Below are 57,671 nucleotides of genomic sequence, written 5' to 3'. Positions count from 1 at the left end.
GCGCGGCGGACACGTGCGTGTCTTTGCGACCGAGCAGGACGGCCGCACGATCGAGCCGTTGCATACCGCTCCCTGGGTCGAGGACAAGGCGATCTACGAGGACGAGAGCCTCGACGCCAATCTCCGCTTCCTGTCCGGTGATTTCTTCTGCGCGCCGTTTTCCGCCAGCGACGTCGAACCCGCGCCGCCGCATGGCTGGCCCGGCAATTCGCGCTGGACGCTGCTCGGCGTCGAACCCCATGCCGAGGGCGGCCAGACCGCCCGCTACGAGCTCGACAAGCGGGTTCTCGGCGCCACCTTGATCAAGGAATTCACCGTCCGCGACGGCCATCCCTTCCTCTATCAGCGCCACATTTTCGTTGGCGGCGAGGGCGCGATCCCCGTTGCCAATCACGGCATGACCCGCTTCGATGCCGGCGGTCGGCTGTCCTTCTCGCCAAAGCTGTTTGCCACCACGCCGGCGACCGCAATCGAGCCCGACCCGGCCAAGGGCCGTTCGCTGCTGGCCTATCCCTCGCGCTTCACCGACTTGATCAAGGCGCCGCGCGCCGATGGCAGCACGGCGGACCTGACCAGCTATCCGTTCGGTTCGAGCCATGAGGATTTCCTGTCGCTGATCGAAGATCCGAAGAATTCGCTCGGTTGGGCCGCCGCCGTTCGTCCGGACAAGCGCGACATCTTCCTGACGCTGAAGAACCCGGCCGATTACCCGATCACCATGATGTGGTTCTCGAATGGCGGCCGTGATTACGCGCCGTGGAATGGCCGCCATGTCGGCGTGCTCGGTCTCGAGGAAGGTCGCACCTATGCAGGTCTTGGCCACAAGGCGTCGATCAACCCGAACCCGTGGACCGAAGAGGGTATCCCGACGGCGCTGACGCTCGATCCGGCCGGCGAAGTGGAAGTCCGCAACGTCATCGGCGGCGTCGCGCTGCCGGCAGGTTGGACCCGGGTCGCGTCGGTCGAGGCGGGGGCATCCGAACTAGCGCTTTCCGACGAGGCCGGCGGCAAGGCGACGGTGCCCTACGACGCCAACTTCCTGACGCGGGGCGCCTGATGTCGGGAGCCATCCATCACGCTTTTTCAACCGGCGGGACAACGGTCCTGCCGGCCGAACGCGCATCCGTCCTGTTCGACGGCAACTTTTCCGCCCCGCGCCTGCAGCACCCCGAGGGTGTCGCGGTTGGTCCGGACGGCTGGGTCTGGGCCGGCAGCGAAAACGGCCAGATCCTGCGGATTGCGCCGGACGGGTCCGAGATCGAGGAGGTCGCCTCGACGGGCGGCTTCCTGCTCGGCCTCGCCTTTGATGGCGACCGGGCCCTGTTCGTCTGCGATTCCAGGGCTAGCGCCGTATTCCGCCTCGACCTCGCGGACCGTTCGCTCAAACGCTTCACCGCGCCGGGCATCGAGGTGCCGAACTACGCGGTTGTCGACCGCGCTCGTGGCCGGCTCTATGTCTCCGACACGCGGGCGCCGAGCGATCCCGGCCCGTCGATCTGGCAGTATGACCTCGAAAGCGGCGCTGGAAAAATCTGGCATGGCGGGCCGTTCGATCATGCCAATGGCATGGCGCTCGCCCCCGAGGGCGATGCGCTGTTCCTTTGCGAGACGTTTGCCCGGCGCATCACCCGGATCGCGATCTCGGCGGACGGCTCGGCCGGCGAGGCGACCACCTGGTCGGACGATCTGCCGGGTCTACCGGATGGCCTCGCGTTTGATGATTCCGGCGCGCTGTTCGTCGGCTGCTACGAGCCGTCGCGCGTGCTGCGCATCCCGGCCGGCGGTGGTTCGTCCGAGATCTACATCGAGGATGCGACGGCGCATCTGCTGGCCCATCCGACCAATATCGCCTTCGATGGCGCGGCCCTTTTCACGGCCAATCTCGGCCGCTGGCACGTCACGAAGATCGACACGGACACGACGGGCACGCCGCTCTGGCGGCAGACCCAGACCACCCAGGACTAGACAACCAGGGCGGTCCGCCAGGCGGGCCGCTCGCCAAGATGAGTGTGAGGAACCGACCATGACCGCCGCCAAGGCTCTGAAGGACGTCACCGTCCTCGATCTGAGCCATCTCCTGCAGGGCCCTTTCGCCACCCAGTTGCTTGCCGACATGGGCGCGAATGTCATCAAGGTCGAGCGACCGGGGCAGGGCGACCTGTTCCGCACGCTGACCTTCAACAATCGCTGGGTCGGCGGCGCGGAGAGCCCGAACTTCCTCGCCTGGAACCGCAACAAGCGGTCTCTGGCGCTGGATCTGAAGGCGCCGGAAGCGAAGGAAATCCTCTACAAGATCGCCGAGACGGCCGATGTCGTGGTGCAGAATTTCCGCCCCGGCGTGCTGGAGCGGCTCGGCTTCGGCTATGCCGACTTCGCCAAGGTCAATCCGCGCATCATCTATTGCTCGGGCTCCGGCTATGGCGACAGCGGGCCGTATCTCGCGCGTCCCGGCCAGGACATGCTGATCCAAGGCCTGACCGGCATCGCGGCGGCGACCGGCCGCGGCGATGGCCCGCCGGTGCCGGTCGGCTCCGGCTTCTCCGACCAGGTCGGCGCCATGAACATGGTCTATGGCATCCTCTCGGCGCTCTACTGGCGCGAGCGCTCCGGCGAGGGGCAGGAGATCAAGGTCGACCTGCTCTCGGCCATGCTGGCGCATCAGGGCCAGGAAATGCTGATGGCGATGAACTTCCAGCAGGATTTCGTGCGGCCGAACTCCGGCATCGGCCATCCCGGCATGGATGCGCCCTTCGGCGTCTATCCGACCTCGGATGGCTGGGTGACGGTGGCGATGAGCCCGTTCAAGCGCTTCGTCGGCGTGCTCGGCGACGACAGCCTGCTCGTCTATGACAATCCGAAGGACCTGTTCGACAAGCGTGACGAGGTCTGGGAAAAGCTCGCGGCGCTGACCAAGGGCTGGACGACGGCCGACCTGATGAACGCGCTGCTGGCCGTCGACATCTGGTGCGGCGAGGTGAAGACGCATCTCCAAGCCGAACAGGATCCGCAGGTAAAGCATATCGGCGCGATCACCAGCTACGAGCACCCGACCGCCGGCACGGTCAAGGTGGTGGCGCCGGCGGTGAAGATGTCGAAAACGCCGTCCGAGATCGAGCGCCCGGCGCCGCGCATCGGCGAGCATTCGCGAGAGATCCTCGGCGAGTTCGGCTTTGACGCCGAAACGGTGGATGGCTGGGTCGCGAAGGGATCCGTGGCCGAGGTGAAGTAGGGGCGGCCTTCCTGGCTCATCCACCCGCTCCGCCATCATCCTGAGGTGCTTCGCGCAGCGAAGCCTCGAAGGAGGTTCCAGCGGAGCACCGCAACTTTCAGTCCGGTCCCGATCGAGCAAGCGCGTCTCCTGGACCCTCCTTCGAGGCCCGGCTTTGCCGGGCACCTCAGGATGATGGTCGGGGGGTACGCGGTGGGGCTGTGCCATGCAGAGCATACAAAAAAAGGCCCCGCCGAAGCGGGGCCTTTTGCTTTCAGCCGCCTACTTCAGTGCGCCGGCCGTCAAACCACTGACGATCTTGCGCTGCAGGAGCATGAAGACGAGCACGATCGGCGTCACATAGATCACGGCATAGGTCATGATACCGTTCCAGTCGGTCGTGTTCGGACCCATGAAGTTCATCAGGCCCACCGTCGCCGTCTGCAGATCTTCCTGCGAGATCAGCGTGCGCGAGTAGACGTACTCACCGAACGACTGCAGGAAGATCAGCACCGAGGTGACGAGGATGCCGTTGCGCGCCAGCGGCACGATGATGCGGAAGAAGGCGGTGATGCGCGAGGCGCCGTCGACGCGCGCGGCCTCCTCGAGCTCCTTCGGGATCTGCATGAACGAGGTCCGGCAGAGTACGATGTAGAGCGGCAGCACCTTGGCCGTCTGCGCCAGGATGACGGCGAAGCGCGGCGTTGCGATCAGGCCGATCTGGTTGAACAGCACGAAGATCGGTGTCGCCATGAGCGACGGCGGCAGCACCTGCATCATCAGGATCAGGAACAGAACGACATCCATCCAGACATTGCGGACGCGGGCCAGCGCATAGGCGCAACCCGTGCCGATCAGCGCGGCGATCACCGTGGTGCCGCAGGCCACCACCAGCGAGTTCCACAGATAGACGTCCATCTTCTTGTCGACGAACACCTGCAGGAAGTTGAACTGCGGATCGGCCGGCCAGAAGGTCGGCGGATAGGTGAAGGTCTCCGACGACGGCTTGAAGGCGGTCAGATACATCCAGTAGAGCGGGAACAGGTAGATCGCCAGGAAGCACAGCGCGACGACGAGCAGGACATAGCGTTTCATGTTGCGCTCCTCAGGCCTGGTATTCTTGGCGGGTCGAGCGGACGTAGAAGAACGCAACGACGATGACGAAGCCCAGCATCAGCACCGAGACGGCGCTGCCGGTGGCGATGTCGTAGTTCTGGAACGAAAGCTGCCAGGACCAGTATTGCGCCACGTTGGAGGAATTGGCCGGGCCGCCCTGCGTCAGCGAGGCGAACAGGTCGAACTGCTGCAGCGTGAATATGACGCCGAGACAGGTCACCGCGCCGATCGTCGAGCGCATCATCGGCAGAGTCATGTGCCAGAAGCGGCCCCAGGGTCCGGCGCCGTCGAGGGCGGCCGCCTCATACATGTCCTTCGGAATGCCGGCGAGGCCGACCGAGAGCAGGATCATGTTGAACGGGATGCCGAGCCAGATATTGGCGATGATGACGGAATAGAGCGAGATCGCCGGCGTCGACAGCCAGAAGATCTTTTCGTCGATGATGCCGGTCGACATCAGCATGTAGTTGAGCACGCCGAAATCGCCGGCGAAGATCCACTTCCAGATCGCGCCGGCGACCAGCGCCGGGATGATCCAGGCTGCCAGGAACAGGCCGCGCAGATAGCTGGCGCCAATGAAATCCTGCTGGAAGAACAGAGCCAGGCCGAAGCCGATGGCGAGCTGGAAGACGATGCAGAGAATGACGAAGATCGCCGTGTTGCTCATGATCGACCAGAATTCCGGCGTCGCGAACAGCGTCCGGTAATTGGCGAGGCCGACGAACGGCCGAACCAGGTCGCCGAGCGAGAACATGTCCACTTCCTGGAAGGACATGGCGATGTTGTAGATGAGCGGGAAGGCCGAGAAGACGAGCAGGTAGGCGAGCGCGAGAGCGGCCAGTGCCACGTCGAAACCGCGTCCATCGCGTAGGCTGCGCAGAAGCGCCGACATTGGCTATCTCCAGGATCTGGAACGGGCGAGGGGTGCGCGCGTTCGCATGCTGCCGATGAGGTGAGGATTGTCGCCATTGGCATGGCGGCGCAAGCGCGGCCTTGACCAATTGGAGAGGCCGGCACGCCGCCCCGAGGGAGGGGGAGGCAGCGTGCCGGCGGTGCGCTTGGGAGGGCGCTTACTTCTTGACGATGCCGTCGATCGTCGTCTGCGCGGTGGTCAGCGCGGTCTTGGCGTCAGCCTGGTGCGTCAGCGCCTGCTGGATGCCGGTCGAGATCGCCTTGGAGATCTTCGCCCAATCCGGCGACGGACCACGGACGCGGGCATACTTCATCGATTCCGCGAAGACCGCGTACTGATCGGCCCACTTCGGATCCTTGGCCTCGACCGGATAGGACGGCAGGAAGCCGAACTCGTTCCAGACGCGCGGCATCTGCGAGTACATGTACTCGAGATACAGGAAGGCTTCCTTTGGGTGCTTCGACTTGGCGAAGATCACGTTGTTGCCTTCGCCCAGCGCCGAGGCGCGGGTGTCGCCGGCCTTCTCGGTCGGCAGCAGCGCGACGCGGAAGTCGAACTTGGCGTCCTTCGACATGCGCGGCAATTCCCACGGGCCGGAAATGCCCATGGCGGCGTTCTGTGCGTTGAACGAAGCCATCGAATCGTACTGGCCGCGGATCAGCGTGTCGGGAGAAGCGAGCTTCTCGTCGATGATCTTCTGCCAGACTTCCAGCGCGCGGACGGCGCCGTCATCGGCGATGTGATCGAAATCGGCGCCGGTCGACTGGGCCCAGGGAAGGAACTGGAAGGTGCCTTCCTCGTTCGAATTGGCCGAGAAGGCGAGACCGTAGACGTTCTTCGCCGGGTCGGTCAGCTTCTTGGCCGTCTCGTAGAGTTCGGCCCAGGTCTGCGGCGGCTTCTCGGGATCGAGGCCGGCGGCCTTGAACATGTCGGCGTTGTAGTAGAGCGCGATGGTGTTGGAGCCGCGCGGCAGGCCGTAGATCTTGCCGTCCCAGGTGACGGAAGAGAGCGGGCCCGGGAAGATCTTCGAGGTGTCGACGATCTTCGATTCAGCCAGATACGGCGTCAGGTCGAGCAGCGCGCCCTTGGCCGACAGGAACGGCGTGTTGGGATTGTCGACATAGGCGACGTCGGGCGTCGTGCCCGTTGCAACCGCGCGCATGACATCATTCGCCCAATCGGCGAACTCGACGCGCTTGATGTTGATCTTGATTTCCGGATGGAGCTTCATGAACTCATCCGCCATCACGTAATTGTAGCCCGGGTCAGCCTGGCGATCGATCGTCCAGACGTTCAACTCGACGGGCTCCGCCGTAGCGGCGGCGGTCATGGCCAGTACGCCAGCGGCGCCCAGCAACAGGGTCTTGGTGAAATTCGCCATCGGTTTCCTCCTTGGTGGCGAGCAAATCAAACCCACGCTCCTCCGCGTGGCGTGGGGCAGGGCCCCGGCAGTCCCCGCCGGCAATCCGGCGGGGTATTCATGTCCGATCCGGGGGATACAGCCCCTTGGGATCAGGTCGGGTTCGCGATGAAGGACATGCCGCCACGGGCTTCCTTCAGATAGTTCAGCGACTTGACCTGGCCAGTGATCTCCAGCTCGTTGCGGTAGACCGGGTCATGCCAGCCTTCGATGTCGATGCAGCCCTTGTAGCCGGCGAGGCGCAGCTCGCTGATGACACGCGTCCAGTCGCTGTCGCCGAAGCCTGGCGAACGCATCTGCACGAAGGGATGCTTGCCGAACACGCCGCTTTCGCGGATGACGTCCCAGCGGATGGTCGCGTCCTTGCCGTGGACGTGGAAAATCTTCGGCGCCCATTTGCGGATCTGCGGGATCGGGTCGATCAGATAGACCATCTGATGGCACGGCTCCCACTCGAGGCCGATATTGTCGTCCGGCGTCTCGTTGAAGATCAGCTCCCAGGCGTCCGGGTTGTGGGCGATGTTCCAGTCGCCGGTCGCCCAGTTGCCGTCCATGGCGCAGTTTTCGAATGCGAGGCGGACGCCCTTGTCGGCGGCGCGCTTGGCCAGTTCGCTCCAGACCTCCTTGTAGCGCGGCAGGCTCTCTTCGATCGACTTGCCGCGGATACGGCCGGTGAAGCCGGCGATCGTCTTGGCGCCGAACAGATGCGCGTTGTCGATCAGCGTCTTCCAGCCTTCCAGCGTCTGCTGGTCGATGTCGGTGGTCTCGAGCGGGTTGCCGAACATGCCGAGTGTGTCGATCTTCACGTCGGCGTCGCCGATCGCTTCCTTGAGCTCGGCCGCGAGCTTCGGAATGTCCTTGCCGCCGATGGTCTGCCAGAAGAAGGGCTCGATCGACTCGAAGCCGAGCGGCAGGATCTGCTTAACGTAGGCGGCCGGATCGGGGATGTTCCCCTTGATCATCGTGCCGATGCGGATGTCGAGAAGCGGATTGGTCAAAACATCATTCCCTAGAACGTTTTCGGGCGAAGTGCGGTGCGGTTCGCGTCAACAAGACGCGACCCGGCAAAGGGTCAGATCGTGATTTCGACGCGACGTCCGGTCTCGGCGCTTTCGATCGCACCGAAGACCATGGCGAGGCTGTTGATGTTCTGGTGGCCGACCGTTTCCGGCTCCGGCCCGCCGCGCGTTGCGGCGATGAAATCCTGCATGACCCCGAGGTGGCCACCGGTCCGGTCGGACTCTGCGAGTGGAGGGATCTCGCTGGCAGCCACCTCAGAGAAGAGGCCGTCGATCGCCTTGCCGGCGATCTCGGCGCGAATGTCCTGGTGCCCGTCCCAGACGAGCGTTCCCTTGGTGCCGACGATGCGCCAGGCTGATTCCCAGCTCGTCATCAGCCCGTCGGCGCACCAGCTGCCGCGGTAGTTGAAGATCACGCCCTCGCCGAACTCGAAGATCGCCGCGGCCGAGGAGCCCTGCTTGTACCAGGAGTTCTTCGGGTTCCATTCGCGGCAATAGACGGCTTCCGGCACGTTGGCCGACATGAAGCGGGCGGCGTCGAAGGTGTGGATGGCCATGTCGAGCAGCAGCACATGGTCCATTTCCTCGCGAAATCCGCCGAAATGCGGCGCGAGGAAGAAGTCGCAATGGATCGAGGTGACGTCGCCGATGGCGCCCTGGTCGATGGCGTTGCGGATGCGGCGAACGCCTTCGAGATAGCGGCGGTTCTGCACGACGACATGCAGCTTGCCGGCTTCCTTGGCGCGGGCGATCAGGTCGCGCGCCTGGTCGAGGGTCTCGGCCATCGGCTTTTCGGAGAGGACATGGCAACCGGCGGCGAGCGCAGTCGAGACGATGTGATGGCGGGCGCCGGGGATGACGACGTCGAAGACGACATCCGGCTTGGCCTCGGCGATCAGGTCTTCGATGTTGGTGGCGATGACGATATCGCCAAGCTCGAACTCCGCCGCGCGGGCACGGGCCGCGTCGGGGTTGATGTCGGCGAGGCCGACGATCTGGAGATTGTCGATGGTCTTGGCGGCGGCGAGCCAGGCGCGGCTCATCGCTCCGCAACCGATCAATACGGCACGTTGCATTCCGATTTTCCTCCCACGGCCAATTCCTCAATCGTTGCACCGCAAACGTTTACGGTGCGGTGCAACAAGGCCGTAAACGTTTACGATGACACCAAATTGAGGTACGCTTGTCAAGTGTGGGGAACGAAGCAACCTGCGGTCGATGTGTGCTGGCTGGGTGCACGCCCCGCTGAAAATGATGTACGCAAGGCGTTCCGCTTCGGCAGGTCGGCCTGGCGATGGGAGGAGACGCTCCGTTGAGCATCAAGGAACTGGCGCAGCATCTGAACGTCTCGATCGGCACCGTGTCGCGGGCGCTGAACGGGCGTGCCGATGTCAATCCCGAGACCCGCAAGCGCGTTCTCGCCGCGGCGGAGGCCATGGGCTATGTTGCCAATCAGTCCGGCCGCAGCCTGCGCCAGGGAACAACCAACGTCATCGGTTTCACCATCGAGACCAATGTCGAGACCAAGTCGCAGGGCGACACGTTCTTCATGAGCGTGTTCGATGGCGTGCAGGCCGTCTTCGCCCGCCACAAGCTCGACCTGGTGGTGCTGCCCTGTTCGTCGGAAGACGATCCGTTCGACCATGTCCGCCGCGTCGTCTCGCGCCAGTTCGCCGATGGGCTGATCATTTCGGCGACCCAGCGCATCGACCCGCGGATCGATTTCCTGATCGAGCGCGGCATTCCGTTCGTCACTCTCGGACGCAGCCAGTCGGGCGGCGAACACTCCTGGATCGACATGGATTTCGATAGCGTCGCCACGGGGGCGGTGGCGCGGCTGGTGGCGCGCGGCCATCGCCGAATCGCACTCGCCAACACGGCGAGCGGCATCAATCTGAGCTACATTTTCGAGGATTCGTACCGCCGCGCCCTGGCCGAGCATGGCATTGCCTATGATCCGGACATCGTCATTCGCGGCGAGATTACCGAGCGCGGCGGCTACGCCATCTGCGACAAGCTGCTGGCCTTGCCGGACCGTCCGACGGCGGTCGTGCTCGTCAATGAGAGCCTCGCGATCGGGATTTATCGCCGCCTGCATGACGCCGGGCTGATGCCGGGCCGGGACATGGCGATCATCGGTCTCCGCCAGAGCCCGCAAGCCCGCTTCCTGTCGCCGACGCTAACCTGTCACCGGTTGTCGCTGCACGACGTCGGCGTGGAACTGGCGCAATCCCTGCTCGCCACCATGCCGGCCTACAAGGATCTTTATCCGCAGGGCGTGGTGCAGAAGATCTGGCCGATGGAACTGGTCCCCGGCGAAAGCGACCCGCCGCTGCAACCCTGAAACTCGCGCCCGGCTTGCCGCCGTTGCAACCGGCAGGCCCTTGTCGTCATCGCTTGATAGCCCTAGAACATATCGTGAACACTATGAGGGTGCGCGACGATGGATATGCTGGAAAAGCTTGGGATCCTGGCGGATGCCGCCAAGTATGATGCGTCCTGCGCCTCTAGCGGCACCGACAAGAAACATGCCGCCGCCGGCAAGGGCATCGGCTCGACCGAAGGCATGGGCATCTGCCATTCCTATGCGCCCGACGGCCGCTGCATCTCGCTGCTGAAAGTGCTGCTGACCAATGCCTGCAATTTCGATTGCCTCTATTGCGTCAACCGAGCCTCGTCCAACGTGCCGCGCGCCCGCTTCACGGTCGCCGAAATCGTCAAGCTGACGCTGGATTTCTACCGCCGCAATTATATCGAGGGGCTGTTCCTCTCGTCGGGCATCATCCGAAACCCCGACTACACGATGGAGCAGGTGGTGGCGGTGGCGAAATCGCTGCGGCTCGATCACGGCTTTCACGGCTACATCCACCTGAAGACGATCCCCGAGGCGAGCGAGGCGTTGATCACCGAAGCGGGGCTCTATGCCGATCGCCTGTCGATCAATGTCGAATTGCCGACCGAGGCGGCGTTGACGGCCCTTGCGCCGGAAAAGAGCATTCCCTCGATTCGCCGCACGATGGGCCGTTTACGTCTCAAGCTGGATGAGGCGAAGTCGGAAAAGCACCTGAAGCACGCCCGCCGCTTCGCGCCGGCCGGGCAGAGCACGCAGATGATCATCGGCGCCGACGCCTCGACCGATCGGTCGATCCTCGATCTCTCGGCCAATCTCTATGGCTCGTACCGGCTGAAGCGGGTCTATTATTCGGCCTTCAGCCCGATCCCGGATTCAAGCCTTAAATTGCCGCCCAAGGCGCCGCCGCTGATGCGGGAGCATCGGCTGTATCAGGCCGACTGGCTGCTGCGCTTCTACGGCTTCCAGGTCTCGGAAATCGGCGGTAAGGGCGGCATGCTCGATCTCGACATCGACCCGAAGCTCGCCTGGGCCCTGGCCAATCGCGACCGCTTTCCCGTCGATCTCAACCGCGCTCCCCGCGAAGAACTTTTGCGCGTGCCGGGGCTCGGGTCGAAGACGGTCGAGCGGCTGATTTCGGCGCGTCGCTACCGGACGATCCGCAGCGACGATCTGGTGCAACTGCGCCTGCCGCTCGCCAAGCTGATGCCCTTCGTCGTGCTCGGCGATCACAAGCCGTCCGGCCTGCTCGATTCCGAGCGCCTCTCCGCCTTGCTGCGGCCGAAGCCGACGCAGATGCAATTGCCGTTCTAGCGATGCACCGGATCGCGCTCACAGGGCCGACCAACATCCGGGGGTGGCGCGAGGCGGCCCGGCGGCTGGCGCGGCAAGATGTCGATCCCGCCGATATCGCCTGGGTGGTCGAGGGCGCGGCCGAGTCGGATCTTTTCGGCGGGTTGCCTGCCTCGCCGCAGGCGTCGTCCGCTCCGGAAGGCCCGGCCTTTTCCGTGCCGCGAGCCTTTCTGGGTCTCGCCGAAACGGTCATCCTGCACCGCGATCCCGAACGCTTCGCGCTGCTCTACCAGATGATTTGCCGGCTCAAGGATAATCATGACGCACTTGAGGATAGCGTGGATCCCTTGGTCGTCCGGCTAAATGGTCTTGCAAGGTCAGTCCGGCGCGACATTCACAAGATGCACGCCTTCGTGCGCTTTCGAACTGTGGAGACCGAGGCGGGCGAGTGCTTCGTCGCCTGGTTCGAGCCGGAACACCATATCGTCGAGGCGGCGGCGCCGTTCTTCGCGCGCCGGTTCGCGTCGATGCGCTGGTCGATCCTGACGCCGGAGCGCAGCGTCCACTGGGACGGCGAGATTCTCCGACTGTCGGAGGGCGTCGAGCGCAGCGAAGCGCCGACCGAGGACAAGCTGGAAGATCTCTGGCGGCGCTATTACGCGGCGATCTTCAATCCGGCCCGGCTCAAGGTGCAGGCGATGATGTCGGAGATGCCGAAAAAATACTGGCGCAATCTGCCGGAAGCCTCGCTCATCAAGCCGCTGATCGACCAGGCGGAGCGCCGAAGCGTCGATATGGTTGCTCTCGCGGCCACCGCGCCGAACCCCCGCCCGCAGCGGACGCGGGTCGAAATTCCCGTCGCATCGGTGGTGGAGCCTCTGGGCTCGATCCAGGCATTGCGCGAGGCCGCATCCGGATGCCGGCGCTGTCCGCTGGGGGTGCCGGCGACTCAAACCGTATTCGGCGAAGGGCCGGAGGACGCCGGGATCGTCTTTGTCGGCGAGCAGCCGGGCGATCAGGAAGATCTGGCCGGGCGGCCCTTCGTCGGCCCCGCCGGCAAGGTGTTTGACGCGGCGCTGGAAGAGGTCGGCATCGATCGCGGCCGCGTCTATGTCACCAATGCGGTGAAGCACTTCAAATTCGTGCCGCGCGGCAAAAGACGCCTGCACCAGAAGCCGAATGTCTCGGAAATCCAGGCCTGCCGCTGGTGGTTGAAACAGGAGCTGGACATTCTCCGGCCGCGTCTGGTGGTGGCGCTGGGCCTGACGGCGGTGCGAAGCCTGACGGGACAGCCAATGACGCTGGAAGTGGCGCGGCAGCGAAGGCTGGAAACGCTGGAGGGTGCGCCGCTGCTGGCGACGATTCATCCGTCCTACCTGCTGCGGCTGCCGGACGAGGCGATGAAAGCGCGCGAGCACGCGCGCTTTCTCGAGGATCTGCGGCGGGTGGCCGCGTTCGCCAACGCGGCCTGACTACCAGCAGGTATAGCCGCCATCGACGACGACGACCGATCCGGTCATCAGGCTGGCGGCGTCGCCGGCGAGGAACAGAACGACCGAGGCGATTTCCTCGACTTCTCCCATGCGCGCCATCGGCGTGCCGCCGATCCAGGCGTCATACATCTTCGCGTCGGTCTTCACGAAGGCGTTGAGCGGCGTGTTGATATAGGTCGGCGCGACGGCGTTGACGCGGACGCCACGTGCGCCCCATTCGGCCGCCAGAGACTTGGTCAGATGGTGCACGCCGGCCTTGGAGGCATTGTAGAAGGCCTGCTCCTGCGGCTTGTTGACGATGAAGCCGGACATCGAGCCGATGTTGACGATCGAGCCGCGGCCCGCCTTCAACATGTGGTTGCCGAAGGCGCGGCAGCACCAGAACGTGCCGTTCAGATTGACGTCGATGACGTTCAGCCAATGCTCGTCCGTGACGGTCTCGGCCGGGGTCATGCTGCGGGCGATGCCGGCATTGTTGACCAGGACATCGATATGGCCGTGCTTGGCGATGACTTCGTCGGCAACCTCGTTGACGCGCGCCGAATTGGTCACGTCCATGATCGCGATGTCGACGTCGTAGCCCTTGGCCTTCAGGCTGTCGCGGCCGGTCTCGGCGATGGCGCCGTCGCGATCGGCGATGATGACCTTCGCGCCCGCCTCGGCGAGGGCCTCGACGCTGGCAAGGCCGATGGCCTGGCCGCCACCCGTCACGAGAGCAACCTTGCCGTCCAGACGGAGCTTTTCGAGATACATGCCGTTCCTCCTGAGAACCTGCGCTTGCGGTGGCGGCAATCTAGCCAAGGATACCCTTGCCGTCACGAAGGATGCGCCGCTCAGGCGACGAATCCGGATGTTTTCACGCAGGTTCTCAAGGGGATGGACGCTCCGGGCTCGGGCTGATTTCAGCGAGCACGCGCGATACAGATGGCGACGGGCCGGAATCGGGGGAGAATTCGGGCCCGTCGCCTTCGGGCCGACGGGTCAGACTGCGCATCGGCCGAAACTGTGTCAGGCGTCAGTGATCAGCCATCCTGGCGCGGAACGCCGGGCGGCGTCTTGTCGGTCGGAGCCGGTGGCTTCGCCGGGTCGTGCGGCTCGGCCTGCTTGTCGGGCTTGTCGCCCTGGATGTCAGCGGGCCGGTTGGGATTGCCAAAGCTGCTGTTGCCGCCGGGCTTTTCCTTGTCATAAGGCGTCGACATGCTGCGTCTCCTCGAGTGTCTCATCGAGAAAACACGCCCGTGCGAGTTCGGTTCCAGCGGGATCGTGATTGTCTCAGCCGACGGCGATCAGGAAGGGAACGCGGTGCCGGCGCCCCTGCAGGTCAAGCTTCGTCAATCGTTCGAGGTTGGAGATGACCGAGCGCTTCAGGTGGCCGGCAAGCGCCTGCTGCGCCAGCGCCGGCCGCCCGGCCAGCAACTGTTCGAACACCTCCAGATGCTCGCCCAGCATGATCTCGATCTCGTCGGTGTCGCGGTGTCGTTGAAATGTCTCGTGCATGGCGATCAGGGGCAACTGGCTGCGACGGATCGCATCGCGAAGCTGGCTGTTGCTGCAACGGAGCACGGTTTCGACATGCAGGTCGTTTTCGAGTTGCTCCAGCCCGGCCGGCGTGCGCGTTCCCGCCTGCACGCGCCGGATCCGCTCGTGCCGGACGCGCAGGTCGGCCTGGTCGAGATGCGGCAGCGCCTGTTCCAGCGCGATCGGCTCAAGCAGCCAGCGCACTTCGAAATGTTCGCGCAGCAGTTCCGGCGTCAGGGGGCCGGCATACCAGCGCTGATTGACGTCCTGGGTGACAAGGCCGGCGCGGTCGAGGCGCGTGAGCACCTCATGCGCGACCGTGCGGCTGACGCCGTAATAGTCGGCCAGCAGGCTCTCGTTCAGCTGGAAGCGGCCATAGGGCAGGCAGCAGGCGACGATATGCTCGATCTCGGGATAGATCGCGGCGCGGCGGTTGCGGGTCTTCGGCTCCAGCATCCGCGTCCGTGGCAGCGTCAGCCCGGCGTCGATCAGGTCCAGGCGCAGCGGCGGCGCCGTGGCATCGCCGCCGATCATCAGCCCGCGTCCGCCGAAACGGGTGACGAGTCCTTCGTCCTCCAGCCGTTTTAGCGCGGCACCGGCCGGGATGCGGCTCGACTGGAAGGCGCGTGCTAGCGCTGTCTCGCCGACGACGAGCCCATCCGGCAAGACGCCGTCGACAATGTGCTGCCGCAACACGCGATAGATCACCTCATAGAGCGGCAGCCCGGCATCGCCGGTCTCGGAAACCGCGCTCATCGCGACGTGTTCTCCTCACGGCCAGCCGAACCGAAGCCGTCACCCGAAATGGCGGCGGCCCTGGTCGGCAGCGTCTCAGCCATGCGCCGTCTCGGCGGCCGGGGCAGCGTCGGCGCTGCCGGCATGGATCAGGCCCATGATCTCGCGGCTCATCGGCTCATAGCGGCGCGTATTTTCGATCGTGCCGGCGATGGCGAAGTCGCGCATCACCAGGATCCGGTCGGCGAGCGTGATCATCTCCGGCATGTCGCTGGAGATCAGCAGGACGGAAAGTCCCTCCCGCGTGATCTCGCCGATCAGCTCGTGGATCGCCGTCTTGGTCTTGATGTCGATGCCGACGGTCGGTTCGTCGATGATCAGGATCTCGACGCCCGCCGCCAGCCATTTGGCGATCGACACCTTTTGCTGGTTGCCGCCCGAAAGCTTGCCCACCGCCTGTTCGATCGACGGCGTCTTCACTTCGAGCTTTTCGACGAGCGGATGAGCGATGCGCCGCTCGTCGGCGCGGGTGATCAGGCCGAGCGCCGAGGCAATGCGCCGCCAGACCGAGATGGCAATGTTGGAGCGGATCGGATGGGTGAGGATCAGGCCCTCGGCCTTGCGATCCTCGGAGATGTAGCCAAGTCGGTGGCGGCGGATCGCCGTCGGCACGTCCGGGATCGTGACCGGATTGCCGTTCAGGCGCAGTTCGCCCGAGACGATCCTGGCGTCGCCGATCAGCGCGCGCGCCAGCTCCGTGCGGCCGGCGCCGACGAGGCCGTACAGGCCGAGAATCTCGCCCTTGTGCAGCTGGAAGCTTACATTCTTGTGGCCGAGCGAGGTGGCGACGTTGCGCGCCTCCATCACGGTCTTCGTGCGGTCGACGCTGCGCGTCCCCATCTCGGCGACGCGCTCTTCGCGGCCGATCATGGCGGTGACGATCTTGCCGCGATCCATCTGGGCGATCGGCTGGCCGGCGGCCGCGATGCGGCCGTCGCGCAGCACGGTGACGCGGTCCGAAATCGCCATCACTTCTTCGAGCTTGTGGGAGACGAAGACGATCGCCTTGCCCTCGTCGCGCAGGCGGCGGACGACGGCGAACAGCGCGTCGGCCTCATGGCCGGTGATCGAGGCGGTCGGCTCATCGAGCAGCAGCACGCGGGCTTCCAGCGACAGCGCCTTGGCGATCTCGACGATCTGCATCTGCGCCACCGACAGGTGCCGGACTTCCGTCCGGGTGTCGATCGTCGGATCGATCATGTCGAGGAATCGCCGCGCTTCGGAATGCACCTTGTCGAAGTCGATGACGCCGTTCCGCGTCGGCGGCCGCTCGATCATGATGTTCTCGCCGACCGTGAAGCGCGGTATCAGGTTGCGCTCCTGGTGCACGGCCGAGATGCCGGCGGCGATCGCGTCGCGCGGCGAGGTGAAGTCGACGGGCTTGCCGTCGACAAGCAGCCGGCCGCGATCCGGCCGATAGAGGCCGGTGATGATCTTGATCAGCGTCGACTTGCCGGCGCCGTTCTCGCCCATCAGGGCATGGGTTTCGCCGGGCAGGATCTCGAACGAGACGTCGTCAAGCGCCGTGACGCCGGGAAAATCCTTGCCGATGCCTTCAATGGTGAGCCGCATGATCAGGCGCCTCCCGCGCGGACGGCACGCAGCCGGTTCAAGCCGACGGCGGCGAGGATCAGTGCGCCGAGCAGGAACTGCACCCAGTAAGGGTCGACCTTGGCCAGCACCATGCCGTTCTGGATGATGACGATCAGCACGACGGCGAGCGCCGTGGCGGCGACCGAGATATGGCCGCCGGCGAGTGCCGCGCCCCCGATGATCGGGGCGGCGAACGACATCAGCAGCCAGTCGACGCCGATCGACGGCTGGGCCGAGCCGAGCTGGGCGACGGCGAGGATGGCGGCGGCGCCTGCGAGCAGGCCCGACAGCGTATGCGCCATGACGATCACGCCGTCGCGCGGGATGCCGGAAAGCTCGGCTGCCTGCGGATTGCCGCCGACGGCAAGCAATTGCCGTCCGGGCACGGTGCGAGCCAGGAAGAAGGCGAGCGCGATGGCGATCAGGACTGGCGGCAGCAGCAGATAGGGCAGGGCCGAAATGCGGCCGGTGCCGAAGGCAACGAAGCTTGCCGGCAGGTTGTAGAAGGGGATCGACTCGGTAATGCCGAGATTGATGCCGGTAAAGGCGGAGGCCGTCGCCAGCGTGATGATGAAGCCGTTAATGCCGGTGCGCACGGTCAGCAGGCCGTTGATCAACCCGCCGCCGGCGCCGATGGCGAGGCCGCAAAGGATCGCGACCGGGACCGGAAAGCCCCATTTTTCCATCATGCCGCCGACGGCGATGGCGACGAGGCCGCCGAGCGCGCCGACCGAAAGGTTCATCTGGCCGACGGCGAGCGTCAGCATCTGCGCGAAGGCGACGATTAGCACGACGCAGAACGAGCGCAGCATCACATAGAGATTGAACTCGGTCAGGAAGGCCGATGACAGCGTCGCCAGCGTGACAAGACCGATGACGATGGCGACGGCGAGCGCCGACCATTCATTGGCGAGAAAACGCTGGCCGAATGTCAGGTTGCGGTTCTGGCTCATGCGCGGCGTCCTGACTCTTTGCGACCAAGGTTCGTCTTGCGGCCCAGGCTGCGGCGCTCGGCGTAGACGCCGCGATAGCGATCGATCATGACGGCGGCGAGCAGGATCAGGCCGAGGAAAAGTTGCAGCCAGAAATTGCCGATCTGCATCACGAGCAGGCCCGAACGCAGCGTCGTCACGAGAAGCGCGCCCAAAATGGTGCCGACGACGGAGACGAAACCGCCCGCCAGCAGCGTGCCGCCGAGCACGGGGGCGAGGAAGGACGGCAGAAGCCAGTCCTGGCCGATCGACGGCATGGCGGCGCCGAGCCGGAACACCAGCATTAGCCCTGCGGAAGCCGCCAACGCGCCGGAAAGCGTATGGGCGATGATGATGGCGCGGCCGACCGGCACGCCGGAAAGCTCTGCGGCGCGCGGATTGGCGCCGGCGGCGAGGATCTCGCGGCCCAGCGCCGTGAAGCGGAACAGCACGACGAGCGCGGCGCCGATGGCAAGCGCCACCAGCAGGAGCGGCGACACGAAGCCTCCCCAGCGCATGCGTCCGAAGGCGGCGATCTCCGGCGGCAGCGCGTTGAACGTCTGCGCCTTGGAGAGGATGAGCATGCCGCCGAGGAACAGGCTGGCGCTGGCGAGTGTGATGATGAAGGAATTGACGCCGGAGCGGACGATGACGAAGCCGTTCAGCCAGCCCAGGAACGCGCCGAGCAACAATGCCAGCGCCATGGCGACGGGGATCGGCAGGCCGATGGTCTGCATCAGATAGCCCGACGCCATCACGGCGCAGACGCCGATCGAGCCGATGGCGAGGTTCATGCCGCCGGTCGCCAGCACGACCATGGTCGAGAAGCCGATCACGATGTCGACGGCGAGCGAGCGCGACAGGGCGAACAGGTTGAACGACGAGACGAAGCCGGGGGCGAGGCTGGTGAACAGGAACCAGAACAGGATGATGATGGCCGCGAGGCCGATCAAATTCGACTGTTCCGCCAGCCAGGAAGGCCGCGCACGGGAATCGGAGGATGGGGTCATGGTGAAGCCATGTGTGAGGATGGCGAGACGCGGCAGACGGCGCCTTGACCGGATTTTTACCGGCATCATCCTGAGGTGCTTCGCGTCAGCGAAGCCTCGAAGGGTGATCCAGAGGTTTCGGCAGGCGGAAGCCTCCTTCGAGGCCGCTGCGCGGCATTTCAGGATGATGGCGGCGTTTGATATCCGCCATCATCCCAAGAATGCAGATTAAGCGACTACCGCTTATTTGCAGTCGAGATACTTGTCCTTGAAGGACGTCTGGATCTCGGTCGTGATCTTCTTCAGATCGTCCTTGTAGGTCGCTGCGTTGGCATTGCTGATCAGGAGCGTGCCCGAATCGATGAAGCGCTCGGTCTGCGGCGTCTTCACGAAGGGAGCATCGGCCTTGACCGTGCAGGTGCCGCTGGCGAGCAGGTCGAGCGCGTAGGCGCCGACATAGCCCTGGCCGTAGGGGTTCTGCGCCATCGTGCCGGCTGCGAAGCCGTCCTTGATGGCGTCGAGAACGATCTGGTCGTCGTCGATGCCGACCAGCTTGATGCGCTTGTCGCCGAGATTGCGCAGCGACTTGGCCGCGACGACGGACGGGATGTAGGCGGTCGAGATCAGGCCGTCGATCTCGTCCTTCTGGGCGCCGAGCAGGGCGTTGATCTTCTGGTCGGCCGCTTCCTGCGCATCGGTATCGGTGATGTGCTGGACAACCGTCACCGCGCCGTTGGTCTCGGAGGCTGCCTTTTCGACGGCATCCATGCGCAGCTTGGTGTTCGGATCGACGAGCAGGCCGGCCAGATGGACGATCTTGCCCTTGCCGCCGAGCGCTTCGATCAGCGCCTTGGTGCCGAGATAAGCGGAATTATAGACGTCGGTGCCGAAGCAGAACGAGACCTTGGTCGGGTCCTGCGCGCAGCCGGCGAGCGCCAGCGACGGGATGTTGTTGGCCGTCAGTTCCTCGACGGTCGAATTGATGCCGACAGCATCGCCAGGGAAGATGCCGAAGGCGGTGTAGCCCTGGGTCACGAGGCTCTCGACGAGCTCGGTCTGCAGGTTGAGCTTCCATTCCGCCGGAACCTTGAAGTCGACGGCGGCGATACCGAAGTCCTTCGCCGCGTCCTTGCCGGCCTGTTCCCAGGGGGCGAAATACGGATGCGGGCCGCCCGGAATGAGCGCGATCTTGTTGTCGGATGCGTGCGCGGCGCCGGCCAGTCCGAACAAAGCGGCAGCAAGCAACGGCAGGGCGCGCAAGCGCGCGCCATGGTGGCGGTGATTCATGATGTCCTCCCTCAGCGACAACGCGGCCTGCTCCACCAGTCCGACGTTCGCGAAGGAGATGTAAGCACGAACGCATATCGCGTGCAATATACGTTGCGGGCGACTGGCTCACAGGCAACAAAAAAGGCCCCGCCCCTGGGGTTCAGGGCGGGGCCGTATTTGGGGGGTCAGAAGTCAGAACTTATTCAAGAACAAGTGAGGTCTGGTTGGTCAATGTGGGAGGAAGCCGAAGGTTCCCGTCCTTTGAACCGGGCGCCCTTTTTTTGAACGCTTCCGGTCGGGCGAGGATGCAACGGTTAGGGCAGATCAGTCGTCGGTGGGGTGGGGGTTGAAGGCAGCGATGCCTGTATTGCCCTGATGCGAGACGCCAACGACCTGGCCCGGAAGGACGCCGAGAAGCTGGTTGCCGTTCGCGAATTTGTAGGTATGGCCGTCCTGCAAGGTCAGCGTGCCCGTCGAGACATTGACGTTCGTCACGGTGCCTTCGGTCTCTTCGGCTGCGATCGCAGCGGCGCCCGAGGCGAGGAAGGCTACGGATGCGGCGGCAAGGATGAGGTTACGCATTTTACTGTCTCCCGGTCGATGGGTTCGACCCTGTGTTGAGAGGGGAGGCGAACCACAAGTGGTTCGCCTTGTTGCGCTACCGGTGAAGCGGAGGCTTCAGCGTCTACTCGGCCTGCGGGGCGTCACCGTCGTCCGGCGCTGCCGCGCCATCCTGCGGTCCGTTGTCCTGCTGGCCCTGTTCCTGCTGGCCACGCTCCGGGCCATGGCCGGGACCCCGGTCGCGACCGTGTCCGCGCGGACCCATCGGCGGACCGAAGCGCAGGTCGGCCTGGGCCAGCTTCTCGAGTTGCTCCGGCGTCAGCTTGGCCTTCAACGCGTCAATCGCCTTGGAAAGCTCGGCAGCCTTGGCGGCGCGCTCGGTGGCGCGCTGGACCAGTCGCTCTTCGCGGGCAAAGGCCTGCGGAGCGGGCTTGGCTTCCGGTGCAGCGCCGGCGGCCGGCGGCGCCGGGCGTGCCGGCGGCTGGAACATGGCGAGCAGGGCATTGGTGTAGTCGCGCCATGCATCGTGCTGGTCGGCGCGAATGCCGATCAGGGTCTCGGCGGCATTCAGGTTCTGGGCGAGCCACATCTGCATGCGTTCGCCGCGGGGGCCGTGCGGACCATGGCCGCGCATCTGGCCGCGGCCTTCATGCTTGCCGGCGTGCTTGCCGCCATGCGGGCCGCGTTTCATTTCGCCGCGGTCGCCGCTCTGGGTCGAGGCTTCGGCGCTGGCTTCGGACTTGGCAAACGCCGGAGCGACGGCGACGGCCGAGACGCTGGCGAGAGAGAGGATGGCGAGAGCTGCGAGAGTACGCTTCATCGAAAATCTCCAATGGCTACGCTGGACACAATCCGAAGCTAGGGAGCGGCTGTTTCCTCGGTAGGTCGGTTCGTTTCCCAGCGTGTCTGCGATCAACGATTTTGTTTCGAAATGTTTCCATCGGTCGTTTTGAGACGCTCGGTTACGAAAAAACCGCCCCGGCAGGAAGTTGAGCGGGTAGAGCTTTGACTACGATCTAGTGCGGTGGTCGGAGAATTTCCGCCGACCGCCTTCCAATAAGGTTCAAGAGGCCGAGTTACTGATGCCCAACGCGCCGCACATACTGGTTGTCGATGACGATCTGGAAATCCGCCGGCTGCTCGGCCGCTATCTCGATGGCCAGGGCCTGCGTGTCACGCTCGCCGCCGACAAGCGCGAGCTGGAGGAGAAGCTGGCGACCCAGCAGATCGACCTGATCGTGCTGGACGTCATGCTGCCGGACGGGTCGGGCCTCGACATCTGCCGCCAACTGCGCGATCGCCGTCCGCACATCCCGATCATCCTGCTGACCGCGCTGAAGGAGGATGTCGACCGTATCATCGGGCTGGAGATCGGCGCCGACGATTATCTCGGCAAGCCGTTCAACCCGCGCGAACTGGTCGCCCGCATCCGCGCCGTGCTGCGTCGCTCCGCCGATGTGGCCGAGGCGCCGCCCGCCACGACGAGTTATCGGTTTGCCGGCTTCGTCGCCGCGCCGGATACGCGTTCGCTGATCGATCCCGAAGGCGACGCGATCGTGCTGACCGGTGCCGAATTCGACCTGCTGATCGTTTTTCTCGACCGTCCCGGCCGCGTACTATCGCGCGAACAGTTGCTCGATTTGACCCAGGGCCGCGAGGCCGACCCGCTCGACCGCTCGATCGACGTGCTGATGAGCCGGTTGCGTCGCAAGCTCGGCGATGACGGCAAGTTCCAGATCTTCAAGACGGTGCGAAATGGCGGCTATCAGCTGGCCGTGAAGGTCGAGACGGAGGGGCAGGCGTGAACTCGCTCCGCCTCAAGATCGGCCTGCTGGTCATCAGCGCGATCGTCGCTGTGGTCGGGCTCGCTACCCTGGCTGCCGTCAGCATTATCGGCGAGCCTGGACCGCGCCGGCTGATCGGCCCCGCCGCCATCCAGATCGACCTGATCGCCCAGCTCGTCGAACGCCATCCCGAAGATTTTCGCGATGGCGAGGTGCTGCGCGGCTCGATGCGCGGCAAGGATCTCGGAATCCGCATCCGCGATAAGCCGGCGCGCGGTCCCGTGCATGAAGATCTGACCGAGGCGCTGCGCGAAGTGCTCGAGCATGTCGGCCGTCCGCGCGATGTCGTCGTCACCCAGCCGCGACCCCATGCTCCGCCCATCGTGTCGATCCCGATCAACAATCTCGGCTACATCGCCGTGCCGCTATCCAACACGACCCCGCCCCAGGCCGGCTGGGTCATCCTGATCGGCTGGATGCTGGCGATCATCCTGGGCGCGGCCGGCATCGCGCTGGTGATCGCCAACCGGCTGACCAAGCCGCTGCAGATGATCGAGGCGGCGATTGCCTCGGTCGGCGCCGATGGCGTGCTTCCGGCATTGCCGGAAACCGGATCGGCCGAGACACGCGCCACCGCAGGCGCGCTCAACCGCCTGTCGGCGCGTCTGAAAAGCGCGATGGAAAGCCGGATGCGCCTCGTCGCCGCCGCCGGCCACGACCTTCGCACGCCGATGACGCGGATGCGGCTTCGCGCCGAATTCCTCGATGAGGGCGAGCGGCAGAACTGGCTGAACGATCTCGACGAGCTCGACCGGATTGCAGACAGCGCCATCCGCCTCGTGCGCGAGGAAGTGGAGGCAGGCGAGCGCGAGCCGGTGCAGCTCGACGTGCTGGTCCGCCGCCTGACGACGGAGCTGGCGGCGCAGGGCCGCCAGATCGATGCGGGGGCGCTTGAACCCGTACACGTGTCCGCCGCGCCATTGGCGCTGAGCCGGGCGCTGCGTAATTTGATGATCAACGCCGCCACCCATGGCGGCGGCGGCACCGTCAGCCTTTCGCGCGAGGGCGACGTCGCCGTGATCCGCATCGTCGATCAGGGGCCGGGCATCCCCCAGGCCATGATCGAGCGCGCTTTCGAGCCGTTCTTCCGGGTCGATCCGGCGCGACGCCAGTCCGTGCCCGGCGCGGGTCTCGGCCTTGCCATTGCCAAGGAGATCGTCGAGCGTCTCGGCGGGCAGATCATCATGCGCAACGGCGCGGAAGGTGGCCTCGTTCAGGAAATCACCCTGCCGCTGGCAGCTACGCCGGTTGAACCGGTGGCCGATGAGCCCGACGCTTTCCGTGCCACGTGAAACCATCCGGCTGGAGACGTCCGACCGTTGCATCGCCGTCATGCTGTCGTGCTAGCGGCTTGCCGCGTCGCGTTTTTCTTCACGCGAACTGCTACCCACATCGCGCCAAAAACGCTCTAGTGTCGTGGCGCAACCCTGCCTGAATGGAAAACTCGTGACCCTTTCGATCGAAGACCGCACCGCCCGTTTCACCCTGGCCCAGGAGATCGCGCGCGAGGCGGGAGCGCTGGCGCTCGGTTATTTCGAGCGGCTTTCGACGCTCGCCGTTGAATTCAAGCATGGTGGCCAGGACGTCGTCAGCATCGCCGATCGGGAGGTCGAGGTTCTGATCCGCGCCCGCATCGCGGAAAAATTCCCGGAAGATGGCGTGCTTGGCGAAGAAGATGGCCTGGTCGAGGGCAAGTCCGGCGTGCTCTGGGTCGTCGATCCGATCGATGGCACCAGCCCGTTCCTGAACGGCCTGTCGCACTGGTGCGTGTCGATCGCCGTCGCGGTCGAAGGCGAGGCCGAGATCGGCGTCATCTTCGCCCCGGTCAGCGACGAGTTCTTCGCCGGCGCCAAGGGCCTCGGCGCCTTCCTGAACGGCGTGCCGATCACGGTTGCCCCGTCGCGCACCATCGAGGACGGCCTGCTCGGCTTCGGCAGCAACCACCGCATCCCGCCGGAAGATGTCGGCCGCTTCGTCACCGTGCTGTTGGAAGCCGGCGGCATGTTCTATCGCAACGGTTCCGGCGCGCTGATGCTCGCCTATGTCGCCTGCGGACGGCTCGTCGGCTATTACGAGCAGCACATCAATTCGTGGGATTGCCTGGCCGGCCTCTGCCTGATCAAGGAAGCCGGCGGCTGGCACAACGATTTCCTCGCCGGCGAAGGCATGCTGGAGGGCAACCGCATCGCCGGCGGCGCACCGCAGATGAAGGCAGGCCTGGTCGCGCTGCTGGAAAAGGCCGGCGCCTCGACCGAGACGATCGTCTGAGGCGGTCGAGCCTTCATGGTAGATCGAACCGCTCCACCATCATCCTGAGGTGCTTCGCGTGAGCGAAGCCTCGAAGGAGGATCCAGTGGGTGCTGTCGCGTACAGACGTACCTTCTGAACCCTCCTTCGAGGCCCGGCCTTGCCGGGCACCTCAGGATGATGATCGCGTTTCGAACATGCCTTCCCTTCAGCCTCTCCAAGGGATGCGAGAGGAGGGCTCGACCTCCCTAAACCCCCGGTCCAGACGCCTCGCGCAGATAGCGGACCGGGCGTTCCGGCGCCAACGCCAGCGCCGCGCGTACAATCGCCTGGGCGTCGATGCCGTGGTGGCGATAGAGATCGGCGATCGTGCCGGTCTGGCCGAAATGCTCAACGCCGAGCGAACGGGTGCGGTGGCCGCCGACCGAGCCAAGCCAGCCCAGCGTCGCCGGATGGCCGTCGAGCACGGTCACAAGGCTGCAATGATGCGGCAGGTCGGCGAACAGTCGTTCGACATGTGACTGCGCGTGCACGAGGCCGCGCTCGCGGGCCCGTCCCGCCGCGGTCCAGCCGGCATTTAGCCGGTCGGCCGAGGTGATGGCGAGCAGGCCGATATCGCGGCGGTCCTCGGCCAGCAGGCCGGTCGCCTCGATTGCCTCGGGCGCCACCGCGCCGGTATAGGCGATGACCACCTCGGCATTCGGGCCGGGCTTCCGCAGCCAGTAAGCCCCATCGACGATGGCGCGTGACAACTCGTCGTCGATGGTGCGGGCAGGCTGTTCGAGCGGCCGGGTCGAGAGGCGCAGATAGATCGAACCGCCGGTCTGGTCGCGCAGCCAGGTCCGTTCGTCCGGGTCGCCTTCGCCATTGCGCTGGATGTAGTCGAAGCCGAAGCGGAGGATGGTGGCGAGTTCGTCGACGAAGGCCGGCTCGAAGGCGGCGAGGCCGTCCTGCGCCATGCCGATCAGCGGCGTGCCGATCGACTGGTGCGCGCCGCCTTCCGGCGCCAGCGTGATGCCGGACGGGGTGGCGACGAGGATGAAGCGTGCATCCTGGTAGCAGGCATAGTTGAGGGCATCGGCACCGCGATAGATGAACGGGTCGTAGAGCGTGCCGATCGGCAGCAACCGTTCGCCATTGATGGAGTGACTAAGCCCCAGCGCCGAGAGCATGAGAAAGAGGTTCATCTCGGCGATGCCGAGTTCGAGATGCTGGCCCGAGGGCGAGAATTCCCAGTTGAAGGTCGAGGGAATGCGCTCCGACTTGAAGGTGTCGGCCATGCTTTCGAGCGCGAACAGGCCGCGCCGGTTGACCCAGGGGCCGAGATTGGTCGAGACGGTGACATCCGGCGAGGTGGTGACGATGCGGTTGGCAAAGTCGGAATCCTCGCGCGAGATCTCGTTCAGGATCTGGCCGAAGCCCGCCTGGGTCGAAAGCTCCTTGCCGGCGACGCCGGGTGTCGGCAGCACGGCGGGAACGTCGATATGCGGCGAGACCGCCGCCTTCTCGCGCTTGTTGAACGGCACGGCGTCGAGGAAGGCCTGAAGCCTGTCCGGCTTGGCCGAAAGACCTTCAAAATTTTCCCATTCATGGCCGGGACGGACGTTCATCGCGGTGCGGAAGGCGTCCATCTGGGTCGGGTTCATCAACCCGGCATGGTTATCCTTGTGGCCGGCGAGCGGCAGGCCAAAACCCTTGATCGTGTAGGCGATGAAGCAGGTCGGCCGGTCATGCTGGCCTGCCTTGGCGAAGGCGTCGAGCAGCGTCGGCAGGTCGTGGCCGGCAAGGTTGGTCATCAGCTTGGCCAGTTCCTCGTCCGAACGCGCCTCGACCAGCTTCGTCACCTCGCCCTGGTCGCCGATCTCGTCGAGAAGGCGCTTGCGCCAAGCCGCGCCGCCCTGGAAGCAAAGCGCCGAATAGAGCTGGTTCGGGCAATTGTCGATCCAGTCACGCAGGCGTTCGCCGCCCGGCTCCTGGAAGGCCGCTTCCAGCAGCACGCCGTATTTGAGGACGACGACGTCCCAGCCAAAGTTCTGGAAGATCGCTTCAAAGCGCTGCCAGAGCCCCTCGCGGACGACGGCATCGAGGCTCTGGCGGTTGTAGTCGACGATCCACCATGTGTTGCGCAGGCCGTGCTTCCAGCCTTCAAGCAGTGCCTCGAAGATGTTGCCCTCGTCCATCTCGGCGTCGCCGACGAGCGCGATCATCCTGCCTTCGGGATGCTCGCCGCTCCAGCCCTTGGCGCGGACATAGTCCTGCACAAGCGAGGAGAAGAGCGTCTGCGCCACGCCGAGGCCGACCGAGCCGGTCGAGAAGTCGACGCCGTCAATGTCCTTGGTGCGCGAGGGGTAGCTCTGCGCGCCCTTGTAACCGCGGAAGTTTTCGAGCTTTTCGCGGGTCTGGCGGCCAAGAAGGTACTGGATCGCGTGGAAGATCGGGCTCGCATGCGGCTTGACCGCGACGCGGTCCTGCGGGCGCAGCACGTCGAGATAGAGCGCCGTCATGATGGTGGCGAGCGAGGCGGACGAGGCCTGGTGGCCGCCGACCTTGATCCCTTCCGCATTGTCGCGGAGGTGGTTGGCGTTGTGGATGGTCCACGCCGCCAGCCAGAGGATCTTCTTTTCGAGCTCCGCCAGAAGGGCGAGGCGGTCGGAAGCCGGAGAGGTGGTGCTGGGCGAACTCACGGGACGATCCTCCATCGATCCATCAATCAAGAATGAACCGGGCGCGACGCCCGGTCCAGCATCGTGTCGCTAGCTGCAAACCGCACGAACATCATCCTGAGGCGCCCGGCGCAGCCGGGCCTCGAAGGAGGGGCCAGACGGCTCCTTGCGTCCGTCTGGACCGACGCTCGCGAGGAGCTTCGCTGGACCCTCCTTCGAGGCTTCGCTCACGCGAAGCACCTCAGGATGATGGGGAGCGGGGATGGCGGATCCATCCCTGCTGATCTTGCCTCAGCCGATGCGCGAGCCCGTCGCGGTATCGAACAGATGGATGCGCTCGACCGGGAACGACACGCTGACCGTATCGCCGCGCACGGCGACGCCGCGCTCCAGCGAGAACGCCTTGACGTCGGCTCCGAAGGCGCTGGCATGCAGGATGGTGCCGAAGCCGGTCGGCTCGACCAGGTCGATCAGCGCCTGGATGCCTTCCAGCCCGGTCTTGCCGACAAGGACATGCTCCGGGCGGATGCCGAGCGTGAGCTTGGTGCCGTCGGCGGTCGGGGCCGGGCCGGCGAGCGGCACGACGACGCCCTGCGCCAGTTCGACGGTGCCGCCATTGGCGGCGCGGTAGGTGCCCTCGAACATGTTCATGGCCGGCGAACCCATGAAGCCGGCGACGAACAGATTGGCCGGCCGGTCATAGAGATCGAGCGGGCTGCCGACCTGCTGCACGAGACCGGCATTCATCGCAACGATGCGGTCTGCCAGCGTCATCGCCTCGATCTGGTCGTGGGTGACGTAGATCGAGGTGGCGCCGAGGTCCTGGTGCAGCTTCTTGATCTCGCCGCGCATGTGCTCGCGCAGGCGGGCGTCCAGGTTGGAAAGCGGCTCGTCGAACAGGAACGCCTTGGGCGAACGCACGATGGCGCGGCCCATGGCGACGCGCTGGCGCTGGCCGCCGGAGAGCGCCTTGGGGCGCCGCTCCATCAGCGGCGTCAGGCTGAGCTTGGCGGCGGCACCCGAAATGGCGGAGGCGATCTTCTCCTTCGCCGTTTTCCGGAGGCGCAGGCTGTAGCTCATGTTGTCGGCGACCGTCATATGCGGATAGAGCGCATAGGACTGGAACACCATGGCGATGTCGCGGTCCTTCGGGTCGAGGTCGTTGACGATCCTGCCGCCGATGCGGATCTCGCCGGACGAGATGTCCTCCAGGCCGGCGATCATCCGCAGCAAAGTGGACTTGCCGCAGCCGGACGGGCCGACCAGCACGACGAATTCGCCGTCCTTGATGGTCAGGTCGACGCCATGCAGGATCTTGGTGCTGCCATAGGCCTTGCGGACGTCGGTGATATCGATGGATGCCATTGCGATGCTCCGTCAGCCCTTGACCGCGCCGGCCGTGAGGCCCTGCACGAGGTAGCGCTGGATGAGAAGGAAGAAGATACAGGCGGGGATCAGCGCGAGCACGCCGGCTGCCATCATCTGTCCGAAATCGACCGAGAACTTCGAGACGAAGCTCAGGAGGCCGACCGGGAAGGTGCTGGCGTCGACGCCGGAGATCAGCATCAGCGCGAACAAGAGCTCGCTCCACGCCGCCGTGAAGACGAAGCCGAGCGTCGCCGCCATGCCCGGCAGCGTCAGCGGCAGGATGATCTGCCGGAACGCCATGAAGCGGGTGGCACCGTCGATCATCGCGGCTTCTTCGAGATCCTTCGGGATGCCGTCGAAGAAGGACTGCATAAGGAAGGTCGCGAACGGCACGTTGAAGGCGACATAGACCAGGATCAGGCCCGAGAGGCTGTTGGTCAGGCCGAGCGGCGACAGCATCTTGAAGATCGGCGCGATCAGCATCACCAGCGGGAACATCTGCGTCAGCAGCATCAGCCCGACGATCCAGAACTTGCCCCGGAAGGTGAAGCGCGACAGCGCATAGCCGCCGATCGAGGACAGGATGGTGACGATGAACGCCGTCGAGACGGAAACGATCATCGAATTGCGGAAGAACAGCGGGAAGTCGCTGTGTTCCAGCACGAAGGCGAAGTGGTCGAGCGTGGCGCGCGACGGCCACATCTTGACGCCCTCGGAATAGAGGAGGTCGTTCGGCGTCACCGAGACCTTGACCAGCCAGTAGAGCGGGAACAGGGCGAAGGCGACGTAGACGAGGATGGCTGCCCGGTGGGCGATCGTCATGCCAAGGCGCTTGGGTCGGATCATGGTCTAGCGTTCCTTGAGCAGCGTCTGGCGCAGGAACACGATCAGCAGCGAGTAGACCATCAGCAGCAACAGAAGCACCATTGCGATTGCCGAGGCGTAGCCGAAATCGAGCCTGCGGAAGGCCTGGGTGAAGATGTAGCTGGCGACGATCTGCGTCTTGTCGGCAGGGCCGCCATTGGTCATCACGACGATCAGATCGGCGAAATTGGCGATCCAGATCGTGCGCAGCATGACGGTGATGGCGATCGTCGGCGCCAGGAAGGGCAGGGTGATCGAGCGGAAGCGCTGGAACGGCGTCGCACCGTCGATGGCGGCCGCCTCATAGAGGTCGCGCGGGATCGACTGCAGGGCCGCCAGCAGCGTGATGGCGAAGAACGGGATGCCCCACCAGACATTGGCGATGATCGGCCCCCACATGGCGAGATCCGGGTCGGACAGGATGTTGTCCGGCGCGCTCATCAGGCCGATGCCATACAGCCAATGCGGGATCGGGCCGACGACCGGGTTGAACATCCAGGCCCAGTTCAGGCCGGACAGGAAGCTCGGCACGGCCCAGGGCAGGAAGCAGAGCGCCTGGGCGAGGCCACGGCCGTAAAAGGGCTTGTCGAGCAGCAGCGCCAGGATCAGGCCGAAGGCGAACTGGAGCGCCACCGAATAGCCCGTCCAGTAGACGGTATTCTTCAGCGCCAGCCAGAAGGTCTTGTCCTTGGCGATGGCGCGGAAATGGTCGAGGCCGATGAACCCGCCGGAGAACGGATCGAGCAGCGTCATGTCGCGGAAGGCGTAGGAAATGCCGATCGCGAGCGGCACCAGCATCACCGTGACGATCAGGATCAGCGCCGGGGCGGAGTAAAGATAGGGCTCGCTCGCAATGGCGAGTCGCCGCAAGAACGGTCGTCGATCTCGCCCATATTGGGCGCTCACGGCCTCTGTCATCGGAAGTCGATCCCTTTGGTCTCTTCGCAGCTGTTAAAACCTCTCTTGGCGGAGGTCGCAGTCGCGGAACTTGGTTTCGGGAGGCGCTGTAGCCCCGTCGAGGGGCGTTCCCCTCCCGCAACCGTTTCTGCCGGGTCCCGGCCCCCCGCATGGGGAGGGCCGGTCCGACGGTGGCCCGGGCCGAAGCTCAGGCGCAGCTCGGTAACTCGCAGCCAGGGCTTACTTGGTGGCGAGGAACTTCTGCTGGCTCTTGGTCAGGTAGTCGGCCCACTCCTGGCCAAGCTCTTCCGGCGTGATCTCGCCGAGCAGCGCCTGCTGGCTCGACTTGATGACCAGCGAGTCCTTGAAGAAGGCGAACTCGGGCAGGTAGGTCGGCATCACGGTCGGGACGACGTCCTTGTCGGAGAGTTCGGCGAACCAGCCCTTGAACTGCTCGCTGGCGTAGAAGGGGTCCGTCTCGGCCGACTTGCGGGCCGGGAGCGCGCCCGTCTTCTTGTTCCAGGCGATGTTGCCTTCCTTGCCTTCGAGCGCCGCGAGCAGCTTCCAGGAGGCTTCCTTGTCCTGGCTCGTCGAGAACATCGACCAGCCAGCATAGCCGATGGTCGGGAAGGTCTTGCCGTTCTCACCCTTCGGCATGGTCATGATGCCGTAGTCTTCCGGCTTCATCCGCTCGGCGATGGCGATCAGAGCGTCCGGGTCCTGGTCGAGCATCGCGCAGGTGCCGGAATAGAAGCCGGCGACGATCTCGTTAAAGCCCCAGTTGACGCTGTCCTTCGGGGCATAGCCCTTCTTGTACATGTCGGTGACGAAGGTCAGACCCTTGACCCAGCCGGCATCGGCGAAGGTCGACGTGCCGTCTTCCTTGAAGAAGGTGTTGTCGCCATTGGCGATCGCGCCGAACATGACCCAGCCATTCAGGCCGCCGGGGCCGCCGCGCAGGCAGTAGCCGGCCTTGCCCGGCAGTGCCGAGACCTTCTTGGCGGCCTCTTCGAACTCAACCAGCGTCTTCGGAACTTCGGTGACGCCGGCTTCCGCGAACAGCTTCTTGTTGTAGAACATCGCGCGCAGATAGAAGCCGTAAGGCAGCATGTAGGCGGTGTCCTTGACCGAGCGGCCGAGCTCAAGCGCGCGGTCGTTCAGGTCGGAAGCCTCGTCCCACTTGGCGATGTAGGGCTCGAGGTTTTCGAGCATGCCGCGATTGGCATAGAGCGACAGCCAGGTGTCCGGCATCTCCATGACGTCGGGCGTCTCGCCGGCGGCGACCATGGTCGCGAACTTCTCGAAGGCCTGGCCCCAGGGCAGCGAGATGATCTCGACCGTCGTGCCGGGATTGGCGGCCTCGAAGGTCTTGACGATGCCCTTCAGCGTCTCGGTGCGCTCGGGGCTCGTGATGACCTCGACGAGCTTCAGCTTGGTGTCGGCGAGCGCCGAGCCTGCGAGCAGCGCCGTCATGACGGCGGCTGCGGCGATCTTCCTGAACATTGGTTGTCTCCCTCTTTTTGTTGACTGCAGTGCTATGCGCGCCGGGCCGTATCTATGGCCGCGGCGAGATCGTTCCAGAGCGCGTCGGCCCCCTCGAGGCCGACATGCAGGCGGACCATGTTGGCGCTGACGCCAAAGTCGATTGCCGAATTGGGGCCGGCTGCCTGGACGCGGACGACCTGCGCCGGCACCACCAGGCTCTCATGGCCGCCCCAGCTGACGCCGATCTTGAACAGGCCGAGCGCGTCGGTGAACTTGGCGATGTCGACGGCGCCTTCGCGGAAGGTGAACGAGAACAGCCCCGACGTGCCGGAAAGGCCGGCCGGCAGCGCGTTGCCGAGGCCGGGATGCTCGACCGAGGCGACGGTGTCGTGGTCGAGCAGGCGGCGCGCGACATGCAGGGCGGCGGCTTCATGCGCCTTCATGCGGATCGGCAGGGTGCGCAGGCCGCGGATCAGCAGCCAGGCGTCGAAGGGCGACAGCTTGCCGCCGAGATAGGGCAGCGTGCCGGAGCGGATCTTGCCGATCAGTTCCTTCGATCCGACGACGACGCCGGCGACGACGTCGCTGTGTCCACCCAGATACTTCGAGGCCGAGTGCAGCACCAGGTCGACGCCGAGCTTGATCGGCTGCTGGAACACCGGCGAGGCCCAGCTGTTGTCGATCGCGGTGATGACGCCGTGGCGCTTCGCCATCGCCGCCAGCGCCTGGACGTCATGCGTCTCCATCGTCCAGCTGGTCGGGCTTTCCATGTAGAAAAGCGTGGCGCCCGGCAGCGCTGCCTCGACCGCCGCCTCGTCGCGGCCGTCGACATAGGTGACGGCAACGCCGTAGCGCGACAGCAGCGTCTCGAACAGGCGGTAGGCGTCGGGATAGACGTGGCGCACGCAGACGACGCGGTCGCCCGGCTTGACGAAGGTGATCACGGTCGACGAGATCGCCGCCATGCCGCTGCCGAAGGCGAGGCCGTCCTCGGCGCCTTCCATCGCGGCGACCTTCTCCTCGAAGATGCGGACGGTGGGGTTCAGGCCGCGGCTGTAGACCGGGCGGACCTTGTTGCCCTTGTAGGTCTCTTCCATCTCGGCATAGGACGAGAAGGTGAAGAGCGAAGTCTGCACGATCGGCGGCACCACCGCGTCATAGGCGTTGACGTCGTCATGGGCGGCGATGAGGGAGGCGTGCTCGAAGGCCGCGGTGAAGTCGTTCATGTCTCTACCTTGTCGGAATGCCGGGCGGTGTCCTGCGACATCTCCCGAATGTCTTCCTCGACGATTTCGAGGATGGTCAGTGTTTCCCGGCGCGCACGCTCGGGATCCTGGGCCGCGATCGCTTCGAACAGCGTGCGGTGGAAGGGAAAGGAGCGACCGGCGAAATCCGGCCGGTCGAACGGCTTGGTCCAGAACCGCTCGAACGCCTCGCGCATCTGCTCCAGCAACTGCCCGAACATCGGGTTGTGCGAGGCGTCATAGACCGAGAGGTGGAAGGCGAGGTCGTACTTGCCCGAGGTGCCTTCGGCGAGATGGACCTTCTCCATCGCCTCGAGCTTCTCCTCGATGATGTCGAGATCTGCCTGGGTCCGCCGCAGCGCCGCCAGCGCGCCGGCTTCCGCTTCCAGCCCGCGCCGGATGTCGAGCGTCGCCAGCAGGCCCTCGCGCAGCGTGCCGGCATCAATCGAAAGCGGCATGTGGATGGTGTCGGAGGAGATGCCGCGCAGCAGATACGTGCCGCTGCCTTTTCGCGATTCGACGACGCCGAGCGCCTGGAACTGGCGGATGACCTCGCGCACCGTCGAACGGCCGACGGCTAGCGATTGCATCAGCTCGCGCTCGGTCGGCAGGCGCTCGCCCGGCCGCAGGTTGGACTGGGCGATGTAGTCGGCCAGCGCCTTCATGACGGTGCCGGCGCGATCGGAAGCGGGGAGCGGCGACAGGCCGGGAACGGAAAGCGTCACGCCCGCACCCCGCGGGATGCGTCGTTCGCAGCGTCAAGAAACCGGCTCGCCTGGATCACGCGATCGTCCCGTTGCATGCCCGAAGGCGCCTAGAATTGGTCTGACATCTGATCATTTCTACAAGTGCGACGTTTCGTCAAGAGCCGTAAATTCGGCAGATTGATGCCTGTTTGGGCACGGCGATGCGTTCCACAACCCTGCGGTGTCGGCATCGGCGAGCACAAAATTCCGGCTAAGCCGGCAAAACTGCGCGATTCTGCGGCTTCTTGCCGGGGCTATGACCTGCTAGCCTCACTGCGCGCATTTTGCGCCGGGCGGGGCGAGCATGAGCGACAAGCCGGACCTTTTGATCACGCCGACGCGGTTTGAGATGGAGGTCGACGGGCATGTCGCCTTCATCCTCTACCGGATGCAGGGCGACGTCATCGAACTCGTCCACACCGAAGTGCCGGCGGAACTCGCTGGCCGCGGTGTCGGAACCAAGCTGGTGCGCGCCGTGCTCGACAACATCCGCGGCCGGGGCGCCAAGCTGCATCCGCTCTGCCCCTTCGTGCACGCCTATATCGTCCGCCACCCCGAATATGCCGATCTCGTCACCGACTGAATCCAGCTGACCGGAGATACGCATGCCCTCTTTCGATGCCATCATCATCGGCACCGGCCAGGCCGGATCGCCGCTTGCCGGCCGGCTGACCGCCGCCGGCATGAAGGTCGCCATCATCGAGCGAAACCTCTTTGGCGGCACCTGCGTCAACACCGGCTGCACGCCGACGAAAACCCTCGTCGCCAGCGCCTATGCCGCCCATCTGGCCCGTCGCGCTGCCGATTACGGCGTCGTGCTGGATGGTCCCGTCAAGATCGACATGAAGAAGGTCAAGGCACGCGCCGACGCCGTCTCGGGCGCCTCCCGCGATGGAATAGGCAACTGGCTGGGCGGCATGGAGAACTGCACCGTCTTTCGCGGCCATGCGCGCTTTCTGGATGCGAAGCGCGTCCAGGTAGGCGATGAGGTTCTGACGGCGGGAAAAATCTTCATCAATGTCGGCGGCCGCGCGATCCTGCCGGAGATACCGGGCCTCGCGGACGTGCCGCATCTCACCAACAGCACGATCCTCGATCTCGATGCCGTGCCCGAACACCTGCTGATTCTCGGCGGCAGTTACATCGGGCTCGAATTCGCGCAGATCTATCGCCGGTTTGGCGCAAAGGTCACAGTCTTCGAACCCGGCCCGCACCTGATCCGTCGCGAGGATGAGGATATCTCGCAGGCGGTGTCGGACATCCTGACGGCGGAGGGCATCGATATCGTCGTCAGCGCGGTAAACCTCGCCGTGGCCAAGGCGGCGAATGGCGGCATCGCGGTCAGCCATGACGGTTCCAATGGCCTCAAGACCGTCACCGGCTCGCATCTCCTGGTCGCCACCGGCCGCCGGCCCAACACCGACGACCTCGACGCTGACAAGGCCGGTATCGCGCTCGATGCACATGGCACCATCATCGTCGACGACGCCCTGAAGACCAATGTCGACGGCATATGGGCGTTGGGCGACTGCAACGGCAAAGGCGCCTTCACCCACACCGCCTATAACGACTTCGAGATCGTCGCCGCCAACCTGCTCGACAACGATCCCCGGCGCGTCAGCGATCGTATTCCCGTCTATGCGCTCTATATCGATCCGCCGCTCGGAAGGGTCGGCCTGACCGAGACGGAAGCCAAGAAAACCGGCAAGAACATCCTCGTTTCGACCCGGCCGATGACGCGTGTCAGCCGGGCGATCGAGAAGGGCGAGACGCAGGGCTTCATGAAGGTTGTCGCCGACGCCGACAGCGGCGAAATCCTTGGCGCGGCTCTGCTGGGCACCGGTTGCGACGAGGCCGTCCACTCGCTGATCGACGTCATGTATGCCAAGCGGCCGTTCGAACAGGTGCGCCGTGGCGTTCATATCCACCCGACCGTTTCGGAGCTTCTGCCGACGCTGCTTGCCGAGTTCCGCCCCGCCTGACGTCGCCGCGGAGACGCTTTCCTCTCGTTACGCATGGTTGCAGAGAGAGGATTCTACGAACGGGCGGTGGTGGCGCCAGGCTCCTGTATGGTAAATGTTAAGGATAGTCTCATAGAGACAGGAGTGTAGTAGCCGAAGTAGCGTAGCCGGCGATGTGTATGGGTGTAGTGCCGTTGAAAGTCCCTCTCCTCCAGCCGCGCGAAGTTCGCTTGCGGCGCCGGTTGAAGCAGACCCTCGCTTCGGCGCTTGTCATGATCATGGTTGGCTCCACTGCGAGCTACGCGCAGGATGGCGGCTTTTTCGACGGCGTCCGGTCGTTTTTCGGCAAGACCAAGGAAGAGCCGGTCGCCGACGCGGTGCCCTACAAGACGACCATCAACGTAATCGACGCGCCGCGTGCGTTGCGTAAATCGATCACCGCTGCTTCCAATCTGCAATCGATGCGAAAGTCGCCGCCATCGGGTGCGGCCGGCCTGCTGCGCCGTGCGCGCTCCGACATCGACCAGATCACCGCCGCGCTTTACACCAACGGCTATTATGCCGGTACGATCCGCATCACCATCGCCGGCCGCGATCTCGATGCGCCCGACATTCTGCAGGTGATCGAGGCGGCGCGGCCCGCGGGCCCGGTTCCCATTCAGGTCGATGTCACCACCGGCCCGCTTTTCCATTTCGGCGAGATCACGCTGGTCGATGCCGAGCATCACCGGCCGTTGCCGCTGGCGCCGACGCTGAAGAGCCTGCGCATCCTGCCGGGCGACGAGGCGAAGTCGTCGACCATCCTCGACGCCGAGGGCCGGATCTCCGACTTCTACCGCAAGGAAGGCTATGCCTTCGCCAAGGTTGTCGACAAGGACGTGGTCGCCGATCACGCGGCCAACCTCGTCAACGTCACCTATGTCGTCAGTCCCGGTCCCGCCGTGGCCTTTGGCCAGGTGACCGTTTCCGGCACGGAAAAGGTCCGCCCGTCCTTCGTCGCGGAACGGGTCCGCATCATTCCGGGCGAGATGTTCTCGCCGCAGCGCCTCGCCGACACGCGCAAATCACTGCTGCGCTACGAGGCGTTTTCGGGCGTCCGCATCCGCGAAGGCGACAAGCTCGACGCCGATGGCCGCCTGCCGATCGATGTCGAGGTGACGGAGCGCAAGCCGCGCTATGTCGGCTTCGGCGCCAAGTATTCGTCGACCGACGGCTCGTCGATCAACGCCTTCTGGGGCCATCGCAATCTGTTCGGCGGCGCCGAGACGCTGCGCCTCGACGGACAGGTTTCGTGGTTCGGCGGCAAGTCCGAGGCGGTTCCCGACGCCAATCCGCTCGGCTATCGATTCGCTGCGACCTTCGGCAAGCCCGGCATTCTGACGCCGATCGACGATCTCGTCGCCCAGGCGGCGATCTTGCGTGAGGTTACCGACGCCTATGTCCGCGAGGCGGCCACCCTGACGGCCGGCATCCGGCGCAACTATTCCGACCAGTTTTCCGTGCAGGTCGGTCTCGATCTCGAGCAGTCGCATGTCCAGGACGCCAATGGTTCGCGCGACGACACCATCGTCGGCGTGCCGATCGACGTCGCCTATGACACCACCGACAATGCGCTGGATCCCTCGTCCGGCATACGCGCCAGCGGCACGTTCGAACCCTTCGCCTATCTCGGCCAGGCCAGCGCCGGCCCGATGATGTTCAAGGGTTCGCTGTCGAGCTACCGCGCCTTCGACGAGGACAAGCGCTACATTCTCGCCGGCAAGATCTCGGCCGGAACGATCTTTGGCGCCGACCTGCTCGACGTGCCGCCGCAGCGCCGCTTCTATGTCGGCGGTGGCGGCTCGCTGCGCGGCTACAACTACCAGTCGGCCAGCCCGCGCAATGCCGATGGCGATATCATCGGCGGCCTGAGTTTTGTCACCGCTTCGGTCGAGGCGCGTATCAAGGTGACCGATACGATCGGCGTCGTGCCCTTCTTCGATATCGGCTCCGCCTCGGAGGGTTCGGTTCCCGATCTGGGCGACCTGCGCTATGCCGCGGGTCTCGGTTTGCGCTACTATACCGCCATCGGCCCTGTCCGGCTCGATGTGGCGATCCCGCTCAACCCTGAGCCAGACGATGCCGGCTATGGCGTCTATATCAGCCTTGGACAGTCGTTCTGATGTCTCGCGCCCTTACCATTCTGCGCTGGTTCGGCGTCGGTTTCCTCGCCGTCCTGATCGCGCTCGTAGCCCTGTTCGGCTTCCTGCAGACGGGTCCCGGCCTGCGCACGCTCGCCAACCTCGGCAGCAAGCTCGCCAGCAGCGACGGCCTGACGGTCAAGATCGATGGCATCTCCGGCTTCGTGCCTTCGAACATGCGCATCGCGCGCATCGACGTCGCCGACACCACCGGTCCGTTTGCGCAGGTTGAAAACCTGCACCTCGCCTGGCATCCGCTGTCGCTGATTTCCGGCAAGGTCGCCATCACCGATCTCGCCGCCGACCGTGTCGCGGTTTCGCGCAAGCCTGTCTTGCCGCCTTCGCCGCCCAGCACGTCCAGCGGCGGCGGAATTCCGTTCATCCGCGTGGCGCTCGACCGGCTCGACATTGCCAAGATCGAGCTCGGCGAGCCGGTGCTCGGCATGGCAGCGACGCTCAATCTCCAGGCATCGGCCCGTCTCGTCGATCTGGCCGAGGGCCTGTCGCTCGATTTCGCGCTGGTGCGCGAGGATGCGCCCGGCGAGATCAAGGGCCGCGCCCGCTATGCGCCCGGCAACGGCACGGATTCGCTCTATCTCGACGTGACGGCCAGCGAGCCGGCCGGCGGCCTCGTCGCCCGGCTGGCGCAGATCGAGGGTCTGCCGGCGCTGTCGCTTTCCGTCAAGGGCAATGCCCCACTCGACAATTGGGACGGCCAGATCGCGCTCGACGCGGGCGCTGCCGGCCATCTGGGTGGCACCGCCGCCGTCAAGCAGGTCGAGGACGGCCGCCGCATCATGCTCGATCTCGCTGGCGAGATCGCCGGGCTGGTTCCGGCCACCGTGCGTCCGCTCTTTGCCGAGCAAACGACACTGATCGGCTCGGCCGTCGTCGGACAGCAAGGCCATATCGCCATCGAGGGGCTGAACGCTACCGCCTCCGGCTTCGGGCTGGCGCTGGTCGGCAAGCTCGACACGACGGCAAAGACCGCCGATCTGAAGCTCGACCTGGTCGGCGGCGATCCCTCCCATTTCGCCGCGCTCGCGCCCGGTGTCACCTGGTCGGGCTGGCGCCTGAACGCCGCCGTCAATGGCGCCTTTTCCGCCCCGTCCGTTGATGCGACGCTTTCCGCGCAAGATCTTGCCGGCGCAGGTTACGGCGCCAAGGATCTGCAAATCGTCGCCAAGACCACGCCGGCCAATGGCGGCGGGCTAGCCTTCACAGTCGATGGCAGCGCAGCCGGTCTTTCCGCCGCCGATCCGCAGGTTTCGGCAGCACTTGGCCAATCTGCGAAGCTGACCGCCGCCGGCTCGCTCGGCGACGCAGGTCCCGTGCTGACCGACGCCAAGGTAACGCTGGAGCCGCTCGACCTCTCGTTCGCTGGCAGCGCCGCGCCAAAATCCGTCCAGGGCGCATTGCGGCTGGAACGTCTCAATCTCGCTGCCTTCTCCGGCCTCGCCGGAAGGCCGCTTTCCGGCAGCGCCGTGCTCGACGCCAAGATCGACGCCGATCCGTCGACGCGCCGTATCGCGGTCGATCTCGATGGCACGTCGAAGGCGATCACCACCGGCATCAAGCAGGTCGATGATTTCTTTGCTGACGAAAGCCGGGTCAAGGGCGCGGTGTCGCTGGCCGAGGATGGCCGCATCGCCGTCAACGGCCTGACGCTCGCCGCCAAGGGCCTCGACGTCGCCATCGATGGCGGCATCGAGAAATCAGCCGCCGATTTGACTGCTCGCGTAAAGCTGGCCGATCTGAAGCAGCTCGACCCTCGCGTTTCGGGCGCCGCCAGCGCCGATCTCCGCTTTACCGGCGGCCTCGACGCGCTCGGCCTCACCGGCAAGGTCGCGATTCCTGCCGGCATGGCGATGGACCAGAAGATCGAGAATCTGGCGCTGACCGTCGACCTGACCGATCTCACCCGCCTTCCGGGTGGCACGTTCGCGCTCGATGGCAAGCTGGCCGGCAAGCCCGCCAAGGGCGGCGCGAAACTGACCTCGCTCGCCGATGGCGGCCGCCGTCTCGACAATCTCGATCTTGCCATCGGCAGCGTTCGCGCCAAGGGCGCAGCGGCTCTTGCCTCAACCGGCCTGATCGACGGCAAGATCACCATCGCGGCTTCCAACCTCGCCGATCTGTCGGCGTTGATCCTGACCGATATCGCCGGCAAGCTTGACGCGACCATCGTGCTCGACGCTTCGAACGGCGCGCAGCGTGTTGCGGTCGATGCCAATGCGCAAGGCGTTGAAGTCGCCGGAAACCGCGTCGACAAGGCCGACATCAACGCCCGCATCGCCGATCTCTTCGGCACGCCTGTTATCGACGGCAAGGCGGTCCTGGCGGGCGTCCGGGCCGGCGGTCAGGTCATCCAGACGGCGACCGTGACGGCGAAGAGCGCCGGCACTTCCACTGACGTGACGCTCGATACGGCGCTGCTCGGCGCCGATATCGACGCGAAGGCGCGGATCTCCCCGGCCGGCGAGGCGACCAATGTGCGCCTCGATACGCTCAGGATCGCCCGCTCCGGCACCAATGTGACGCTGTCCGCGCCGTCCAACATCACCATCGCCAAGGGCGGTGTCTCGATTGACAAGCTGGCTCTGGCGACCGGCGACGGCCGCGCCAATATCAGCGGCAAGGCCGGCGAGACGCTGGATCTCAATGTCGACCTGCGCAACCTGCCGCTGTCGCTGGCCTCGCTTGTCGCGCCGACGCTCGACATGAAGGGCACGCTGAGCGGCACCGCGCGCGTCACCGGCAAGGCTTCCGCGCCGGCGGGCGACTATGATCTCAGGGTGGCAAAGCTCACCAATGGCGATATTGCCAAGGCCGGCCTCGGCCCGTTCGACATCACAGCCAGAGGCAAGCTCGGCGGCGGCCGCGTCGGCGTCGAGGCGACCATCAAGGCGCCTTCCGTCTCCGGCCTGACGATCAACGGCTCGGTGCCGATCGCTAGCGGCGACATGGACCTGAAGATCAAGGGTGCGATCGACCTCGCCATCGCCAACACGGCGCTCGCCACCTCGGGCGGCAATGTGCGTGGCAAGGCGGTGATCGATGCGGCGCTCGGCGGTCCGACCTCGGCGCCGCGGGCCTCCGGCACGGTGCGTGTCTCCGGTGCTAGCTACAACGACTCGCTGAACGGCATCGCGCTCTCGAACATCGAGACGGTGCTGACCGGTTCCGACCGCGCCATCAACGTCTCGTCCTTCTCGGCCCAGACGGTGCAGGGGGGCCGGATTGTCGGCAAGGGCAATGTCGCGCTCGACCCGGCTCAGGGTTTTCCCGCCGCGATCGAGATGACGCTGCAGAAGGCGACGCTGGTTTCCAGCGACCTGATGCGCCTCGTCGCCGATGGCAAGATCAACATCCAGGGTCCGGTCGCGACCCGGCCGAAGATCGCCGGCCAGATCAACGTCCGCAGCCTCGACATCAACATCGCCGACAAGATTTCGGGCGGTCTCGATCCGCTCGACGTCCGCCACGTCAATACGGGCAAGGGCAAGTCGACGGCCGTCAAGGGCGGCATGCGCGCCCAGGCGCAGGCGCGCGCCAGCGCGACAGCCAAGAAGAAGGCGACGCCACCGAGCGCCTTTGTCGCCGATCTCGACTTGAAGGTCTCGGCGCCGAACGGCGTGTTCGTGCGCGGCATGGGCATGGACGCCGAATTTGGCGGCGATCTGACCCTGCGCGGCACGACGGCAGACATGGTGACCTTGGGCGGCTTCAACCTGAAGCGCGGCCGGTTCAGTGTCGTCGGACGCCAGCTCACCTTCACGGAAGGGACGATCACGTTCAATGGCAGCCTCGATCCGGAACTGAACTTCAAGGCCGATACGTCTGGCGGCGATGTCGTTGCCAGCATCATCATTTCCGGCAATGCCTCGGCGCCGGAGGTGAGCTTCACCTCGACGCCGACCCTGCCGCAGGACGAAGTGATCGCCCGGCTGCTGTTCGGACGCTCGATCAGCACGCTGACCGCCGGTCAGGCGCTGCAGGTGGCGCAGACGGTGGCGCAGTTCTCAGGCGGCGGTCCCGGCGTGGTCGATGCCGTCCGTCGCTCGCTCGGCGTCGATACGCTGAGCATCGGCACGGATGAGACCGGCAAGGGCGGCCAGATCGGCGCCGGCAAGCGCTTGAACGACAAGATCTATGTCGGCGTCCAGCAAGGCACTTCGCCGGATTCGAGCAAGGTCACGGTCGACGTCGACCTGACCCGCAACATCCGCATCCAGGGCGCGGCGGGCGCGGATGGCTCGAACGAAATCGGCATCGGCGCGCAGTGGGATTATTAAGCGACGTCGTCGCCTTCCCCTGAGAGGTCAACGGCCGCAGGCCGGCGGGAGAGGATTTATGGCCTCACCGGCCAGGCCTGCCACCTATTCCCACCCTCCGCCGTCATCCCTGCGAAAGCAGGGATCCATGCCGCTGAGCCATCGGGAGGTCCGCGTGGAATGGGGCTCCGGCTGAATGGATCCCGGCTCGGGGGCCGGGATGACGCCGAGCGCGGGGCTAGCGTCGAGCAAGACACCGGTCAATCGAAAGGGTGACCCTTCCGGGGCCACCCTCCGCCCCAAAGCGAAACCCTTACCCCGGGAACAGCGTCAGACCGCCGTCGACGCGGATCACCTGGCCGTTGATGAATTTTGAGCCGGGTCCGGCGAGGAACGCGACCGCGTCGGCGATTTCGGACGGTTCCGCGTAGCGGTTGAACGAAACGCCTGACGAATCCATCTTGGCCGGATCGACGACGCGCGTTGCCTGGAAGCGGGCCGACTTGGTCGGACCGGGGCTGACGGCGTTGATCCGTACGCCCTGCTCATAGAGCTCCTTGGCGAGGCAGCGCGTGTAATGCACGACGGCCGCCTTCAGCGTCGAATAGACCACTTCCGGCGAGCACCCCATATGCGCCGCCGCCGAGGCGATGTTGATGACCGAGCCGCTGCCCGCCGCCACCATCGCCGGCACGAACGCCTGGCAGACCAGCATGGTGCCGATCAAATTGTTGTTGGTCAGGACCTGGATGTCCTCGAACGAGATATTGAGCGCGTCGTTCGGCTTCGGCTTGTTGCCGGAAGCGCCGATGTCGCCGCCGGCGCAATTGACCAGCACGTTGACGGTGCCGAGCTTGGCCTCGATCTCCGCCTTCATCTTCTTCACGGCTTCCGGATCGCCGATATTGCCGGTGACGGCGACGGTGCGGACGCCGTGCTTGGCGATCTGCTCGGCGACTTCGCCCATGTCCTTCGCCTCGCCATACTTGGCCGGGCCTGTCCATTCGAGATCATGGATGGCGACGTCGGCGCCGAGGCTGGCCAATTTCTCGGCCATGGTGCGGCCGAGGCCGCGACCCGAGCCGGTGACGAAGATGACTTTTCCGGCGAGTTCCTTGCTCATTGGCGAGCTCCTGTTATGTGCGAGGGTTCTGTTCGTCACCTCTCCCTGAAGGAGAGGTCGGAGCGAAGCTCCGGGTGAGGGTTTAGGGAATTCTCCGGTGAGGCCCTAAACCCTCACCCGCCGGCCTGCGGCCGTCGACCTCTTCCGCGAGGCGAGCGGTGTAAGACCTCCCCGTGGTTCAGCCCATGACGCCTAGCGCCTGCATGTTGGCGACGCTCTTGCGGATCATGGCGAGTTCGTATTCGACGAGAGCGCCGTCCTCGCCGCGCTCCCAGGGGGTGCGATAGTCGGCGTCGTCGGCGAGACGGTTTCGCCGGGCAGCCAGAAGGCAGGCGGCGAGCGAGCGGGCGGCGCGCGGCGCATAGCCGTTCCACCAGTCCGGCGTCAGCAGCCGCACATTGCGGACATCGAGCGCGCCGGGCTCCAGCACGGCGGTCAATTTCGGATGATGCTCGGCCAGAATCGCCAGCACGTCGCGAAACGGCACCGCGCCGTCGCCGATGGCGCAGCGGACCAGGCGAAAGCCCTCGTCGGTGAACTGGGCGTTGTAGTCCTTGAGGTGCACGTGCCGGACCCAGGGCGCGATGCGTCGGGTAAAATCGAGCGGCGCCTCGCCGACCGGCAGCGTGTTGCCGGTGTCGTAGCAGATGCCGACACTGGGTCCCGCTTCCTCGCAAAGCCCGACCAGTTCATCGCTGGTGAAATCCTGATGGTTTTCGATCACCATCGTACGGCCCTCGGCCTCCGCGCGCGGGGCATAGAGCGCCAGCGACGCATGCACGCCGCGCACCAGCTCATGCCATTTCTCGCCCCAGGCGTTGCGGTCGCCGCAGAGCACCGAGGTCAGGCAGACGCGGATCAGCTTGGCATCCAGCCTTTCAGCGGAGTGAAACGCGCTGTCGAGCGGGCCGTGGTTCAGGCCGCTGCTGATCACCGGCGTCATGCCGAGCGCGGCAAGCCGGGCCTTCAGCGCCGCGACTTCGCTGTCGTCGAGGCGCGCGATCCAGGGCTCGAAGATCTCCAGCGTTTTCGCACCCAGCTCTTCGGCAAGGTCGACAAACCCGTCGAGCCCGCGCCCGTCCGGGTTGGCTCGCGGCGTACCGTGACCCTGCAGGCCGAGATAGTAGGTCAATCCGTACGGGTTCAGTCCGACTTGCAGCATGGCGATTCCGATCTGGCGAAGGGATGCTTTCGGGCGGTGCGACTTAGCGGAGGCCGCCATCGACGGTGATGGATTGCTTGGTGATCATCCGGCTGTCATCGGCGCCGAGGAAGAGCGCGGTGCGCGCGATCTCCTCGCCGAGAAGGACGGTGCGGATACATTGGCGGCTGACCATGGCCTCGACGCTTTCCGGCGTCGGATACCAGAGCGCGTGCTGCTTTTCGGTCATCACGGCGCCGGGCTCGATCGCGTTGACGCGGATGTTGTCGGCCCCAAAAGCGCGCGCCAGGCTGCGCGTCAGGCCGAGCACCGCCGCCTTGGCCGTGGTGTAGGAAGGCATGTTTGGCGCGCCGCCGCGCCAGGCGATCGACGAGAAATTGATGATCGAGCCACCGCCAAGCGCCTGCATCTGCGGTCGCACGGCCTGGGCTGTAAAGAATTGCGGGCGAAGGTTGATCGACTGCGACCAGTCCCAATATTCGGGCGTCACATCGTCGATCTCGTGCCGGTCGTCATTCGCGGCGTTGTTGACGAGCACGCCGATCGGCCCCAACTGGCGACCCACTTCGGCGATGATGGCCCGTGTCGCCTCGATGTCGGTGAGATCGCAGCGGAAGAAACGTGGGCCATGTTCCGCGCCGGCGAGGTCGGCGGCGAGCGCCTGGCCGGCTTCTTCCTGGATATCGACGAAGGCGACTTTGGCCCCCGATCCGGTAAAGGCGCGAACGATGTCGGCTCCGATGCCGGAGGCGCCGCCGGTCACAAAGACGACGCGCCCGGAGAGACTGGGGTAGTTGGCAAAAGTCATGGAGGCTGGCCTGTCCGGTGGGGTCTCAGAGGAGCTTCTTGGTGATCGGGTCGAACAGGCAGGCATGGGACATGTCGATGCCGAGCGTGATCGTCTCGCCCATGCGCGGCGCTTCGTCCGGGTCGAATCTCCCGACAACCTCCAGATCGCCGAAGCGCATGAAGCCGATCGTCTCGGCCCCGGTCGGCTCCACCATTTCGACGGGAGCGTCGACCTTGGCGATGGAGGGTTTCGCTGCCTTCAGTTCCGGCGAGTAGCGGAAGATGTGCTCGGGCCTGACGCCGAGGATGACGTTGCGGGTGGAGATCCCGCTGACACCCTCATGCAGCGCCAGCATCGTCGTGCTGGCGCCTGCCGTCTTGATCGAGACGGCGGGCTTGCCATCCGTGTCTGTGCCGACTTCGGCGGGAATGAAGTTCATTGCAGGCGAGCCCATGAAGCCGGCGACGAACATGTTGGCCGGCCGGTCATAGACCGTCTGTGGCTCGTCGAATTGCTGCACCTGGCCCTGGTGCATCACGGCGATGCGCGAGGCGAGGGTCATCGCTTCGACCTGGTCATGCGTGACATAGACCGTGGTCTTGCCGACGCGGTGGTGCAGCTTCTTGATCTCGGTGCGCATATCGACGCGAAGCTTGGCGTCGAGGTTGGAAAGCGGCTCGTCGAACAGGAACAGCTTTGGGTCGCGCACCAGCGCGCGGCCCATGGCGACGCGCTGGCGCTGGCCGCCGGAAAGCTGGCCGGGCTTGCGACCGAGCAGCGGCTCGATCTGCAGCAGGGCGGAGACCCGCTTCACTGCCTCGTCGCGCTGCGGCTTCGGCACGCCCCGGCTTTCCATGCCGAAGGTGATGTTTTCGCGCACGGTCATGGTGGGGTAGAGCGCGTAGGACTGGAACACCATGGCGATGTCGCGGTCTTTCGGCGCGACCGAATTGACCAGCCGGTCGCCGATGCGGATCTCGCCCTCAGACACTGTTTCGAGCCCGGCGATCATGGCGAGCAGGGTCGATTTTCCGCAGCCGGACGGACCAACCAGCGCAATGAATTCGCCCGCTTGCGCCTCGATGTTGATGCCCTTCAGGACCTCGACGGCCCCAAAGCTCTTGCGCAGATTGCGGATGGTCAGGGACGACATGCAGGCCTCATCGATTGGGTCGCGACCGGGTCTTGCTTCGCGCGGATCACTGGATCGCGCCTCATTTGATCGCGCCTTGGGTCAGGCCACGGACGAAATATTTGCCGCCGAGGAAGTAGACGAGCAGCGGCGGCAGGGCGCCGATCAGCACGGCGGCGCTCATCACGTCATAGGCGCGGACATTGGTGCCGCTCGCGGTCAGCGCCACGAGGGCGGCGGTGATCGGCTGTTCGCGGCCCGAGGTGAACACGACGCCGAACAGATATTCGTTCCAGATGCCGGTGAACTGCCAGATCACGGTGACGATCAGGATCGGCGGCGACAGCGGCAGGATGATCTTGCGGAAGATCCGCCAGAAGCCGGCGCCGTCGATGCGCGCCGCCTTGATCAGGTCGTCCGGGATCGAGACGTAGTAGTTGCGGCAGAACAGGGTGGTGAATGAGATGCCCTGCACGACGTGGACGAGGATCAGCCCGTAGGTCGAGTTGGTCAGGCCGAGCTTGCCGAGGATGAAGGCCCAGGGCATCAGCGCGATCTGGCCCGGCATGAAGACGCCGAGCAGCATCAGCGTGAAAAGCACATCCGATCCGCGAAAACGCCATTTTGACAGTACGTAGCCGTTCATGGCGCCGAGCATGGTCGAGATGATTGTCGCCGGGATCGCCATCCAGAGCGAGTTCATGAAATTGCGGCGCATGCCCTCGCAGGTGCCGCCTATGCAATAGGTGCTCCAGGCGTCGGCCCAGGCGGTGAGCTGGAAGCTGCGGGGGAAGGCGATCAGGCCGTTGCGGGCGATCTCCGGCTGCTCGCGAAACGAGTTGAAGACGAGGATCAGCAACGGCACGAGGTAGATGACCGCGAAAATGGTCAGCAGCGCATAGATGATCACGCGGCTGGCAAAATGCCGCCGGCCGGCCATCGTGGCCTCGCGGTCATGGGCCCGGTCGAGCGCGACATCAGCCATGACGGCTCTCCTTGCGGTGACGCCAGACGACGTAGAACGAGTAGGGCACCAGCACGACGGCAAGGGCGGCCAGCATCATCATGGCGGCGGCGGCGCCTTCGCCGATCTGGCCGCGCTGGAACATCAGGTCGTAGACATAGATCGCCGGGAAGGTGGTCGAGATGCCCGGGCCGCCTCGCGTCAGCGCCGCGACGAGATCGAAGGTCTTGATGGCGAACTGGATCTGGATCACCGCGACCGCGAGGAAGATCGGCGCAATCACCGGCAGGATCACCTTGCGATAGGTGCGGAAGGTCGACGCGCCGTCGATCTGCGCCGCCTTGATCAGGTCCTGGTCGACTGAGCGCAATCCGGCGAGAAACAGCGCCATGGCGAAGCCGGAGCTTTGCCATATTCCGGTGATGATGATCGCGTAGATGGCCGTGTTGCGGTCGGAGGCGAGGGCGAAGTTGAAATTCGTCCAGCCGAGGCTCCTGACCAGCATCTGGATGCCGTCGACGGGATTATAGAGCCAGCTCCAGACCGTGCCGGTGACGATGAACGAGACGGCGAGCGGATAGAGGAAGATCGTCCGCCACATCGCCTCGCCGCGCACGCGCTGGTCGATCAGGATGGCGAGGGCCAGGCCGATCGCCATGGCGCCGACAATGTAGAAGGCGGAGAAGAAGAACAGGTTGCTGTAGGCGATGTTCCAGCGCCGGTTGCTCCAGAGCGAGGCGTAATTGTCGAGACCGACAAAGCCATAGCTCGGCAACAGCGACGAATTGGACAGCGAGATGTACAGCGTCCAGCTCGTGAAGACGAAGATGTAGACAAACGACGCCGCGAGCGACGGTACGAGAACGAAGATAGGCAAGGCCTTGGTCAGGCGCTCGCGCCATGAGGGTCCCGGATTGGCCTGCCCGGTTCTCCGGCCGACATCCGTATCGATGCTCGACATTACTGGCCCTGTCCGTTGTGAGCCGTATCCACCTTGGTGAATCTGGCTATCACCTCTCCCGGCGGGAGAGGTCGGCTCGAAGAGCCGGGTGAGGGTTTAGGGAACCATCCGGTGAGGCCGTAAACCCTCACCCGCCGCCCTGCGTGCGTCGACCTCTCCCGTGAGGCGAGCGGTGAGAATGGCGCTGGTGTTTCAAGATCGATGTGACTTGATGCAACGAAGGATCGGGCGCGACGCCGAGGCATCGCGCCCGGAGACGTCGTTACATCTGGGCCTCGACGGCATCCGCGATCGCGGTGGCCGCCTGTTCCGGCGTCATGGCGGGCGTGTTCACGAACTCGGTGACCGTGTCCATGATCGCGCCGCGGTACTTCTGCGGGATCGTCATGTTGTGGGCCATCGAGCGGACCAGCGTGCCGCCATCGATCGATGCCTGCAGATCCTTCTGGGACAGCTGCTGGCAGGGGTTGAAGCCGGACGACAGGTCGACGTCCATCCGGGCCGGGATCGAACCCTTGGCCTGGTTGAAGGCGGTCTGGAATTCCGGCGACAGGATCGTCTTGGCGAGCAGTTGCTGGCCGGAGACGTAGTCCGGGTCCTTCTGGGTGAAGAACACGACCGAGTCGGCGTTCAGGATGAAGCCCGGCTTGCCCCAGTCGGTCGGCGCCTGGCTGCAGGTGTAGTCGGTGCCTTCCTTGAAGCCGGCCGCGGTCAAGAGGCCGATGGTCCAGTCGCCCATGATGTGGAAGGCGGCGTCGCCCTTGCCGACCATGGCCGACATGGTGTCCCAATCGCGCCCAACCATGCCGGGATCCATGTATTTCGACGTCATCAGGCGAAGCTGGGTCAGGGCCTTGACCATACCTTCGCTACGCAGGGCATCGACGTCGCCCTCGACGAAGGCCTTCTTGTAGAGATCGATGTCCTGGCCGTAGACGACCACTTCGAACACGGTCGAATCGGTCCAGTCGGCGGTCGAATGGGCGATGCAGATCTTGCCCGCCGCGACGACCTTCTCGCAGGCCGCATTGAACTCGGCCCAGGTCTTCGGCACAGCGTCGACGCCGGCTTCCTTGAGTACCTTCGGCGACGACCACAGCCAGTTGATGCGGTGGATGTTCATCGGCGCGGCAACCCAGTTGCCGGTCGGCTTCATCACGGAGATCAGTTCGGGCGCGACGACCTTTTCCCAGCCTTCGGCCGCGGCAAGCTCATCGAGATTGGCGGTCATGCCCGTCGCGTTCCACTCGACGATCTCGGGACCCTTGAGCTGGACAGCGGGCGGGGCATTGCCGGCGATCACGTCGGCGCGGAGCTTGGCAAGGGTGTTGGCCGTGTGGCCGGCGATCGAGGTCTGTTCCCATTTGCCGCCGGCGGCGGTGAACATCTCGCCCAGCTTGGCGACGGCGGCGGCATCGGAGCCGGTCGCCCATTGGTGCAGCAAATTCGTTTTGGGCTCGGCGATCGCCGTCCCGCTCAGGAGGGCAAAGGTCAATAGACCAGCGCTCGCCTTCAATGCGAATGTCATGGTTCTCTCCCTGGATGGTCCGCCCGATACTTGCGACCGGTTTGCGCGGTTACTTGTTTTTTGTGGCTTTCAGTTCATTTCCCCGCGATCTGACGCCTCTTTTTTTCTAAGATGAACATATTAATGTGTCAACGCATCCGAACCATCTGATTATCTACGCTGCACCGCCATATATTTGCTTGATACCGGCTAAAACCGCCAAGGCGGATCGAGCTAACGTCTTGGTCAATCAGCCATCTTGAAAATGTTGCGCCGCCCTCTCGGCGCGGGGCAAGTCAAGCAAGCGGCAAGATCCCAAATGCACTAAAAGAGGGCAGCCGGTCCCGCGCCGGTGGCCGGGCCGGATTTCGCGGGTGGATCGATTCGACCGCAGGGGCGGGGCCTTGACGAATTCTCGCAAAGGGCGGCCCGATGGGGCGTTGCATCGCCGTGGAAGCAGGATGATGACGACCGAACCTACCTCGTCCCCGCAGCCCTATCCCGCGCCGGAAGCGTCGTCCGAGCGGGCGGGTTATTCGCCTGCCGGGCAAAACCTCGTCCATGCCGCCGACCACAATCTGCGCGTCACGCTGGAGGGGTTGCGTCGCACAGGGGCGATGAGCCGGCTGGAGCTGGCCAAGCTGACCGGGCTCACCGTTCCCGGCATCACCAACATCGTCCGCAAGCTTGTTGCCGATGGCCTGGTTCGCGAGGGAACGGCCGAATCATCCCGCGCGAACCGCTTCGGCATGGTGGCGGAAGGGGCGGTGGCGCTCGGCATCGACGTTACCGACGACATGGCGCGCCTCATCGCCATCGATCTCGCCGGCCATGTCCTTTTCCGCAAGGAGCACCCCGTCGAGGCCGGGGATGCGGCGTCGACGGTGATTGATATGGCGTCCGAGGCGCTGGAGCGGCTGGCGGATCAGACGACTGCGCGTGTCATGGGCGTCGGGATTACGGCGTTGGATTGCGCGGATGCCGTCCGCGCGTCGCTGGCGCCGCTACCGGTCATCGTCGAGCCCGACACCATCGCGGCCGCGCTAGGCGAGCGACAGTTCGGCGTTGCCGAGGCCGGCGACAGCTTCGTCTACATCCTGCTGGGCGCCTCGACACGCGCCGGCATGATCATCGGCGGCTCCGTCTTCAACGGTGTCGACCAGAAGGCGGGCCGTGTTGGTTCCATGCGGACGGGCGAGGACGGGCGCCTGCTGGATCAGGCCGCCTCGACAGCGGTTCTGCGGGGGCTGGAGGGGGAGGGCGCGGATCATCCCGTGGTCGCGAACTGGATCGAGGAGACCAGCGCCCATCTGATGGATTCGATCATCGCCATCTCCGCCTTCATCGCGCCGCGCGATATCTATGTCGGCGGCCGTCTGCCGCCCGGATGGATCGACGCGCTGGTGCAGCGGCTGGGCGCGGGCCGGCAGGAACGCATGGTCGAGCCGACGCAGCCCTATTGGCTGCCCGAAATCGCGCGCGGCTCCCTCGCGCAGGACGCGGTCCTGCTGGGGATCGCGGCGATGCCGTTCCTGGAATTCCTGTTGCCCGATCCGCGCCGGCCGTTCCGGCCCTAAAGGCAGCGTCGCGCCGTGGAGTTCTTCACCTCTCCCTCAGGGAGAGGTGAGGAGGGGCGCCGCCGCCCGACCCGGCCTTGTGTCGTCGCTGCGCAGCGGCGAGCGGGTCAATTGCGCAGGGTCGGCGGATTCGAGCCGCAGCGCGTGCGACAGCGGCATGGTGGCGGCGCCAAGCGCTGCTGCGTCTTCCGAGCCGACGGCGCGGTGGATGCGTGGCGTCGGCCGGAGGTCGCGCGACAGTGCCTCGCGCACATAGCCGAGCAACTCGTCGATGATCGTCACCGGGATGCGGCCGCCGATCAGCACGGCGTCGGGATTGATCAAGAGGCCGATGTCGATCGCCGCTTCCGCGATATGGCCGGCCGCCATCCTGAGCCATTGCGTCAGGAGCAGCTTGCCGCGCGCGTCGAGCGTCAACAGTTCCTGCGGCCGCTCGACGGCGATGCCGTGGCTGGCGAGGTAATCGTAGAGGATGAACAGAGACACGACCTGGCCGAGCGGCTGCACGCGCTGGCCGGCCGGCGCGTCCGGCAGGGTGACTGGCAGCCAGCCGATTTCGCCGCTGATGCCGGTGGTGCCGTGATAGCAGGCGCCGTCGAGCACCAGGCCGCCGCCGAGGCCGGAACCGAAGAAGATGTAGAAGAAGCTGCGGATCTCGACGCCGAGGCCATAGGTCAGCTCGCCGATCGCTGCCGCCGTGGCGTCGTTGTCGATCAGGATCGGATGGCTGGTGATGCGGGCGAAGCGCTCGCGCACGTCGACGCTGCGCCAAGACCGGTAGGCTTCCGGCATGCCGATGAACGGGATTTCGCCGAGCCAGTCGGGAAAGGCGACGCCGATGCCGGCAAGGCGCGTTTCGTCGATGGCGTGGCGGCGGCGGAACGTCTTCAGCGCCTCTTTCATCTCGGCGAAGAATTCGTCCGGCAGCATGAAGCGGGTTTCGCGGTGGATGCGGTCGCGCACCGTGCCGACGGCGTCGACGGCGACGATGGTCAGGTGATCGCGGCCGAAGCCGACGCCGACGGCGAAGCACCCTTCCGGGTTGATCTCGAGCTCGATCGCCGGCTGGCCGCGCATGCCGTAGCGCCGGCGCGCCTCGACGACGAGGCCGTCATCGATCAGCTTCTCGGTGATGCGGGCGACGGCCTGCTTGCTGAGGCCGGAGCGGGCGGCGAGTTCGGTGCGGGAAATCGGCGCGTGCCAGCGAATGGTGCGCAGGATCACCGCCTGGTTATGGCTCGCCGCCAGCCCGGAATTCGAGCCGGCGAGGTCGCCTGGAGCCGTCTTTGATTTCATAGGGATGTCAGGGCCGCCGGCGGAGATCATGGTTGATCTTCCGCCGGCGGATAGAGAGCAAGCTTGGCTAACTTGTCAAGAATGACCGGAGCCTACCTCTGCTTGATGAGCCAGCTACGGACTTCGAACGGGTTCAGGTCCGGTCCGGCGGCGCGATCGACGGCCTCTTCCAGAATGTTGATCGGCCCGGACAGCAGCCAGCCGTCTTTCGGCGTGATGTCGAGGCGACCGCGACCGCCGGCCGGCTCATAGACGCGCAGAACGAGCGCCTTGCCGTCTTCGCTGGCCTTGAGGCCGCCGAGGCCGGCCGCGACGCCGGAGACGGCGATCGGGGTATGCGCGCCGGTCGCAATGTCGGAAGCGCGGATGGCGAGCAGCGGCTGGTTCAGGTCGAGCGCTTCCTCGCGCACGCCGCCCTCGTGCCAGGCCCCTGCATGCGGCAGCAGCGAGTAGACGAAGCTCTGCTCGCCCTCGTCCGCCAGCGGATCCGGGTAGATCGGCGCGCGCAGCAGGCTGAGGCCGAGCACATTGCCCTTGATGCTGTGGCCATACTTGCCGTTGTTGAGCAGCGCCACGCCGAAGCCGGTTTCCGACAGGTCGGCGAAGCGATGCGCCGGCACTTCGAACTTGGCCTCGTCCCACGAGGTGTTGTTGTGGGTGGTGCGGCGGACGACGCCGAAGGCGCATTCGAAGGTGGCGAGATCCGAGCGGATATCGACGGGCGTCAGCGTCCGCAGCAGAACGCGGCGGTCATGCCAGTCGAGATCGGTCTGGATGTCGAGACGCGGTGAGTTGGCGAAGAGCTGCAGCGTCTGGGTGATGGTCGAGTCGCGGAATTTTCGCACGATCCGGATGGAGCCCCGGTGCGGGCCGGACTCGGTCACCTCGAAGCTTTCGAACGAGGTCAGCTCCAGCCCATGCTTGGCGTAGTCGTCCTCGAGGTCCCAGGCGTCCCAGTTGCGGGGCTTGTCCATCGGATAGACCCAGAGCTGGTTGCCGCGACCGGCGAGCGCCTCGCGGCCGCTGCGCTTGTCGAACAGGCTGGCGATCGTGCCGTCGGGATTGAGCGTGACGCGGACCAGGCTGTTCTCGAGCTTCTGCTTCGAGACGCTGAGGCCGGCGGTGGGCGCCAGATCCTTGTCGTCGAGCACGAGGATGCCGAGCGGCGGCACGACCGCGTCGACGGAGATCGCCTTTCCGTCGAGTTCGACCCGGACCGGGCGGGCATGCAGGTCGGGATTGACGACGACGAGCGCGTTCTTCGCCTCGCCCTTCGGCAATTGGCCGACCAGCGCGGCGAGACCGGCCTGCTGCGCCTCGTGACCGGTGGCGAGCGCCTCGCCAAGCTCGCGCTCGGCATCGTCATAGATCTCGCGGATGCCGGAGCCGGGCAGGATGTCGTGGAACTCGTTCTTGAGCACCTTGCGCCAGGCGATTTCCAGGTTCTCCGGCCGGGCGCCACCCAAAAGGTTGGCGAGCGAGGCAACAGTCTCGGCGGTGATCAGCGCACGCTCGGCATGGCGGTGCAGGCGCTTGGTATGGCTCTGCGTCGTCAGCGTGGCGCGGTGCAGCTCGAGATAGATCTCGCCCTGCCAGACCGGGATCTCGGCGGCGGGGATGGCGTGCATGCGGGCATAGACGTCCTCGACGCGGACGGGCGAGAGCGTCGGGATCGCCGGGAAATCGGCCAGTTGCGCCTGTCGCTCCAGCATTTCCGGCGTCACGCCGCCGCCGCCATCGCCATAGCCGACGGCGAGCAGGCTCTCGTCATGGATGGTCTTGGCGCCGAAATTGCCCCAGGTGCCGAGGAGCGCCTCGGGCTCGGTCGAGCCGTTATAGCCGCGGACCGGATTGTCGAAGGTGTGGGCGATGACGCGGCTGCCGTCGAGGCCTTCCCAGAAGAACAAATCATGCGGGAATTTGTTGGTCTCGGACCAGTTCACCTTGATGGTGAAGAAGGAGTCCATGCCGCCCTGCTGGAGAAGCTGCGGCAGGGCCGGCGAGAAGCCGAAGCAGTCCGGCAGCCAGCAGACGCGGTGGCGGACGCCGAACTTCTCCTCGAAATAGCGCTGGCCGTAGAGGATCTGGCGCACGAAGCTTTCGCCGGTCGGCATGTTGGTGTCGGGCTCGACCCACATGCCGCCGATCGTCTCCCACTGGCCGCTCTTCACCGCAGCCTGGATCTCCTTGAACAGCGCGGGGTCGTCTTCCTCGATCTGCGCGTAATAGGCGGCGGTCGACTGGTTGAAGACGAAATCGGGGAAGCGCTCCATCAGGCGCAAAGCCGTGTTGAAGGTGCGGCGCGCCTTGCGGCGGGTCTCGTCATAGGGCCAGAGCCAGGCGAGATCGATATGGGCGTGGCCGGTGATGCCGAGCTTGCCCTGCTGCGGATAGCGCGCCTTCAGGCCCTTCAGCGCTTCGGTCAGATCCTTGAGTGCGCGCGAGACGCTGGCGCGGTGATCCTGGCGCAGGCCTTCCGGATTGGCTTTCAGCGGCGGCAACTGCCAGATCTTCTGCTGGCCGTGCTGCGGCGCCGTGCGGGCGACATAGTCCTGCGTCGCCGAGGGCCAGTCGAGCGCTGCGAAGGTGTTCTCGGCCGCGGTGATCAGGTGCGGCACGACCTCGTGCGCGCCGAGGAAGTGGGCTGCTTCCGAAACCTGGCGCAGCAGCAGCGCCAGTTCATGCACCGGCTGGTCGATCCAGGCCAGATGGGCGCGGGTCAGGCGCGGCTCGCGCACCGGCTCGCCGAAGGGCAGGCGGGCGACGGAGTCGACATGGATCTTGAAGCGGCGGCCGGGGACCGGGAATTCCTGGTGGAACGGGTCAAGGCCGAAGCGCTTTTCAGCGCCTGCGCCGACGGGCGTCAGCGTGATCAGGCTCTCGCCGCCGACATCGATCAGAAGGCGCACATCCTCGAGCGACCAATGCTCGGGGACGGAGGCTTCCGTGTCGAAGGTGACGGTGCCGTCCTTCTTGGGCCAGAAGCCGCCCATGGCGATCGGCGCGCCCTCGAACTGCCAGTTTTCAACCGCGAGCGTCTCGCGCTCGCGCCAGAACCCCAGTTCCTCGACGCGGACGTCGATGCGGGCGAGCCGCTGCTGGAGGGTCAGGGACATGGGAATTCTCCGTCTCGGATAGGGGTATGGATCAATGGAAAGGGCGGGGTTGGGTTTGCCTCAGCCCTTGACGGCACCGGCGGTGAGCGCACCGACGATCATGCGTTGCAGGAGGAGGAAGGCGATGATGGCCGGCACCACCGCGACGAGACAGGCGGCGGCGAGCACCTGGGTCGACGAGGCGTTGGAGGTGCCGGCGAAATTGAAGATCGCGACCGAGATCGGCAGCTGCGCATCCTTGTTCAAAAGCAGGAACGGGATCAGGAACTGCGACCAGTTCAGGATCACGATCAGGATGAAGGCGGAGGCGAGGCCGGGGGCGGCGAGCGGCAGGGTGATGCGCCAGAAGGTACCGAAGCGGCTGCAGCCATCGATGGCCGCGGCTTCTTCCAGCGACTTCGGGATGTTGTCGATGGCGCTCTTCACCAGCCAGGTGCACATCGGCACGCCGATGGCGATGTAGACCATGGTGACGCCGAAATGGCTGTTGAGCAGGCCGAGCCGGGCCATGTAGCGATAGAGCGGCACCAGGATGACCAGCGGCGAGATCATCTGGAAGGCGAGGATGGTCATCATCAGCGCCGATTTGCCGGAGAACCAGAAGCGCGAGAAGGCATAGGCCGCGGGCGCCGCCACCAGCAGGCAGCCGAGCCCGCCCAGCGCCGACAGCTTCAGCCCGTTCCAGAGATAGAGCAGGAAGGTCGGATCCGAGAGGATCTGGGCGAAATTGTCGAGCGTCGGCCGCTTCGGGATGAAGCGGCTGGCGCCGAGGAAGACTTCCTGTCGCGTCCGCAGCGACAGCGACAGGAGCCAGGCGAGCGGCGTCAGGAAGAAGGCGGCAATGACGATTGCCGACAGATAGGTGAACGCATCGCCCCATTTTTCGCGGGCTTCGTGGGTCATTCGCACATGGGTCATTCGGAAGCCTCCCGGCGCGGCATGAACGAAGCGTAGAACAGCGCCAGCACGAGGCTGATCACCAGCATCAGCACCGACAGCACGCTGCCGCCGGCAAGGTCGTAATTGCGGAACACCGTGTTGAAGGTGAACAGCGACAGCACCTCGGTGGCGCGGCCGGGGCCGCCGCCGGTGAGCGATATGATCGCGTCGAAGGTGTTGAGCGTCTGGATCGTCACGAGGATCGAATTGACTAGGATGGCGGCGCGCAGTTGCGGCAGCGTGATGAAGCGCAGCTTCTGCAGATGACCGGCGCCGTCGACGCTGGCTGCCTCGTAAAGGGTCGGATCGATCGCCTTCAGCGCCGCGTAGAAGACGATCATCGAGAAGGCCGTACCGCGCCAGACATTCGAGATCACGGCCGAGAGCATGGCGATGTTCGGGTCCGACAGCCACGCCACCGGGGAGATGTGCATCATCCGCAGCACGGAGTTGATGGCGCCGAACGGCGCCTCGCTGAACAGCATCTGCCAGATCAGGCCGTTGGCGATGCCGGGGATGACCCAGGCGATCAGCACGATGGTGCGGAGCGCCACCATGCCCCGGAGCTTGCGGCGTTCGCCGCGCATGACAATCAGCGCGATGGCGAGGCCGAACACCTGCTGGCCGATGACGCTGGCGATGGTGAAGACGAAGGTGGTCTTGAGGATGTCGAGGAGCGCGGGGTTCTCGAACATCGCCCGTAGCGTCACCAGCGTATAGCGCTCGTCACTTCCGACGAGGCTCGCATTGGTGAGGCCGAGGCGGAACACGTCGAGGATCGGGTAGAGGTAGAACACGCCGAGCATGACGGCGACCGGCACCA

46 protein-coding genes (2 of these 46 running past the window's edge) are annotated in these 57,671 nt (G+C 65.3%); 14 read left to right on the top strand and 32 right to left on the bottom strand.

Features of this window, described 5'->3' with window-relative positions:
- The 3 genes in view from OSH12_RS20235 to OSH12_RS20225 are tightly spaced (at most 58 nt apart) and all read left to right on the top strand, a layout consistent with a single transcriptional unit that may run on beyond the window.
- Positions 1-1,057, top strand: the 3' portion of a protein-coding gene (locus tag OSH12_RS20235; protein WP_266345430.1) for a hypothetical protein. Its footprint begins 59 nt before the window's first position; 1,057 of the gene's 1,116 nt are visible here — the last part of the coding sequence; its start codon lies beyond the left edge, outside the window; the stop codon is at positions 1,055-1,057.
- Positions 1,057-1,965 carry an SMP-30/gluconolactonase/LRE family protein gene (locus tag OSH12_RS20230; RefSeq protein WP_266345429.1) on the top strand — a complete coding sequence of 303 codons (909 nt, stop codon included), beginning with the start codon at positions 1,057-1,059 and terminating at the stop codon, positions 1,963-1,965. Before OSH12_RS20235 ends, OSH12_RS20230 begins: the two co-directional genes overlap by 1 nt.
- Positions 1,966-2,023: 58 nt before the next feature.
- Positions 2,024-3,229 (top strand): CaiB/BaiF CoA transferase family protein, encoded by a 1,206-nt coding sequence (locus tag OSH12_RS20225; RefSeq protein ID WP_266345428.1) that lies wholly within the window; start codon positions 2,024-2,026, stop codon positions 3,227-3,229.
- 261 nt (positions 3,230-3,490) lie between these two features.
- On the opposite strand, the gene OSH12_RS20220 is transcribed toward OSH12_RS20225, so the two are convergent.
- The 5 genes from OSH12_RS20220 to OSH12_RS20200 form a co-directional block, all read right to left on the bottom strand.
- Positions 3,491-4,303: a carbohydrate ABC transporter permease gene (locus OSH12_RS20220; protein WP_266345427.1), complete on the bottom strand. Its 813-nt coding sequence runs from the start codon at positions 4,301-4,303 to the stop codon at positions 3,491-3,493.
- Positions 4,304-4,313: 10 nt separating this feature from the next.
- Positions 4,314-5,216, bottom strand: coding sequence for a carbohydrate ABC transporter permease (locus OSH12_RS20215; RefSeq protein ID WP_266345426.1), 903 nt, complete (start codon positions 5,214-5,216; stop codon positions 4,314-4,316).
- Positions 5,217-5,394: 178 nt separating this feature from the next.
- Positions 5,395-6,618 carry an ABC transporter substrate-binding protein gene (locus OSH12_RS20210; RefSeq protein WP_266345425.1) on the bottom strand — a complete coding sequence of 408 codons (1,224 nt, stop codon included), beginning with the start codon at positions 6,616-6,618 and terminating at the stop codon, positions 5,395-5,397.
- 131 nt (positions 6,619-6,749) lie between these two features.
- Positions 6,750-7,655 carry a sugar phosphate isomerase/epimerase family protein gene (locus tag OSH12_RS20205; RefSeq protein WP_266345424.1) on the bottom strand — a complete coding sequence of 302 codons (906 nt, stop codon included), beginning with the start codon at positions 7,653-7,655 and terminating at the stop codon, positions 6,750-6,752.
- A 74-nt stretch (positions 7,656-7,729) separates the two neighbouring features.
- Positions 7,730-8,752, bottom strand: coding sequence for a Gfo/Idh/MocA family protein (locus OSH12_RS20200; RefSeq protein WP_266345423.1), 1,023 nt, complete (start codon positions 8,750-8,752; stop codon positions 7,730-7,732).
- Between the two features lie 236 nt (positions 8,753-8,988).
- Here OSH12_RS20200 and OSH12_RS20195 point away from each other — a divergent pair, with 236 nt between their 5' ends.
- The 3 genes from OSH12_RS20195 (at position 8,989) to OSH12_RS20185 (ending at position 12,791) form a co-directional block, all read left to right on the top strand.
- Positions 8,989-10,020, top strand: a complete 1,032-nt coding sequence (locus OSH12_RS20195) for a LacI family DNA-binding transcriptional regulator (protein ID WP_266345422.1) — start codon at positions 8,989-8,991, stop codon at positions 10,018-10,020.
- Between the two features lie 99 nt (positions 10,021-10,119).
- Positions 10,120-11,340, top strand: a complete 1,221-nt coding sequence (locus OSH12_RS20190) for a putative DNA modification/repair radical SAM protein (protein WP_266345421.1) — start codon at positions 10,120-10,122, stop codon at positions 11,338-11,340.
- A 2-nt stretch (positions 11,341-11,342) separates the two neighbouring features.
- Positions 11,343-12,791, top strand: a complete 1,449-nt coding sequence (locus tag OSH12_RS20185; RefSeq protein WP_266345420.1) for a UdgX family uracil-DNA binding protein — start codon at positions 11,343-11,345, stop codon at positions 12,789-12,791.
- On the opposite strand, the gene OSH12_RS20180 is transcribed toward OSH12_RS20185, so the two are convergent.
- The 9 genes from OSH12_RS20180 to OSH12_RS20140 all read right to left on the bottom strand — a co-directional run bounded on the left by OSH12_RS20180 (position 12,792) and on the right by OSH12_RS20140 (position 21,328).
- A complete protein-coding gene (locus OSH12_RS20180; RefSeq protein ID WP_266345419.1) occupies positions 12,792-13,565 on the bottom strand; it encodes an SDR family NAD(P)-dependent oxidoreductase in 774 nt (257 codons plus the stop codon).
- A 269-nt stretch (positions 13,566-13,834) separates the two neighbouring features.
- Positions 13,835-14,011, bottom strand: a complete 177-nt coding sequence (locus tag OSH12_RS20175) for a hypothetical protein (protein ID WP_266345418.1) — start codon at positions 14,009-14,011, stop codon at positions 13,835-13,837.
- A gap of 73 nt (positions 14,012-14,084) precedes the next feature.
- Positions 14,085-15,086: a GntR family transcriptional regulator gene (locus OSH12_RS20170; protein ID WP_266345417.1), complete on the bottom strand. Its 1,002-nt coding sequence runs from the start codon at positions 15,084-15,086 to the stop codon at positions 14,085-14,087.
- A gap of 75 nt (positions 15,087-15,161) precedes the next feature.
- Positions 15,162-16,697, bottom strand: a complete 1,536-nt coding sequence (locus OSH12_RS20165; RefSeq protein ID WP_266345416.1) for a sugar ABC transporter ATP-binding protein — start codon at positions 16,695-16,697, stop codon at positions 15,162-15,164.
- Positions 16,698-16,699: 2 nt separating this feature from the next.
- Positions 16,700-17,671 carry an ABC transporter permease gene (locus tag OSH12_RS20160; RefSeq protein ID WP_266345415.1) on the bottom strand — a complete coding sequence of 324 codons (972 nt, stop codon included), beginning with the start codon at positions 17,669-17,671 and terminating at the stop codon, positions 16,700-16,702.
- Complete coding sequence (locus OSH12_RS20155) at positions 17,668-18,699, bottom strand: ABC transporter permease (protein WP_266345414.1); 1,032 nt, start codon at positions 18,697-18,699, stop codon at positions 17,668-17,670. The genes OSH12_RS20160 and OSH12_RS20155 overlap by 4 nt, the downstream gene beginning before the upstream one ends.
- Positions 18,700-18,921: 222 nt before the next feature.
- Complete coding sequence (locus OSH12_RS20150; protein WP_266345413.1) at positions 18,922-19,965, bottom strand: substrate-binding domain-containing protein; 1,044 nt, start codon at positions 19,963-19,965, stop codon at positions 18,922-18,924.
- A gap of 306 nt (positions 19,966-20,271) precedes the next feature.
- Positions 20,272-20,529 carry a DUF1344 domain-containing protein gene (locus OSH12_RS20145; protein ID WP_266345412.1) on the bottom strand — a complete coding sequence of 86 codons (258 nt, stop codon included), beginning with the start codon at positions 20,527-20,529 and terminating at the stop codon, positions 20,272-20,274.
- Positions 20,530-20,632: 103 nt separating this feature from the next.
- On the bottom strand, positions 20,633-21,328 hold the full coding sequence (locus OSH12_RS20140) for a hypothetical protein (protein WP_266345411.1): 696 nt from the start codon (positions 21,326-21,328) through the stop codon (positions 20,633-20,635).
- 262 nt (positions 21,329-21,590) lie between these two features.
- On the opposite strand from OSH12_RS20140, the gene OSH12_RS20135 reads away from it, so the two are divergent.
- The 3 genes from OSH12_RS20135 (at position 21,591) to OSH12_RS20125 (ending at position 24,620) form a co-directional block, all read left to right on the top strand.
- Positions 21,591-22,313 carry a response regulator gene (locus tag OSH12_RS20135; protein WP_266345410.1) on the top strand — a complete coding sequence of 241 codons (723 nt, stop codon included), beginning with the start codon at positions 21,591-21,593 and terminating at the stop codon, positions 22,311-22,313.
- Positions 22,310-23,644 carry an ATP-binding protein gene (locus OSH12_RS20130; RefSeq protein WP_266345409.1) on the top strand — a complete coding sequence of 445 codons (1,335 nt, stop codon included), beginning with the start codon at positions 22,310-22,312 and terminating at the stop codon, positions 23,642-23,644. Before OSH12_RS20135 ends, OSH12_RS20130 begins: the two co-directional genes overlap by 4 nt.
- Before the next feature lie 154 nt (positions 23,645-23,798).
- Complete coding sequence (locus tag OSH12_RS20125) at positions 23,799-24,620, top strand: inositol monophosphatase family protein (RefSeq protein ID WP_266345408.1); 822 nt, start codon at positions 23,799-23,801, stop codon at positions 24,618-24,620.
- A 227-nt stretch (positions 24,621-24,847) separates the two neighbouring features.
- Here the strand turns inward: OSH12_RS20125 and OSH12_RS20120 are convergent, their stop codons facing one another.
- The 7 genes from OSH12_RS20120 to OSH12_RS20090 all read right to left on the bottom strand — a co-directional run bounded on the left by OSH12_RS20120 (position 24,848) and on the right by OSH12_RS20090 (position 33,785).
- Positions 24,848-27,283: a transketolase-like TK C-terminal-containing protein gene (locus OSH12_RS20120; protein WP_266345407.1), complete on the bottom strand. Its 2,436-nt coding sequence runs from the start codon at positions 27,281-27,283 to the stop codon at positions 24,848-24,850.
- A 270-nt stretch (positions 27,284-27,553) separates the two neighbouring features.
- The gene (locus OSH12_RS20115) at positions 27,554-28,627 is read right to left on the bottom strand and encodes an ABC transporter ATP-binding protein (RefSeq protein ID WP_266345406.1); all 1,074 of its coding nucleotides are present in this window, start codon (positions 28,625-28,627) and stop codon (positions 27,554-27,556) included.
- Between the two features lie 12 nt (positions 28,628-28,639).
- Positions 28,640-29,476, bottom strand: a complete 837-nt coding sequence (locus OSH12_RS20110) for a carbohydrate ABC transporter permease (protein WP_266345405.1) — start codon at positions 29,474-29,476, stop codon at positions 28,640-28,642.
- A gap of 3 nt (positions 29,477-29,479) precedes the next feature.
- Positions 29,480-30,412, bottom strand: a complete 933-nt coding sequence (locus OSH12_RS20105; RefSeq protein ID WP_266345404.1) for a carbohydrate ABC transporter permease — start codon at positions 30,410-30,412, stop codon at positions 29,480-29,482.
- 219 nt (positions 30,413-30,631) lie between these two features.
- A complete protein-coding gene (locus tag OSH12_RS20100) occupies positions 30,632-31,894 on the bottom strand; it encodes an ABC transporter substrate-binding protein (RefSeq protein ID WP_266345403.1) in 1,263 nt (420 codons plus the stop codon).
- A 32-nt stretch (positions 31,895-31,926) separates the two neighbouring features.
- Entirely contained in the window at positions 31,927-33,102 is a 1,176-nt protein-coding gene (locus OSH12_RS20095) for a PLP-dependent transferase (protein ID WP_266345402.1), read from the bottom strand.
- A complete protein-coding gene (locus OSH12_RS20090; protein WP_266345497.1) occupies positions 33,099-33,785 on the bottom strand; it encodes a FadR/GntR family transcriptional regulator in 687 nt (228 codons plus the stop codon). The genes OSH12_RS20095 and OSH12_RS20090 overlap by 4 nt, the downstream gene beginning before the upstream one ends.
- A gap of 385 nt (positions 33,786-34,170) precedes the next feature.
- On the opposite strand from OSH12_RS20090, the gene OSH12_RS20085 reads away from it, so the two are divergent.
- The 4 genes from OSH12_RS20085 (at position 34,171) to OSH12_RS20070 (ending at position 42,302) form a co-directional block, all read left to right on the top strand.
- Positions 34,171-34,449 carry a GNAT family N-acetyltransferase gene (locus OSH12_RS20085; protein ID WP_266345401.1) on the top strand — a complete coding sequence of 93 codons (279 nt, stop codon included), beginning with the start codon at positions 34,171-34,173 and terminating at the stop codon, positions 34,447-34,449.
- 22 nt (positions 34,450-34,471) lie between these two features.
- Positions 34,472-35,848: an FAD-containing oxidoreductase gene (locus tag OSH12_RS20080; RefSeq protein WP_266345400.1), complete on the top strand. Its 1,377-nt coding sequence runs from the start codon at positions 34,472-34,474 to the stop codon at positions 35,846-35,848.
- A 209-nt stretch (positions 35,849-36,057) separates the two neighbouring features.
- Complete coding sequence (locus OSH12_RS20075) at positions 36,058-37,989, top strand: autotransporter assembly complex protein TamA (RefSeq protein WP_266345399.1); 1,932 nt, start codon at positions 36,058-36,060, stop codon at positions 37,987-37,989.
- Positions 37,989-42,302 carry a translocation/assembly module TamB domain-containing protein gene (locus tag OSH12_RS20070; protein WP_266345398.1) on the top strand — a complete coding sequence of 1,438 codons (4,314 nt, stop codon included), beginning with the start codon at positions 37,989-37,991 and terminating at the stop codon, positions 42,300-42,302. Before OSH12_RS20075 ends, OSH12_RS20070 begins: the two co-directional genes overlap by 1 nt.
- Before the next feature lie 292 nt (positions 42,303-42,594).
- On the opposite strand, the gene OSH12_RS20065 is transcribed toward OSH12_RS20070, so the two are convergent.
- The 7 genes from OSH12_RS20065 to OSH12_RS20035 all read right to left on the bottom strand — a co-directional run bounded on the left by OSH12_RS20065 (position 42,595) and on the right by OSH12_RS20035 (position 49,941).
- On the bottom strand, positions 42,595-43,404 hold the full coding sequence (locus OSH12_RS20065; protein WP_266345397.1) for an SDR family NAD(P)-dependent oxidoreductase: 810 nt from the start codon (positions 43,402-43,404) through the stop codon (positions 42,595-42,597).
- 178 nt (positions 43,405-43,582) lie between these two features.
- Positions 43,583-44,566: a sugar phosphate isomerase/epimerase family protein gene (locus OSH12_RS20060; RefSeq protein WP_266345396.1), complete on the bottom strand. Its 984-nt coding sequence runs from the start codon at positions 44,564-44,566 to the stop codon at positions 43,583-43,585.
- A 43-nt stretch (positions 44,567-44,609) separates the two neighbouring features.
- Positions 44,610-45,374: an SDR family NAD(P)-dependent oxidoreductase gene (locus OSH12_RS20055; RefSeq protein WP_266345395.1), complete on the bottom strand. Its 765-nt coding sequence runs from the start codon at positions 45,372-45,374 to the stop codon at positions 44,610-44,612.
- 25 nt (positions 45,375-45,399) lie between these two features.
- Entirely contained in the window at positions 45,400-46,509 is a 1,110-nt protein-coding gene (locus OSH12_RS20050) for an ABC transporter ATP-binding protein (RefSeq protein ID WP_266345394.1), read from the bottom strand.
- Positions 46,510-46,570: 61 nt separating this feature from the next.
- Complete coding sequence (locus tag OSH12_RS20045; RefSeq protein WP_266345393.1) at positions 46,571-47,473, bottom strand: carbohydrate ABC transporter permease; 903 nt, start codon at positions 47,471-47,473, stop codon at positions 46,571-46,573.
- A complete protein-coding gene (locus tag OSH12_RS20040; RefSeq protein WP_266345392.1) occupies positions 47,466-48,413 on the bottom strand; it encodes a carbohydrate ABC transporter permease in 948 nt (315 codons plus the stop codon). The genes OSH12_RS20045 and OSH12_RS20040 overlap by 8 nt, the downstream gene beginning before the upstream one ends.
- A gap of 262 nt (positions 48,414-48,675) precedes the next feature.
- Entirely contained in the window at positions 48,676-49,941 is a 1,266-nt protein-coding gene (locus tag OSH12_RS20035) for an ABC transporter substrate-binding protein (RefSeq protein ID WP_266345391.1), read from the bottom strand.
- A 440-nt stretch (positions 49,942-50,381) separates the two neighbouring features.
- Here OSH12_RS20035 and OSH12_RS20030 point away from each other — a divergent pair, with 440 nt between their 5' ends.
- Positions 50,382-51,497, top strand: a complete 1,116-nt coding sequence (locus OSH12_RS20030; RefSeq protein WP_266345390.1) for an ROK family transcriptional regulator — start codon at positions 50,382-50,384, stop codon at positions 51,495-51,497.
- 36 nt (positions 51,498-51,533) lie between these two features.
- Here OSH12_RS20030 and OSH12_RS20025 read toward each other — a convergent pair whose 3' ends face one another.
- From OSH12_RS20025 to OSH12_RS20010, 4 genes are all read right to left on the bottom strand, one after another.
- On the bottom strand, positions 51,534-52,793 hold the full coding sequence (locus tag OSH12_RS20025; RefSeq protein ID WP_266345389.1) for an ROK family transcriptional regulator: 1,260 nt from the start codon (positions 52,791-52,793) through the stop codon (positions 51,534-51,536).
- Positions 52,794-52,885: 92 nt separating this feature from the next.
- A complete protein-coding gene (locus tag OSH12_RS20020; protein ID WP_266345388.1) occupies positions 52,886-55,909 on the bottom strand; it encodes an alpha-mannosidase in 3,024 nt (1,007 codons plus the stop codon).
- A 60-nt stretch (positions 55,910-55,969) separates the two neighbouring features.
- Complete coding sequence (locus OSH12_RS20015; RefSeq protein WP_266345496.1) at positions 55,970-56,812, bottom strand: carbohydrate ABC transporter permease; 843 nt, start codon at positions 56,810-56,812, stop codon at positions 55,970-55,972.
- 11 nt (positions 56,813-56,823) lie between these two features.
- Positions 56,824-57,671: the 3' portion of a carbohydrate ABC transporter permease gene (locus OSH12_RS20010; protein ID WP_380224476.1), read on the bottom strand. The gene runs 97 nt beyond the window's last position; the window shows 848 of its 945 coding nt (coding positions 98-945); its start codon lies beyond the right edge, outside the window — the gene reads right to left on this strand; the stop codon is at positions 56,824-56,826.

Source organism: Kaistia terrae, from assembly GCF_026344005.1.
GTDB classification, from domain to species: domain Bacteria; phylum Pseudomonadota; class Alphaproteobacteria; order Rhizobiales; family Kaistiaceae; genus Kaistia; species Kaistia terrae.
The sequence above is the reverse complement of the archived record's forward strand: the minus strand, read 5'-3'. Positions and strand labels throughout refer to the sequence as shown.

Coding starts and splice junctions, on each gene's coding strand:
- OSH12_RS20165 (WP_266345416.1), bottom strand. CDS start 16,697: ATGCGGCTCACCATTGAAGGCATCGGCAAGGATTTTCCCGGCGTCACG.
- OSH12_RS20155 (WP_266345414.1), bottom strand. CDS start 18,699: ATGACCCCATCCTCCGATTCCCGTGCGCGGCCTTCCTGGCTGGCGGAA.
- OSH12_RS20055 (WP_266345395.1), bottom strand. CDS start 45,374: ATGACTTTTGCCAACTACCCCAGTCTCTCCGGGCGCGTCGTCTTTGTG.
- OSH12_RS20095 (WP_266345402.1), bottom strand. CDS start 33,102: ATGAACGACTTCACCGCGGCCTTCGAGCACGCCTCCCTCATCGCCGCC.
- OSH12_RS20145 (WP_266345412.1), bottom strand. CDS start 20,529: ATGCGTAACCTCATCCTTGCCGCCGCATCCGTAGCCTTCCTCGCCTCG.
- OSH12_RS20065 (WP_266345397.1), bottom strand. CDS start 43,404: ATGAGCAAGGAACTCGCCGGAAAAGTCATCTTCGTCACCGGCTCGGGT.
- OSH12_RS20050 (WP_266345394.1), bottom strand. CDS start 46,509: ATGTCGTCCCTGACCATCCGCAATCTGCGCAAGAGCTTTGGGGCCGTC.
- OSH12_RS20080 (WP_266345400.1), top strand. CDS start 34,472: ATGCCCTCTTTCGATGCCATCATCATCGGCACCGGCCAGGCCGGATCG.
- OSH12_RS20185 (WP_266345420.1), top strand. CDS start 11,343: ATGCACCGGATCGCGCTCACAGGGCCGACCAACATCCGGGGGTGGCGC.
- OSH12_RS20200 (WP_266345423.1), bottom strand. CDS start 8,752: ATGCAACGTGCCGTATTGATCGGTTGCGGAGCGATGAGCCGCGCCTGG.
- OSH12_RS20210 (WP_266345425.1), bottom strand. CDS start 6,618: ATGGCGAATTTCACCAAGACCCTGTTGCTGGGCGCCGCTGGCGTACTG.
- OSH12_RS20040 (WP_266345392.1), bottom strand. CDS start 48,413: ATGTCGAGCATCGATACGGATGTCGGCCGGAGAACCGGGCAGGCCAAT.
- OSH12_RS20220 (WP_266345427.1), bottom strand. CDS start 4,303: ATGAAACGCTATGTCCTGCTCGTCGTCGCGCTGTGCTTCCTGGCGATC.
- OSH12_RS20045 (WP_266345393.1), bottom strand. CDS start 47,473: ATGGCTGATGTCGCGCTCGACCGGGCCCATGACCGCGAGGCCACGATG.
- OSH12_RS20025 (WP_266345389.1), bottom strand. CDS start 52,793: ATGAAATCAAAGACGGCTCCAGGCGACCTCGCCGGCTCGAATTCCGGG.
- OSH12_RS20090 (WP_266345497.1), bottom strand. CDS start 33,785: ATGAAGGCGCTGGCCGACTACATCGCCCAGTCCAACCTGCGGCCGGGC.
- OSH12_RS20020 (WP_266345388.1), bottom strand. CDS start 55,909: ATGTCCCTGACCCTCCAGCAGCGGCTCGCCCGCATCGACGTCCGCGTC.
- OSH12_RS20140 (WP_266345411.1), bottom strand. CDS start 21,328: ATGAAGCGTACTCTCGCAGCTCTCGCCATCCTCTCTCTCGCCAGCGTC.
- OSH12_RS20180 (WP_266345419.1), bottom strand. CDS start 13,565: ATGTATCTCGAAAAGCTCCGTCTGGACGGCAAGGTTGCTCTCGTGACG.
- OSH12_RS20190 (WP_266345421.1), top strand. CDS start 10,120: ATGGATATGCTGGAAAAGCTTGGGATCCTGGCGGATGCCGCCAAGTAT.
- OSH12_RS20070 (WP_266345398.1), top strand. CDS start 37,989: ATGTCTCGCGCCCTTACCATTCTGCGCTGGTTCGGCGTCGGTTTCCTC.
- OSH12_RS20110 (WP_266345405.1), bottom strand. CDS start 29,476: ATGATCCGACCCAAGCGCCTTGGCATGACGATCGCCCACCGGGCAGCC.
- OSH12_RS20135 (WP_266345410.1), top strand. CDS start 21,591: ATGCCCAACGCGCCGCACATACTGGTTGTCGATGACGATCTGGAAATC.
- OSH12_RS20175 (WP_266345418.1), bottom strand. CDS start 14,011: ATGTCGACGCCTTATGACAAGGAAAAGCCCGGCGGCAACAGCAGCTTT.
- OSH12_RS20160 (WP_266345415.1), bottom strand. CDS start 17,671: ATGAGCCAGAACCGCAACCTGACATTCGGCCAGCGTTTTCTCGCCAAT.
- OSH12_RS20115 (WP_266345406.1), bottom strand. CDS start 28,627: ATGGCATCCATCGATATCACCGACGTCCGCAAGGCCTATGGCAGCACC.
- OSH12_RS20225 (WP_266345428.1), top strand. CDS start 2,024: ATGACCGCCGCCAAGGCTCTGAAGGACGTCACCGTCCTCGATCTGAGC.
- OSH12_RS20060 (WP_266345396.1), bottom strand. CDS start 44,566: ATGCTGCAAGTCGGACTGAACCCGTACGGATTGACCTACTATCTCGGC.
- OSH12_RS20170 (WP_266345417.1), bottom strand. CDS start 15,086: ATGAGCGCGGTTTCCGAGACCGGCGATGCCGGGCTGCCGCTCTATGAG.
- OSH12_RS20215 (WP_266345426.1), bottom strand. CDS start 5,216: ATGTCGGCGCTTCTGCGCAGCCTACGCGATGGACGCGGTTTCGACGTG.
- OSH12_RS20105 (WP_266345404.1), bottom strand. CDS start 30,412: ATGACAGAGGCCGTGAGCGCCCAATATGGGCGAGATCGACGACCGTTC.
- OSH12_RS20230 (WP_266345429.1), top strand. CDS start 1,057: ATGTCGGGAGCCATCCATCACGCTTTTTCAACCGGCGGGACAACGGTC.
- OSH12_RS20015 (WP_266345496.1), bottom strand. CDS start 56,812: ATGACCCACGAAGCCCGCGAAAAATGGGGCGATGCGTTCACCTATCTG.
- OSH12_RS20100 (WP_266345403.1), bottom strand. CDS start 31,894: ATGTTCAGGAAGATCGCCGCAGCCGCCGTCATGACGGCGCTGCTCGCA.
- OSH12_RS20085 (WP_266345401.1), top strand. CDS start 34,171: ATGAGCGACAAGCCGGACCTTTTGATCACGCCGACGCGGTTTGAGATG.
- OSH12_RS20035 (WP_266345391.1), bottom strand. CDS start 49,941: ATGACATTCGCATTGAAGGCGAGCGCTGGTCTATTGACCTTTGCCCTC.
- OSH12_RS20150 (WP_266345413.1), bottom strand. CDS start 19,965: ATGAATCACCGCCACCATGGCGCGCGCTTGCGCGCCCTGCCGTTGCTT.
- OSH12_RS20030 (WP_266345390.1), top strand. CDS start 50,382: ATGATGACGACCGAACCTACCTCGTCCCCGCAGCCCTATCCCGCGCCG.